This window comes from Hymenobacter sp. HSC-4F20 (assembly GCF_019599275.1).
Taxonomy (GTDB): Bacteria; Bacteroidota; Bacteroidia; order Cytophagales; family Hymenobacteraceae; genus Hymenobacter.
In genome coordinates this window covers 1-45,224 of record NZ_JAHZTD010000010.1, presented here as the reverse complement: position 1 = coordinate 45,224, position 45,224 = coordinate 1, and the positions used below count along the sequence as shown (strand labels likewise).

Annotated in this window: 40 protein-coding genes; 30 read left to right on the top strand and 10 right to left on the bottom strand. The window is 57.4% G+C overall.

What is annotated here, in order from left to right; translation table 11 throughout:
* Nucleotides 1–644, top strand: a 644-nt coding sequence (locus tag K3G63_RS22270; protein WP_220616362.1) for a replication initiation protein, incomplete at its 5' end; no start/stop codon positions are given.
* Between the two features lies 1 nt (nucleotide 645).
* Here K3G63_RS22270 and K3G63_RS22265 read toward each other — a convergent pair.
* Nucleotides 646–1,944, bottom strand: coding sequence for a Y-family DNA polymerase (locus K3G63_RS22265; protein WP_220616361.1), 1,299 nt, complete (start codon nucleotides 1,942–1,944; stop codon nucleotides 646–648).
* Between the two features lie 3 nt (nucleotides 1,945–1,947).
* On the bottom strand, nucleotides 1,948–2,415 hold the full coding sequence (locus K3G63_RS22260) for a LexA family transcriptional regulator (RefSeq protein ID WP_220616360.1): 468 nt from the start codon (nucleotides 2,413–2,415) through the stop codon (nucleotides 1,948–1,950).
* Nucleotides 2,416–2,627: 212 nt separating this feature from the next.
* Here K3G63_RS22260 and K3G63_RS23125 point away from each other — a divergent pair, with 212 nt between their 5' ends.
* Both K3G63_RS23125 and K3G63_RS22250 read left to right on the top strand, forming a co-directional pair.
* Nucleotides 2,628–3,404: a DUF6577 family protein gene (locus K3G63_RS23125; RefSeq protein ID WP_310794624.1), complete on the top strand. Its 777-nt coding sequence runs from the start codon at nucleotides 2,628–2,630 to the stop codon at nucleotides 3,402–3,404.
* Entirely contained in the window at nucleotides 3,401–4,513 is a 1,113-nt protein-coding gene (locus K3G63_RS22250) for a nucleotidyl transferase AbiEii/AbiGii toxin family protein (RefSeq protein ID WP_220616358.1), read from the top strand. The genes K3G63_RS23125 and K3G63_RS22250 overlap by 4 nt, the downstream gene beginning before the upstream one ends.
* Nucleotides 4,514–4,531: 18 nt before the next feature.
* Here the strand turns inward: K3G63_RS22250 and K3G63_RS22245 are convergent, their stop codons facing one another.
* The 3 genes from K3G63_RS22245 to K3G63_RS22235 are packed head-to-tail and all read right to left on the bottom strand — an operon-like array spanning nucleotide 4,532 to nucleotide 7,825.
* On the bottom strand, nucleotides 4,532–5,155 hold the full coding sequence (locus tag K3G63_RS22245; protein ID WP_220616357.1) for an AraC family transcriptional regulator: 624 nt from the start codon (nucleotides 5,153–5,155) through the stop codon (nucleotides 4,532–4,534).
* A 13-nt stretch (nucleotides 5,156–5,168) separates the two neighbouring features.
* Nucleotides 5,169–5,546, bottom strand: a complete 378-nt coding sequence (locus K3G63_RS22240) for a cupredoxin domain-containing protein (protein ID WP_220616356.1) — start codon at nucleotides 5,544–5,546, stop codon at nucleotides 5,169–5,171.
* 5 nt (nucleotides 5,547–5,551) lie between these two features.
* A complete protein-coding gene (locus K3G63_RS22235; RefSeq protein ID WP_220616355.1) occupies nucleotides 5,552–7,825 on the bottom strand; it encodes a cation-translocating P-type ATPase in 2,274 nt (757 codons plus the stop codon).
* Between the two features lie 378 nt (nucleotides 7,826–8,203).
* Here K3G63_RS22235 and K3G63_RS22230 point away from each other — a divergent pair, with 378 nt between their 5' ends.
* The 10 genes from K3G63_RS22230 to K3G63_RS22190 all read left to right on the top strand — a co-directional run bounded on the left by K3G63_RS22230 (nucleotide 8,204) and on the right by K3G63_RS22190 (nucleotide 18,284).
* Complete coding sequence (locus K3G63_RS22230; RefSeq protein WP_220616354.1) at nucleotides 8,204–8,698, top strand: hypothetical protein; 495 nt, start codon at nucleotides 8,204–8,206, stop codon at nucleotides 8,696–8,698.
* Between the two features lie 132 nt (nucleotides 8,699–8,830).
* Nucleotides 8,831–8,962 carry a hypothetical protein gene (locus tag K3G63_RS22975; RefSeq protein WP_259404651.1) on the top strand — a complete coding sequence of 44 codons (132 nt, stop codon included), beginning with the start codon at nucleotides 8,831–8,833 and terminating at the stop codon, nucleotides 8,960–8,962.
* Nucleotides 8,963–9,026: 64 nt separating this feature from the next.
* The gene (locus tag K3G63_RS22225; protein ID WP_220616353.1) at nucleotides 9,027–9,977 is read left to right on the top strand and encodes a heavy metal-binding domain-containing protein; all 951 of its coding nucleotides are present in this window, start codon (nucleotides 9,027–9,029) and stop codon (nucleotides 9,975–9,977) included.
* A 34-nt stretch (nucleotides 9,978–10,011) separates the two neighbouring features.
* Entirely contained in the window at nucleotides 10,012–10,737 is a 726-nt protein-coding gene (locus K3G63_RS22220) for a DUF305 domain-containing protein (protein WP_220616352.1), read from the top strand.
* Between the two features lie 47 nt (nucleotides 10,738–10,784).
* A complete protein-coding gene (locus K3G63_RS22215) occupies nucleotides 10,785–11,336 on the top strand; it encodes a heavy metal-binding domain-containing protein (protein ID WP_220616351.1) in 552 nt (183 codons plus the stop codon).
* 104 nt (nucleotides 11,337–11,440) lie between these two features.
* Nucleotides 11,441–12,682 carry a TolC family protein gene (locus K3G63_RS22210; protein WP_220616350.1) on the top strand — a complete coding sequence of 414 codons (1,242 nt, stop codon included), beginning with the start codon at nucleotides 11,441–11,443 and terminating at the stop codon, nucleotides 12,680–12,682.
* A gap of 1 nt (nucleotide 12,683) precedes the next feature.
* Nucleotides 12,684–13,298 (top strand): hypothetical protein, encoded by a 615-nt coding sequence (locus tag K3G63_RS22205; RefSeq protein WP_220616349.1) that lies wholly within the window; start codon nucleotides 12,684–12,686, stop codon nucleotides 13,296–13,298.
* A complete protein-coding gene (locus tag K3G63_RS22200) occupies nucleotides 13,282–14,427 on the top strand; it encodes an efflux RND transporter periplasmic adaptor subunit (protein ID WP_220616348.1) in 1,146 nt (381 codons plus the stop codon). Before K3G63_RS22205 ends, K3G63_RS22200 begins: the two co-directional genes overlap by 17 nt.
* A gap of 2 nt (nucleotides 14,428–14,429) precedes the next feature.
* A complete protein-coding gene (locus tag K3G63_RS22195; RefSeq protein WP_220616347.1) occupies nucleotides 14,430–17,651 on the top strand; it encodes an efflux RND transporter permease subunit in 3,222 nt (1,073 codons plus the stop codon).
* A 3-nt stretch (nucleotides 17,652–17,654) separates the two neighbouring features.
* Complete coding sequence (locus K3G63_RS22190) at nucleotides 17,655–18,284, top strand: helix-turn-helix transcriptional regulator (RefSeq protein WP_220616346.1); 630 nt, start codon at nucleotides 17,655–17,657, stop codon at nucleotides 18,282–18,284.
* A gap of 171 nt (nucleotides 18,285–18,455) precedes the next feature.
* Here K3G63_RS22190 and K3G63_RS22185 read toward each other — a convergent pair whose 3' ends face one another.
* The gene (locus tag K3G63_RS22185; RefSeq protein ID WP_220616345.1) at nucleotides 18,456–19,595 is read right to left on the bottom strand and encodes a M23 family metallopeptidase; all 1,140 of its coding nucleotides are present in this window, start codon (nucleotides 19,593–19,595) and stop codon (nucleotides 18,456–18,458) included.
* 180 nt (nucleotides 19,596–19,775) lie between these two features.
* Complete coding sequence (locus K3G63_RS22180) at nucleotides 19,776–20,744, bottom strand: GlxA family transcriptional regulator (protein ID WP_259404650.1); 969 nt, start codon at nucleotides 20,742–20,744, stop codon at nucleotides 19,776–19,778.
* Nucleotides 20,745–21,000: 256 nt separating this feature from the next.
* Here K3G63_RS22180 and K3G63_RS22970 point away from each other — a divergent pair, with 256 nt between their 5' ends.
* The 7 genes from K3G63_RS22970 (at nucleotide 21,001) to K3G63_RS22150 (ending at nucleotide 30,691) form a co-directional block, all read left to right on the top strand.
* Nucleotides 21,001–21,153, top strand: a complete 153-nt coding sequence (locus K3G63_RS22970; protein ID WP_310794623.1) for a four-helix bundle copper-binding protein — start codon at nucleotides 21,001–21,003, stop codon at nucleotides 21,151–21,153.
* A gap of 182 nt (nucleotides 21,154–21,335) precedes the next feature.
* On the top strand, nucleotides 21,336–21,542 hold the full coding sequence (locus K3G63_RS22170) for a heavy-metal-associated domain-containing protein (protein ID WP_220616343.1): 207 nt from the start codon (nucleotides 21,336–21,338) through the stop codon (nucleotides 21,540–21,542).
* 431 nt (nucleotides 21,543–21,973) lie between these two features.
* Nucleotides 21,974–22,303, top strand: a complete 330-nt coding sequence (locus K3G63_RS23205; RefSeq protein WP_409070878.1) for a DUF6660 family protein — start codon at nucleotides 21,974–21,976, stop codon at nucleotides 22,301–22,303.
* 185 nt (nucleotides 22,304–22,488) lie between these two features.
* Nucleotides 22,489–26,892 (top strand): CusA/CzcA family heavy metal efflux RND transporter, encoded by a 4,404-nt coding sequence (locus K3G63_RS22165; protein WP_220616342.1) that lies wholly within the window; start codon nucleotides 22,489–22,491, stop codon nucleotides 26,890–26,892.
* A 28-nt stretch (nucleotides 26,893–26,920) separates the two neighbouring features.
* Nucleotides 26,921–28,102, top strand: coding sequence for an efflux RND transporter periplasmic adaptor subunit (locus K3G63_RS22160; RefSeq protein ID WP_220616341.1), 1,182 nt, complete (start codon nucleotides 26,921–26,923; stop codon nucleotides 28,100–28,102).
* 3 nt (nucleotides 28,103–28,105) lie between these two features.
* Nucleotides 28,106–28,528, top strand: coding sequence for a Fur family transcriptional regulator (locus tag K3G63_RS22155; protein ID WP_220616340.1), 423 nt, complete (start codon nucleotides 28,106–28,108; stop codon nucleotides 28,526–28,528).
* 75 nt (nucleotides 28,529–28,603) lie between these two features.
* The gene (locus tag K3G63_RS22150; protein WP_220616339.1) at nucleotides 28,604–30,691 is read left to right on the top strand and encodes a heavy metal translocating P-type ATPase; all 2,088 of its coding nucleotides are present in this window, start codon (nucleotides 28,604–28,606) and stop codon (nucleotides 30,689–30,691) included.
* Nucleotides 30,692–31,981: 1,290 nt separating this feature from the next.
* Here K3G63_RS22150 and K3G63_RS22145 read toward each other — a convergent pair.
* Nucleotides 31,982–32,218 (bottom strand): helix-turn-helix domain-containing protein, encoded by a 237-nt coding sequence (locus K3G63_RS22145; protein ID WP_220616338.1) that lies wholly within the window; start codon nucleotides 32,216–32,218, stop codon nucleotides 31,982–31,984.
* Between the two features lie 221 nt (nucleotides 32,219–32,439).
* Here K3G63_RS22145 and K3G63_RS22140 point away from each other — a divergent pair, with 221 nt between their 5' ends.
* The 4 genes from K3G63_RS22140 to K3G63_RS22125 all read left to right on the top strand — a co-directional run bounded on the left by K3G63_RS22140 (nucleotide 32,440) and on the right by K3G63_RS22125 (nucleotide 37,864).
* Complete coding sequence (locus K3G63_RS22140) at nucleotides 32,440–32,937, top strand: SH3 domain-containing protein (protein ID WP_220616337.1); 498 nt, start codon at nucleotides 32,440–32,442, stop codon at nucleotides 32,935–32,937.
* A gap of 162 nt (nucleotides 32,938–33,099) precedes the next feature.
* Complete coding sequence (locus tag K3G63_RS22135; protein WP_220616336.1) at nucleotides 33,100–33,579, top strand: hypothetical protein; 480 nt, start codon at nucleotides 33,100–33,102, stop codon at nucleotides 33,577–33,579.
* A gap of 246 nt (nucleotides 33,580–33,825) precedes the next feature.
* Nucleotides 33,826–36,606, top strand: a complete 2,781-nt coding sequence (locus tag K3G63_RS22965) for a DNA methyltransferase (protein WP_259404647.1) — start codon at nucleotides 33,826–33,828, stop codon at nucleotides 36,604–36,606.
* Nucleotides 36,607–36,676: 70 nt separating this feature from the next.
* Complete coding sequence (locus tag K3G63_RS22125) at nucleotides 36,677–37,864, top strand: PD-(D/E)XK nuclease family protein (RefSeq protein ID WP_220616335.1); 1,188 nt, start codon at nucleotides 36,677–36,679, stop codon at nucleotides 37,862–37,864.
* 26 nt (nucleotides 37,865–37,890) lie between these two features.
* Here the strand turns inward: K3G63_RS22125 and K3G63_RS22120 are convergent, their stop codons facing one another.
* The gene (locus K3G63_RS22120) at nucleotides 37,891–38,697 is read right to left on the bottom strand and encodes a DNA/RNA non-specific endonuclease (RefSeq protein WP_259404646.1); all 807 of its coding nucleotides are present in this window, start codon (nucleotides 38,695–38,697) and stop codon (nucleotides 37,891–37,893) included.
* A 279-nt stretch (nucleotides 38,698–38,976) separates the two neighbouring features.
* On the opposite strand from K3G63_RS22120, the gene K3G63_RS22115 reads away from it, so the two are divergent.
* The gene (locus tag K3G63_RS22115) at nucleotides 38,977–39,495 is read left to right on the top strand and encodes a hypothetical protein (protein WP_220616333.1); all 519 of its coding nucleotides are present in this window, start codon (nucleotides 38,977–38,979) and stop codon (nucleotides 39,493–39,495) included.
* A gap of 230 nt (nucleotides 39,496–39,725) precedes the next feature.
* Nucleotides 39,726–41,483: a hypothetical protein gene (locus K3G63_RS22110; protein ID WP_220616332.1), complete on the top strand. Its 1,758-nt coding sequence runs from the start codon at nucleotides 39,726–39,728 to the stop codon at nucleotides 41,481–41,483.
* 25 nt (nucleotides 41,484–41,508) lie between these two features.
* On the opposite strand, the gene K3G63_RS22105 is transcribed toward K3G63_RS22110, so the two are convergent.
* Nucleotides 41,509–41,985 (bottom strand): hypothetical protein, encoded by a 477-nt coding sequence (locus K3G63_RS22105; protein ID WP_220616331.1) that lies wholly within the window; start codon nucleotides 41,983–41,985, stop codon nucleotides 41,509–41,511.
* Between the two features lie 173 nt (nucleotides 41,986–42,158).
* Between K3G63_RS22105 and K3G63_RS22100 the strand changes: the two genes are divergently transcribed.
* The 4 genes from K3G63_RS22100 to K3G63_RS22085 all read left to right on the top strand — a co-directional run.
* A complete protein-coding gene (locus tag K3G63_RS22100) occupies nucleotides 42,159–42,845 on the top strand; it encodes a recombinase family protein (protein WP_220616330.1) in 687 nt (228 codons plus the stop codon).
* 131 nt (nucleotides 42,846–42,976) lie between these two features.
* Nucleotides 42,977–43,825, top strand: coding sequence for a ParA family protein (locus tag K3G63_RS22095; protein ID WP_310794622.1), 849 nt, complete (start codon nucleotides 42,977–42,979; stop codon nucleotides 43,823–43,825).
* Complete coding sequence (locus K3G63_RS22090) at nucleotides 43,825–44,145, top strand: hypothetical protein (protein WP_220616328.1); 321 nt, start codon at nucleotides 43,825–43,827, stop codon at nucleotides 44,143–44,145. Before K3G63_RS22095 ends, K3G63_RS22090 begins: the two co-directional genes overlap by 1 nt.
* 447 nt (nucleotides 44,146–44,592) lie before the next feature.
* A partial coding sequence (locus K3G63_RS22085; protein ID WP_220616327.1) for a replication initiation protein occupies nucleotides 44,593–45,224 on the top strand: 632 nt, incomplete at its 3' end.

The following is a 45,224-nucleotide window of genomic DNA, read 5'->3' as shown; positions in this document are numbered from 1 at the left end:
ATGAGGATGAGTACCGTGAGTTTAAGAACCTTAAGGCTCGGGTACTGGACAAAGCACAAGACGAAATTGCAGCCACCGACATTCCTTTTACCTACAACGTAGAGCGGAACGGGCGGTCTGCGAAGAGTATCACTTTTGCCTTCCCTCCAACAGGAACCGCTACAAGAATGACGTCAATTGCGCGTCCTGTTTGGCAACAGCGGCTGATAGAAAGTGGGGTCGGAAACCGCAGTATCAGTACCATCGAAGCTCAACTAAACGCAGGTGAGTACGACGAGGGGTACGTGGAATACGTGTTGCGTATTGTTGAGAACCAGTTTCGAAAGGGTAAAATCAAGAAGCCGGCTGGTGCCATCTACAAGGCTCTGGTTGAGAAGTACTTGCTGGAGGACTACCGGCAGGCAAAAGTGGCACCAAAGCCGACAAGAGCATCTGTCGCCAAAGCACTACCTCCTGCGAAAGCGGAAGAAGTGGCCTTTCGTCTTGCCGAGGTAAGGGAGATGTACGACAACCCAGGGCCCTACGCTCAGCGGCATAAACGTGCGGAGACCTTCCAAGAGCACCTGGAGCAAGTGTACTTCAAGGACGGCTTTACAGTACTAGATCGGGGTGGAGAAAAGTGGTTGGTAAAACAGACCACCTAGGTTAACCAACAAGTAATAGGTCTTCTAAGCGCGTCGTGTAAGCAGGGGTTCGCCATTGCGCTTGTCCCTCCCACGGGGCTTGCCGCTGTCCTGGCGGGGTAAGGGCAGTGGCCAATCGCACAGTACCCTTTCCATACCGACGATTCAGTGCATCCAACTCGGCCATTAACCGAACACGCTTCTCAGAAACCGGTCCTGCCTCGAAAAGCGTGAGTTGCGTCTGACCAGCTGGCTCCAGTCCATCCAGGACGACACCGGCTTTCGTGTAGCGGTTGTCCGCCTGCCATAAGCGCTTCAAGGCGAGGCGGGCGTACCGCACCAGTTCCAGCGTATCGTTGGTGGCAACGGGTAGCGTCAGCACTGTGGAGCAGGAGTAGGGTGGGGGCTCTACTCCGTAGCGGCTCTTGCTCAGAAACACGGTCATAAAGTGGGCGGCATCTCCTTGTCGGCGGAGCTTCTCCCCGGCCCGTGAAGCAAAGGCCGTGACGGCTCCCATGATGTCCGGAAAGGCACTGAGCGGCTTGCCAAAGGTGCGCGAGCAACACAGGCTGCGGCGAGCCAGGGTGCCATCCTCACTGGGAGCCAGTCCGTGACAGGGAGTACCTTGTAGCTCCCGCACGAGCCGGGCACCTACTACCCCGCCCAGATGCTTGCGGGCAAAGCCATCCGAACAGCCCGCCAACTCCGCTGCCGTGGTGATGCCCGCGCTGTAGAGCTTCTGGGCATACTGCCGGCCGATGCCCCACACGTCCTCCACGGCGACCTGCTCCAAGGCCCAGCAACGTTTCTCTTCCGTGTCGAGGTAGCACACGCCTCCCAACTCAGGCCGCTTCTTCGCCAGACGGTTCGCCAGCTTGGCCAGGGTCTTCGTGGGCGCAATGCCCACGCAGGTAGGAATGCCGGTGCGGGCCAGCAGATTGGCGCGCACGGTGCGGGCAAACGTATCCAGTCTGCTGACCACGAAGCGTTCCAGTCCGTGCAGGTCCAGGAAGGCCTCGTCGATGGAGTAGATCTCCACAGCGGGTGTCACCTGTCCCAGATACCACATCACCCGCCGTGACATGTCCCCGTAGAGGGGATAGTTGCTGGACAGCACGGTGACGTTATGCTGCAGCAGCAAGGGCTTGACTTGAAAATACGGGTCTCCCATCTGCAGCCCCAGCGCCTTCGCTTCCGCTGAGCGTGAGATGATACATCCGTCGTTGTTGCTGAGCACCACCACGGGCTTGCCCTCCAGACGGGGCTGAAAAACCCGCTCACAGGACACGTAAAAGTTGTTACAGTCGACTAAGCCGAACATACCTTAGTCGCGTGTCTGCAGCAGGGCGGAGAGTTTCCCCGGGACAATCTCGTGGAGGACGTGGGTGACGACACCCCAGATCTTCACATCGCCGGCATCATGAATCTCCCAGGGCTTGTAGGCGGGGTTCTCGGGCTTGAGCCACCAAGTGCCATCCTCACACACCAAGCGTTTTACCGTGCATTCACCTTCGACGACGGCTACGACGATATGATTGTGGTCGGCTTCCATCTGCTTGTCGACGGCCAGCAGGTCGCCTTCGTGAATCTCGGCATCCCGCATGCTCTCTCCACTGACCCGCACGAGGTAGGTTGCGTCGGGATGACGCAATAGTAAGCGGTTCAGGTCAAAGAGTTCTTCCAGATGATCAGAAGCCGGTGAGGGAAATCCGGCTGATATCCGACAACTGAATAGGGGGAGTAAAAACGGCGTCTGGGTTGCCGTAACAGGGATTAATTCAACGTTGCGCATACGTGTGGACTTGAGAGCATGTCCACAATGTTACGTGTTACTAACAAAATTAGTAACACGTCGACTAAAATACTGAGCATATGTCGAGTTCACTATATAACGCCATTTGTGAGCAACTCTCAGTCGGCATTGAGTAAAGAAGTCCCCACACTTAGTTGTCAAACGTGTGAAAGATATGCCAAACATTATCATTAGTTGGCGTATCTTTCAACATGACTTCCAGAGAGGACGACTTCCTGACTTCTGTATATGCTCAGCTACGGGACTGGTTTGGTGAGCGTCCTATACTGTCTCGTAAGGAACTCCTAGACCGGGTTGCGCACCTCAACCCTACGTTAAAAGAAGCAACCCTTGACGTGTACTTGCACCGTCTTACGTTGCGCAATCAACTGGTACACGCCGGCCGAGGAGAGTATACCCTACCAGGTAAGGACCTTGCCGCTGACTACGTACCTCAGCTACCAACAGAGCTCTCAGAACTTTGGCAATCAGTCTCTGCTGAGCTGTTTCTGGACTCTGGTTGCATTTGGACTACCCAGTGGCTTAACGAGTTCACCAACCACCAGGTCATGCGCACCCTGCAACTGGTGGAAGTGGAGCGAGAAGCCCTTAACACGGTTTACTACGCTCTAAAAGACCGCCTTGGCGGACGGGTCTTCCTGCAGCCCAACGCGCGGGTACTTGAACTCTATGTGGCGGAGACTCCTGACGCGGTGCTTGTGCTTCCACTCATCAGTCGAGCTCCCTTGCAGCGGGTAGGAGGGGTACCCGTACCCCGGCTGGAAAAAGTATTGGTCGATTTGCTGAGCGAGACCGAAATACTGGCTGCTTACCAAGGGGAGGAACTGCGCACCATCTATCGTACGGCCGCCCAACGCTACCGCCTCGACCCGCGCACCCTACATGCCTACGCCAAACGCCGTGGTAAGGGCTCCGCTCTGAAAGAGTTACTGCTGTCCATGGATCTCACTCACTTGCTTTCCAAATGATTACCCCTACTTCCTTCACCCGCGAGTGGATCATGGACCAGTGTCAGAAACGCCCCGGACTAGACCCCTCTATTCTGGAGAAAATGATCCTGGCCCTGACCTTGGTTGAGCGGTTGATTGACACCGGATTGCCCCTTGTATTCAAAGGGGGTACCTGCTTAGTGCTCGTATTAGGTCAGGCCCGCCGCTTTTCCGTGGACGTGGATCTTGTTACCCAAGCCGAACTAACAGCAATCGACACGGCTTTAACCCAGGTGTGCACTCAGCCCCCGTTTCGGTCGTTTACATTCGATGCTACTCGCAGCCATAAGGACGACGTACCGCGAGGGCACTACTACGTCTACTATGACTCTGCTCTCGACCAGGAACTAGTAGCAGAGCACCCCCAGCGGTCTATTGCCATTGACCTGCTCTTCGAGGAACACAATTACCCGCAACTACTTCAACTGCCAGTGAGCTCCCCCTTCCTGGTAGAGGAAGGGGAGTCGCGGCAGGTAGCCGTTCCGAGTGTGGAGTCCATTACCGGCGATAAGCTGACGGCTTTTGCCCCACGCACCACGGGGATCCTCTACGGCAAGGGTAAGGAGCTGGAAATCATCAAGCAGCTGTTCGATCTAGGTGTGCTCTTCGACCAAGTGCAGGACGTGGCCACCGTCGCCGAGTCGTTTGCCGCCACCGTGGCCAAGGAGCTGCGCTACCGCCACCTAATCGAGGCTACCGCAGCGGATGTATTGGTGGACACCCTGCAAACCGCATTACTACTAGCTCAGATGAAGTTAAATCGGGTTGCGGCCAAAGAACCTGCTCCGGTTGAGTTGCGACGGGGAATCATCGCCTTCCGCAACTTCGTCATCGACGGGGCCTTCCGCGAAGACCAGGCCGTAGCCGCTGCTGCCCGGGTGGCCTACTTGGCGGCTCGCCTACTCACTCGCGACTACAGTCCGTTACCGCGTCCAGAACCAGGCACTGACCCACGTGCTTACTTCATACCGCATTCCGACTTCAACTACCTCAACAAGCTTCGTACCGTACCAGGGGATGCGCTCTTCTACTGGCACCATACCGTTACGTTACTACACGCACATGAGCAGATTGCCTGGCTTGGGTAGAAGTGGTCGTACACAAACTCAGATTAATGCATCCAGGCTTCGTCGATCATGGCTGGCAGGTCCCAGCTTTTGAAACTCAGTAGGGGTAAGACCAGTCACTTGCCGAAACTGCCGCGAGAGGTGAGCCGGACTACTATACCCTAGTTGCTGCGCTACTTCACTGATGCTCAGCTCTCCATACCCGATCAGTTCCTTGGCTCGTTCCACCTTCTGACGGATGATGAACTTCTCGATGGTCAGTCCTTCTTGAGCCGAAAACAGATGAGACAGGTGGTGGTAGTCCCGTCCCAAGTGTTCCGCCAGGTAGTCCGAATAGTTGAGCAGGCGCGGACCAGGTGGCGGATAGTGAATCAGGGTCACCAGCAGCGTCTTAATCTGTTCTACCAGCTGGGCTTTCGGGTCTTCCAGCAACGCAAAACCTGCGTCCTGCAAGCGGCTTCGCACAGCTTCCCAATCGGGGGCGGCTCCAGTATCTGTAGTTACATCAGCTTCCCCTAGCGCGACACGGTGTACGTGCAGGCCCAGAGCAGCTAAGTCTTCCCGCACCACCCGGATGCATTGGGGACAGACCATGTTTTTGATCAGCAACCGATGGGCTCCTGGTACCAGCAGCGTATGCGTAGGGTTTGGGTCGTGGGTCATGTCTCCAGAGCACTTATTTCACGACCAAGCTGCCGCGGAGCATGCCCATGCCGCAGGTAAACTCGAAGCGGCCAGGCTTGTCAGGTAGCAGCTCCACCAACGTCGTCTTGAAGGCGGGCAGGTCGCGGCGGATACTGAAATCCGGCATGAGCAGCTCCTCCGAGCAACTGTTTTCCTCGTCGCGGTAGAAGCTCAGCTGCACGGGCTTGCCGTGCTCTACTTCAATCACGTCGGGGGAGTAGCCGCCCTTCACGGTAATGTCTACTTCCTGCACGCCGCTGGAGGAAGAAACGGCACTAGCGGTTTGCCGCGCGGAAAAGAAGAAGTACCAGACTACGAATACCGCCAAGCCTAAGCCCGTGATAGTCACGATGATTTCTGCAGTGTCCATTCGGATTAGTGTTTGAGGGGAGTGAAGCCGCGCAGGCGCAGCGAGTTCGTGAGTACCGAAACCGAGCTCAGGGCCATGGCCCCAGCCGCCAGCATGGGCGAGAGCAGCAACCCGAAGACGGGGTAGAGTAGTCCGGCTGCCACGGGAATACCCAAGGTGTTGTAAATGAAGGCGAAGAACAGGTTCTGTTTGATCGTGCGGATGGTCTGCCGGCTGAGGGCAATGGCCGTAACTACCCCGGTCAAGTCCGAGCGCATGAGCGTGATGCCAGCCGCTTCCATGGCCACATCGGTGCCTCCGCCCATAGCCAGCCCGATGTCCGCCTGCGCCAGGGCCGGGGCATCGTTGATACCGTCGCCTACCATGGCCACGGTACGGCCTTCGGCTTGCAGTTCCTTCACCTTGCCAGCCTTGTCCTGGGGTAGCACTTCGGCGAAGTACCGCGTGATGCCGACTTGCTGCGCCACCTGTGCGGCCGTTTGCGGGTTGTCACCCGTCATCATTACCACCTCAATTCCCAGCCGCTGCAGCTGGTGGATAGCCGCCGCCGACGTTTCCCGGATGGTGTCGGCTACCCCAATTACGCCGGCAGCCTGCCCATCCACGGCCACGTAGAGCACGGTTTTTGCCTGGGCAAGGAGCTGATCGGCTGCGCTGCGCAACCTGGGAAACAGGTTCGTGCCTGCTTCCTCCAACAAGCGAAGGTTTCCGATTAGAACCGCCTGACCATTGACGGAAGCGGTGGCTCCTTTGCCTTCCACGGCGCGGAAGTTGGTTGCCGGCAGTACGACGGCTTGCTGCGCATCGGCATAGCGCACCACGGCTTCCGCCAGTGGGTGCTCCGACTGCCGTTCGACCGCGGCTACAAGAGAGAGTAACTGCCCCGGTGCAAGTCCTTCTGCGGGTAGAAAGTCAGTCACGGCCGGCTCACCGCGCGTGATGGTGCCGGTTTTATCAAGCAGCACGGTGTTCACTTGGTAGGCTTTCTCCAGGGCTTCCGCATTACGAACGAGCACCCCGTGTTCGGCTCCTTTGCCCGTGCTGACCATGATGGCCGTGGGCGTAGCCAGCCCCAGAGCGCAGGGGCAGGCAATGATGAGCACGGCCACGAAGTTAACCAACGCCAGCGGCAGCCGGGCCTCCACCGGGGCCAGATCAAACCAGAGCACGAAGGTCAGGATGGCAATGACTACTACCGTGGGCACGAAGATGGCGCTGACCTTGTCGGCCAGGCGTTGAATGGGCGCCCGGCTACCCTGGGCGTCTTCGACCAGCTTGACAATCTGCGCGAGCATGGTGTCAGCCCCGACCTTGGTAACGCGAAAACGGAAGGAGCCGGTTTTGTTGATGGTCGCCCCGAACACCGGGTCGCCGGCCTTTTTCTCCACCGGCAGGCTTTCCCCAGTTAACATGGCCTCATCTACCGCAGAATGCCCCTCTTCGATGATGCCGTCGGTAGCTACCTTCTCACCGGGGCGTACGACCACGATATCGCCGAGCTGCACTTGCTCAATCGGTATATCCGCCTCCTGGCCGCCAGGGCGCACCACGCGGGCCGTTTTGGCCTGGAGCCCCATCAGGGTGCGGATGGCTGCCGAGGTTTGGGTTTTCGCCCGCAGCTCTAGCACCTTGCCCAGTAGAATCAGAGCAATGATGGTGGCCGTCGTGTCGTAGTAGACCTCCGGCATCAGTCCACGCCGGGTAAAGAACTCTGGGACTACCGTGGCGGCCAGACTGTAGAGGAAAGCCGCGCCGGTGCCCACCGCAATCAGCGTATCCATGTTGGCCGCCCGGTGCCGGAAGCCATTCCAGGCCGACACGTAGAACTCGCGCCCGCTGTAGAGCAGGACGGGTAGGGTAAGCAACAACAACCCATAGTTCAGCCACCGCATGTTGACGTGCTGCATCAGTGCGGGCCACAGCATCAGCATGCTCAGCGGCATGATGAGGATGGCCAGCCCCGTGGCCACCCAGAAGCGACGTTTGAGGTTTTGATAAGCAAGCGCTTTCTGCTGGTCGATTTCGGCCTGCCGGTCAGCCGCGCTGGTGTCGGGGGCACGTTCCATGACGCCGTAGCCGGCGTTAACCACTGCTTCCTTGAGCGTGGCCGGAGTCACCTGGGTAGGCAGGTAGTCGATGGTGGCCTTCTCCGTGGCAAAGTTGACCACGGCCCGTTGCACGCCTGGCGTACGGGACAAGGACTTTTCGACAAAGGAAGCGCAGGAAGCGCAGGTCATGCCTTCAATGTCGAGGGTCTCGGTTTTGGTCGTTGGCTCCATAACGGTAAGGGAAACAGGTTCCGGGCGGTACCAAATAGCGAGGTGCCGAGACCCGGAAATACGCTTACAAAGGAACGGGCCGTGGGTGGTGGAGTTGGTACGGAATCTCTGCGGAAACTTGCATAATTTGCACGCAGACCTTGGGTTGCGGATTTACATAATCAAGGTTCCTACTTGCATAATTTTGCGGTGGTAGAATCACCCTCCCTGGTCCGACCTTGCAAAGAAGTGTCCATACGCCCTTATGAGACCTGTTTTTGCTGGTAACTCGTAGGAGCTCCTTGCCCTTTTCGGAACTCTTGGTCGGGAATAGAAGTAAAGAAGGAGTCCTGTTCTTTCTGCGCAGTGACCTAGTTTTGCAGTTGCTTACTCCTTGTCATGCTCCGTAACCTGTTCCCCTTCCGACGCCTGTTGGCGACGAGCTTCCTGCTCGTCTTCGTCAACGTGTTCGTAGGGCAGTGCTGGTGTGCGGCTATCAATCCGGTACTGGCGAGGCCTGCACCAGTGGTCCCAGCCACTGCTCCTGTAGGTAAGCCCACGCATCCCGGTTGCCACGGTCACGGGGCGAAGCAACAAGCGTCTGCAAAAGCCAAGGAAGCACATGGCCAGCACGCGGCCAAATCGACCAAGTCATCAGGTGAGCAAGACTGCTGCAAGGATAACTCAGCCGTCATTCTCAAGTCGCTGACGACTCCTGACGTAAAGCACCTGCTGACGCCTGCGCCAGCTTTGCTGCCGGCCGACAACGATTTCTTCTTCCGGCCAGCAGCCGGCCGCTGGGACCGCAGCATTGCGGTAGTGCTCGTGCTCCGAGAGCACCTGCCACCTAAAATACCGGACATCCGCATTTTCATTCAGTCCTTAACGGTCTGATTCGTTGACGCGCCAAAGGCTCGCCCCGGCATAGCTGTGCTATGTCCGGAGCGGGCCTTTGCGTTTTCGTGACTACTCCGGTGCTGCCTTGCGCCCATCACCTCCCTCTTTTCTTGGATTACCCGCCCGACAATGAAGAGTTGTTGCCAAGAAGCGGGCGCACCTGCCCCTCGGGGACCGATTCGCCGCCTGCTTTCTTACCTGCTCTATGCCGTAGTAGCCGCCGTGCTGGGCTTCGTGCTCTGGCAGCAATGGTCGGCCTGAACACGCCCTAGCGCCCTTGGGCAGCTGTCGTCAGCGCCCCATGTTCAATCCCATTTCTGATTTTATGTACCGCATACCGCTTTCCCTGCTGGCTCTCGCCGGCATGCTTACTGTGACCAGCTGTTCGACTGAATCAGATTCCAGTAGCGCTACCAATACCGTTACTACCCCTACCAACGGCCCGGCTGATGGCACGGCTGAGCATAGTGGCGGACACACCTACGCCTGCCCCATGCACCCCGAAGTGACCAGCACCAAGGAGAGGGAAAAGTGTCCTAAGTGTGGCATGGCCCTGGAGCACAATGACCAGGTGGCAAGCAACGGCAAATCGTACGAGATGAAGTTCGTACCTACCCCCCTAGAGCTAACGGCCGGTCAGCCATCTATTCTGGCATTCACACCGCGCGAAACAGGCAACGAGTCGGCTCCCGTGCCGCTGGCGCTGGTGCACGAGAAGAAGATTCACCTGATCATTGTCAGCAAAGACCTGGGGCAATTCTACCACGAGCACCCCGAGTACACCGCTGACGGGGACTACAAGGTGAAGTACACTTTTCCCAAAGGTGGCGAGTACGTGCTGTTCCAGGATTACACGCCTACTGGCTCCAGTCACCAGTTAGGACGGCAGCCCATTACCGTGAAGGGACCCGCGTACACCCCTGTCAAGTTCAAAAACGACGACATGCAGTGGGAAAAGGACGGCTACCAGGCTACCCTCTCCTTTGACAAAGACCTGAAAGTCGGTCAGTTGCTGGGTATGAAAATCAACATCACCCAAGGCGGACGGCCGGTGACCGACTTGGACAATTACCTCGGTGCCCTGGGTCACGTGGTGGTCATCAGCGAGGACACGGAGAATTACCTGCATGTGCATCCGAATGACCAAGCCGACAAGGGACCCGCCATTGGCTTCAACACCAACTTCGAGAAGCCCGGCCTCTACCGCGTCTTCCTGCAATTCAACCACGGTGGCCAGATCCACACGGGCGACTTCACCATCAACGTGAAGGCCTAGTCACTTTCCTTTTCCACTAACCCAACTACTTCCCATGAAGAAGACTGCATTTCTGCTTGCCGCCCTATGTTCCGGCACGTTGCTGCTCAGCAGCTGCAACAGCGACAAAGCCACTGATTCGACGGCTACCACTACAGAAACGGCGACCTCGCCCGGTACCTCCGCTTCGGGTGACATGGCCGGCATGGACCACTCCGCTATGGGCCACGGCGAGGGTAGCAGCAGTTCACCGCTGATGGTTTCCATGAATGAGATGATGCAGAAAATGGACGCCGTGAAGATGATAGGCAACACCGACCACGACTTCGCCCACCACATGCTGGAGCACCACAAAGGTGCCGTAGCCATGGCCGACATCGAGCTGCGCGACGGTAAAGACGCTACCATGCGTCAGATGGCCGAGAAAATCAAAGCCGACCAGCAGAAGGAAATCGCGGAATTGGAAGCCGTAGCCACCCGCCTGGACAACGCCCCGACCAACTACAAGCCGCAGGACCCCTCGGACCCTTTCACCAGCAAGATGAATGCCTCCATGGACGGCATGATGAAGAACATGCCCCAGCCTGTGGCAGACCCCGACATGAACTTCAACATGCTGATGATGGTGCACCACCAGAGTGCGGTGGATATGGCCCAAGCTGAGCTGGCGCACGGCAAGGACACCAAGCTCAAGGAGATGGCGCAGAAAATGATCGATGCGCAACAGAAGGAAATCGAGCAGTTCAAAACCTGGCACAGCCAGAATGCCGACAAAATGTAGTCGGTGGCCACCAGCTCTACACCTCTTTTGACTCACCTACCCCTCCCATGAAGTTCTCACAGTTGCTCCCCGCCCTTTTACTGCTGATGGCCCCGGTCTCGCTAGTAGCCCAGCACACGCATAAACCAGGTACTGCCTCCCACTCTCACCAAGCGGCCGGTGAAAACCACGCCCATACGTCGCCCCACGGCGGCATCGTACGCACAGCGGGCAGCTTTCACATCGAACTCGTGCAGCAGCCCACTCAGCTCCATGTATACCTACTCGACGCGAAAGAAGCCACTGTTACTTCGGCTGGCACCACTGGCTCGGTGATGCTGCTGACAACGGCCAATAAAACCAGCACGGTGACTCTACTCCCCAAGGGAGATCATCTTGTCGCTACTGTACCAGCGGGTACGAAAGTGCGCACAGCCATCGTGAGCCTGAAAGCCAGCGGTAAAACGCTGACTGCCCGCTTTGAAAAGCTGGATGCGACCACTAAAACCGGCAAAGCCGTTTCGGCTGCCTACGGCTGTTCCATGGGATGCGAAGGCAGTGCCAGCGACAAGCCCGGTACCTGTCCCAAGTGCGGCATGGCCCTAGTGAAGAAATCGTAGGGGAAGGTTCGCTTACGGACGCGGTGTACCCGGTCCTATTCCACCCTGGCCGCTCGCTGCTGCAACAGTGGGCGGCTTGCCCGGGTGGTCTTTAACCTGATTGTATGAAGTACTTTGGAATACGTGCCCTTCTCGGATGGGTGGTGGTGCTGACCTTACTGATTGGTGCTGACCCGGTTCGAGCGCAAACCGTTACGGTCAGCCTGGACAGTGCGGAAGAGCAGAGCTTGCGCCGTCACCCCCGGCTGCGACAGTCAGAGCAGGAAATTGCCGAGCAACGAGCGCTTAAGCAGGGCTCCTTTGCCCCCGCCAACCCGGATTTCCTGTTTTCAGCGCCTACGGGGGAAATGTGGGCGCCAGGCGTGGTGCAAACCATTGACTTGCCCAACGTGTACCGGCGACAACGTCAGGTAGCTCAGGCCGGCATTACCCTCGCAGAACGCAACCGCGAGGTAAGCCGCGCTACCGTGTTGCGCGACACCCGCCTGGCCTACCTCGCGCTGCAGTTTGCCGAAGCTCAGGTACGGCAGCTCACCTACCAGGACAGCTTGTTTCAAGCCCTGCGTTTGGCTACCGAACGACTGTTTGCCGCCGGCGAAGTCACCTCCCTTCAGCGCATCAGCACTGACGCGGAGGCCCGGCAGGTTACGGTACAGCTGCAACAGGCTACGGACGACCAACGAGCCGCGCAGCGTCGTCTGAGCTTGCTTCTAGGTCGCCCTACGGAAGCATTGGTCACTAGTACGGATCTGAGGCGTAGTGGCCCGGAGCTGGCTCAGACCGGCACAGCCCTGCTCGGCAGCTTGCCGGCCGAAGACAGCACGGCTTTAGTGCGCAGCCCTACCCTAGCTGCCGCCACTCAAAACGTGGCCCTGAGTCAGTCGGGTATTAGTCTGGTCCGCGCCCGGCGCACCCCGGCGCTTACGGTCGGCTATCAGAATCAGGCCTTTGAGAACTCTGCCATCAAGTACCGCTTTCAGTTTGGGGTGTCCTTGCCCATCTGGTTCTGGACGTACCGCTCCCAACTCCAAGCGGCCACGGCCCGCTCACAAGCCGCCAGTTACCAGCTGCAAACTCAGCGCCTGGAGCTGAGTACTCAATACCAGCAGGCCCTGGCCGACACGCGCAAGTTCTCCACCTCCCTGGGGTACTATGAGCAAACCGGCTTGCCTCAGTCGCGGGCCATCATCAGCCAGTCACAACGACTGTTCCGGGCCGGCGAGATCAGCTACCTGGTGTTGATCCAGAGCCTGAATCAAGCCTTTACCATCCAGAATACCTACCTGACCACCATCCGAGACTACCGTCAGGCATTAGTCGAACTCACTTACCTGCGGGGCGAATAACATGAAACACCTCCTGATTTTGCTGTTGAGTCTGCTCCTGTCGAGCAGTAGGATCTTCGCCCACGGGGGCGAGGACCACGGAGAAGGGGCTAAGGCTTCCACCCCAGCAGGCGCAACCTCTTTCTCCGTAGCGGCTCTCTCCGAGCAGTTTGAAGTGCTGCTGCGCTACGAGCCGCTGGAGGGAGGCAAGCCCGCTGATCTGCGGCTGTTCCTGTCTGATTACGCCACTAATGCCCCCATCAAGGGAGCAAAGCTTACGCTCACCAATCCGGAAGACGCCAGTCTGAAGTGGACGGCCACCGAACAGGAGCCTGGTATCTACCTGATAGAGGGGGAGTTCCCCGCTAACAAGACCTACAGCTTTACTGCCAACATCGTAGCCGGCACCCAAGCCGATCTGCTGTTGCTCGAAGGCATCAACGTCGGGGAGAAGCTACCCGTGGCAGCCGCAGCACCTAGTACCGCACCCTCGCTTTTCTCTTCCTGGAAAACCATCCTGGCCCTGATCAGCGCCTTTACTCTCGGCATCGCTCTGACCGTGCTATTCATGCGTCGGCGTCGCTCAGCCGCTCCAGTACCCACTTCATCCTCCGCTGTCTATGAAAACCACGCATAAACTTCTCACGGCAACGGCTACCCTTGGCTTCGTACTGACGGTGCTGCTGCCGCCCCCCTTGACCGTATTCGGGCATGGAGGGGAAGACCACGGGGGGGAAGCAAAAGCTAGTACCGGCGTAGCCCTCCCGGACGAGGTGCTGCTGCCTAAGGAAAGCCAGTTCCTGTTTCAGGTGCGCACCAATCTGGCCGCTTACTCGGCCACGTACAGCCGCGCTACGCTGTATGGCACCGTCTCGGCTGCGGCCGGTGGGGAAGGCCGCATTGTGGTACCCCAGACCGGACGTATCGTGCGTCTCGCAGCCCAGGTGGGGCAGGTAGTGCGGGCTGGTCAGACGCTGGCCGTCATCGAGCAAACCCTGGATGCTACGCAGCAAATTGGGTTAAGCACGGAGCGAGCGAATGCACAAGCCGAGTTGCGGGCTGCCCAGCAGGATTATGCGCGCCTGCAAAGCATCGCCGATATTGCTGCCCGTAAGGATGTAGTGGCAGCCGAGTTACGCTTGCGCCAGGCCCGGCAGAACGCGGCCATCCTTAATGGGCAAGCCCGGCAGCGGCAAGTAAGCATCACCTCGCCCGTGAGCGGGACGGTGGATGTGTTTAACCTGGCGGTGGGTCAGCAAGTCAATCAGGGGGATGAGCTGTTTCGGGTCATCAACCCCGGTAAGCTGCGGGTGGAAGCCCAGGTGTTCGCCCAGGATCTAGCCAAGGTGACGCCTGGCGCGCAGTTTCGCGTGGAAGGCCTGCAGGGCCAGGCGGGTGTACCGGCCCGGCTGGTGGTGTTCAGCAACGTGGTAAACCCGGTGAACCAGGCTCGGCAGCTTATCCTCGAACTGGACGCGGCGGAGGGTAACGCCTACCGCCCCGGTCAAGCAGTGAACGTGCAGGTAGTAGGCCAGGGCAACCAGGGTACTAAGCAGCTGGTGGTGCCGACTTCGGCCGTAACCGATCTGAACGGCAAGCCCGTGGTGTTCGTGCACACCGAGCCGGAGCACTTCAAGATTCGCTACGTGCAGCCCGGCAGTGTCAACGGCGAGCAGACTGTGCTCCTGCAGGGCGAAGTCAACGAGAACGACCGGGTAGTTACCCAGGGTACTTACCAGCTCAAGTCTATCTACCTCAATCAGTAAGGATGCTCGACCAGATAATCCGCTTTGCGCTGCAGAATCGCCTGCTCATGCTGGCCTTCGCCGTGGGCCTGCTCCTGGCGGGCACCTACACGGCCCGGCAGCTGCCCGTGGACGTACTACCTGACCTGGACCGCCCCCGCGTGACCGTGTTTCTGGAATCCCCCGGCATGGCCCCGGAGGAAGTGGAAGCCCTCGTAACCTTGCCCGTGGAAACGGCCCTGAACGGGGCCACCGGCGTGTCAGCCGTGCGCTCCAACTCGGCCATTGGCCTGGGTATGGTATTCGTGGAGTTCGACTACGGCACCGACATCTTTACAGCCCGGCAGATCGTGAGCGAGAAGCTGCAGACCGTGAGCGAGCAGTTGCCAACTGGCATCACGCCCGTGCTGGGGCCTATCTCCTCCGTGATGGGGCAGATTATGCTCGTCGGGCTCTCGGGAGGCCAGCAAACCAACGCCGCCGACCTACGCACCCTGGCCAACTATACCGTGCGCCAGCGCCTGCTCTCGATTCCTGGCGTGGCGCAGGTCATTCCTATCGGGGGCGACAACCTGCAGTACCAGGTGCTCCTGGACATGCCCCGGCTCAACGCCACAGGCATCACCGTCAACCAGGTGGAGGAGGCATTACGTCAGTCCAACCTGAACACTACCGGCAACTTCTTTGACCGCAACGGCTCCGAGGTTCTTATCCGCAACCTGGGCCGGCTGCGCTCGGTGCAGGACATTGAAAACATCATTGTAGGCTACCGCGAGCAGTCACCGGTGCGGGTAGCCGACATTGCCAAGGTCGAGTTTGGGGCCCGCTTCAAGCGTGGCGACGGTAGTGTGAACGGTAAGCCTGCCGTCATTCTGAGCATTGAGAAGCAGCCGGGGGCGGCCACGGTGGGCCTCACGCAAGCCGTGGAGAAAGCCCTGGCGGAACTCAAGCCCTCCCTGCCTAAGGATGTGAGGGTAAACACCCGCCTGTTCAAGCAGTCCGAGTTCATTGACTCGTCCATCACCAACGTCGAGGAAGCCCTGCGCGATGGAGCCATTCTGGTGGTCATCGTGCTCTTTGCCTTCCTGCTGAACGTACGCACCACATTTATCTCCTTGGTAGCCATCCCGCTCTCCTTGCTGGTAACGGCGTTGGTGTTCCGGTTCGCTGGGATCAGCATCAACACCATGACCCTGGGCGGACTGGCCATCGCCATTGGGGAACTCGTGGACGATGCTATCGTGGATGTAGAAAACGTGTACCGGCGCCTGCGTGAAAACCGGCACTTGCCTACCCCCCGGCCCGTGCTGCAGGTGATCTACGCGGCCTCTTCTGAGGTGCGAAATTCCATCGTGTACGCCACGATCATCGTGGTGCTGGTGTTTCTTCCTCTGTTCGCTTTGGAGGGCATGGAGGGGCGGATTTTTGCTCCCTTGGGCATTGCTTACATCACCAGCATCGTGGCGTCTCTGTTCGTGTCGCTGACTGTTACGCCGGTACTCTGCTACTACCTGCTGCCGCGCATGAAGCAGATGGAGCACGCAGAAACGGATGGTGGTCTGGTAAGATGGCTCAAAAAGAAGGACACCCGTCTGCTCAACTGGGGTCTGACGCATCCGAAACTGGTGTTGGCCGCGACAGGCTTGCTCTTCGTGATGGCCACCGCTATGGTACCCTTCTTCGGCACCGAGTTTCTGCCGCCCTTCAATGAAGGTTCGTTGACGGTGAACTTCTCAGCCCCAGCCGGCACCTCCCTGGCCGAGTCGAACAAGCTCGGTACCCTAGGGGAAGAGCAAATGCTCAAGATTCCGGAAGTAGCCTACACTGCCCGTCGCACCGGCCGGGCCGAGCTCGACGAGCACGCCGAGTCGGTCAACAACTCGGAAATTGAGGTGGCCTTCAAGACCGAAGAAGAGCTGGAGAAAGAGGGCAAGCAGATGCGCAGCCGCGACGAAATCCTGGCGGACATGCGTCAGAAGCTCAGCCTTATTACCGGCGTCAATGTGAACATTGGTCAGCCTATCTCCCACCGCCTGGACCACCTCTTATCAGGCGTGCGGGCCCAGGTGGCCATCAAGGTGTTTGGCAATGATCTGCTGGAGCTACGTCGTTACGCCAATGAAATCCGTAGCGTGGCCAGCACCGTGCCGGGCGTGGTGGACCTGCAAGTGGAAAAGCAGGTGCAGATTCCGCAGCTGCTCATCCGCCCCCGCGATGAGGCCCTGCGCGCTTATGGCATGGAGCGGGGCGAAGTCGTGCGTGACCTGGAAACCCTGTTCCAAGGTGCCATAGTCTCTCAGATGCTCGACGGGCAAAAGCGTTTTGACTTGGTAGTGAAGCTTCCTGAAGCGCAGCGCAACGACATCGCGGCCATCAGCCAGACGCGTATCGAGACCCCCAGTGGGGCCCTGATCCCGGTAAGTCAGGTGGCCAACATCAGCTATGAGCCGGGACCCAATACGGTTAACCACGAAAACACCCAGAGGCGAATCACCATCTCGCTCAATGTGGCCGAGCGCGACCTGGGCTCCACCGTGCAGGAGATTCAGCAGAAAGTCAGCCAGCAGGTGAAGCTGCCGGCGGGCTACTACCTCACCTATGGTGGTCAGTTCGAGAGTCAGCAATCGGCTTCTCAGAAGATTCTCTGGTTGAGTTTGTTTTCCCTGGCTGGCATCTTCCTGGTGCTCTACTCCCACTTCAAATCCACCTATATGGTAGGACAGATCATGCTCAACATCCCGCTGGCATTGATCGGCTCGGTGGTAGCAGTGCTGCTCACCGGGGGCACCTTCAGCATCGCCTCGCTGGTGGGCTTCATTACCCTCACCGGTATTGCTTCGCGCAACGGTATCATGATGATTTCGCACTACATCCATCTGGTTGAGCACGAGGGGGAAACGTTCGGCAAGCCCATGATCATTCGCGGCTCCCTGGAGCGTCTGGTACCGGTATTGATGACGGCACTGGTAGCCGCACTGGCTTTAGTACCCCTCACGCTGGCCAAGGACGCCCCAGGCAAGGAAATCCTCTACCCGGTAGCTACCGTGATTCTGGGAGGACTTTTGAGCTCTACCTTCCTCGATATCATTGTCACGCCGGTGGTATTCTGGCTCGTAGGGGAAAAAGCCCTAGCGCAGTACTTCGCCTCCCACCGGGAAGCAGGCCTCGGCGACCACCCGCAGGAACTGGACGCGCAGCCGCTGACCCCGCTCTCGGATGCAAACCCTGTGCTCCCCGCTCGTTAAGCCATGTCCGCGACTGCTAATTCTGCCGCGCACGTAACTGTGCTCTACATCAAGCATATGGTCTGCGCGCGGGGCATCCGTGTGGTACGACAGGAGTTGGAATCCATTGGATTACAGGTACTCGACGTGCGCTTAGGTGCCGCTACCGTGGCGGGTTCACCCCAGCAGTTAGACTGGCTCCGTATCCGGGCGACCCTGGAAGCAGCCCGGTTTGCCCTGCTGGATAACTTCCACTTAACGCTGGTGGAACGAGTCAACTCCGCAGTGCGTCACCTGCTGCGCCAGAGGGGGCAGACTCTGCAACACCGTACTTTTGGAGCAGCTGTGGCTCGCGAGCTGGGCGTGTCCTATCCACAATTGCGTGCAGCAGTTGCGAAAGCAGGTCTGGGCAAGACGGTAGCTGGTTACCTCCTAAGCCTGCGACTGACTTATGCGCAAGAGTTGCTCGCATCTTCGACGCTCAGTGTGGGTCAGATAGCCCGACAACTAGGATATACCAGTCTGGCGCACTTCTCCGGGCAGTTTCGGCGGTTGATGCAGTGCTCTCCCTCCGTGTACCGGCGACAACTACGGACGACTAGTGAGGTGAGTGCCACTTACACTCCTCTAAATGATGCAGGTAAGAGAACTTGAAGTGTAAAACTGCTGGTAACAAGCCGGTTATACTTGAGCGTGTCCCCTAGACACATTAAAGGGTTAAATCACGGCCCTGATGAAATGTTTGGTCCAGACGTTACCTAGCAGTAGTCCTGCTGCCGTAAAGTACGCAGGGTAGTAGCACTCGAAACCTGTTAGGTCCCCCTATCAGTTCATGGGCTTTTTCTCAAACACCACGATGTTGTCATCCAAAGGCAACTCCTGCCGACGCGTTTCTAGTGAACCTCCACTGGCCGTCTGGCAGCGGTAGCGGTCGATGAGGTAGGGTACCCCCTCACCCCGCAGCAAGGTGGCGGATGTTGTAACTTCGAAATGCAGGTGCGGCTCGCGCGCATCCCCGGAACCGCCAATGCCCGCCAACACCTGACCTTGCCGCACCCGGTCCCCAACCTTCACGCGCACGCTGCCCGGCCGCAAATGCATGTAATGTGCAAAATGCCCACCGCCCAGGTCCAACACGAGCGAGTTCCCCGCCACGGTTTCCAGAGTAATTGGCACAGCGGGGCGAAACGAAACCCCGTGTCCCGGGGTGTTGTCGGGCAGGCCGTCGCGGGCCATCACGACCCGGCCAGCTGCTACGGCCAGCACGTCCTTGCCGTAGCAATGGTAGGCGCGCACGTCCCTCGCATCGCCCACGAACGAAGCGCCTTCCTGGACCTGCTTCCAATCGATGGCGTAGCGTCGGGAATCCACGGCCTGCCCACCCAGCAGCAGGATGCCGCGCCGGTGGTGATTGTCCGGGTCATTGCTGGGCCCGTCGGCTGCCAGCCAGTTGGCGCCATCAACTGGTGGCCCCAGCACGCGCAAGGCCGTATGCTGAGTCCCAATAATCGCTCCCTCTACGGCGGAGTCGTCCGTACTCAAGCGATGCACCAATCGAGTTGGCATCCGGGCCTGGCGGTCGACCGCGACAGAAATGAATACGATGGCACTCTGGCCAGGGCCAAGAAGAAGCCGTTCCGTTGGCACAGCCGGGGTGGGCACGCCACTAAGCTGCAACATGGTTGCCAGCTGCGTAGGCAAGAAGGTCGTGATGGGCGGGGTACTCTCGGCGTTCGCGTCAAGCACCTCCAGCCGACGCACCGCCACAGGAACAGTTCCAAAATTCGTTAGGTACAACTCGTACACTAGATGAGTATGTGCCCCACTGGGAAACGCGGTGGGGGCAAAGGGCACGCGCATTTCCAGCTGCAGGGGCCACAGCGACGGTTCGGCCGCCCCCTTTTGGCGCTTGCTGAGCTGAGCTGGCAGGGAATCAATGCCCGCCGCGCCTGGCACCAGGGCCATGCCGCAATGCGCACACGTGCCCGGTGCGGAGTAGCGGTCCGAGTCACAGCCTTTATCGCACGGCCCGCACACCCAAGTGCCTGAGTCTTTTACAGGAGTAACCTGGGCCCTGGTGTGGCCGCAGCACCAACAAATCAACAGGAAAGCAACGAGCAAGCGTGCGGTTTTCATGGGGCAGCTTTATTTCTGAATAATGGGCACTCGGCTGGTCGACTCGCCGTTTGAGGTTGACTCTAAACGCCGCAGTTGCCGCACGTTGCGGAAACCACACTGCGCGGCAATGTTTTCCATGGTCAGGGCAGAGTTCTGGCGCAATGTGGCCGCCAATTCCCGGCGCAGGGCCGTGGTATACTCGTTAATACTGATGCCAGTGGCTTGGCGGAAGGTGCGGGTGAGTGTACGCGGGCTCATGTGCACCATCTCGGCCAGGACGTTGATGGTTGCCCCCATGGCGAGGTTGTCAGCCAGCCAATCCTGCACTTGGTGCACGCCCGAGTGCAAGTGGTTGCGGTAGTCCAGGTAAACGCTGAGCTGGCGGTGCTGCGCCCCGCGCCGAGAGTACACCACTAGTTCACGAGCTACTTTGGTCGCGAACAAGGGCCCATGCCGTTCCTCTAGCAAATACAAGGCTAGGTCGATACCCGCCGTTAACCCCGCGCTGGTGTCGATGAGGCCGTCCCGCACAAACAGCGTGTCGGCCTGCGCTCGCACGTGCGGATAGCGGGCTTGGAGTTCGGCCAGTCTCCGCCAGTGGGTGGTGCATTTTTTGCCATCCAGTAGCCCAGCGTGCGCCAGGATAAACGCGCCGGTGCAAACCGAACACAGCCGCACACCCCGGCTGTGCTGTTCCTGGAGCCACCCAAAGAAGGCGGTTCCTTCTTGCCGAAAGGCTTCCGAGCGTAGGTACTCCATAGCCAGCCCCGGGAGAAAAATGACATCCCCCGGTACCAGAGGCACTTCAGCAAAGGGAACCAAGGGCCCCAGCCCCAAGCCGGCCGCACTGCTCACCACGGACTGATAGGAGCAAAACGTCAGCCGGTAGGGTTGGCCATACGTAGCGGCCTCGTAGAAAACCTGAACCGGACCGGTCAGATCCAGCAGATGCACCGCGGGCGGCACGACGAACAAAAGATGGGGTAGGGGTTTCAAGCAGGCGGTTAGTAGAGAGACAAAAGTACCGAATGGCGAAGGCAACAATGGGTCGTTTACCGGACATTTTGGGCCAATTGCGCACCGCAAAGCTGCCGCCCGCATGATGGGTAATTGCACCCACTGCCCTGGCACTGCGCAACGTCTTGTCTACAAGAGTAGAACGTGCAGATGATGGCCCGTTGTATCAGCTTAGATTGTGACTGTGCTTACATCTGTGTCCTGACTGCCCGCCTCGTGGCTCACGGCTCGGAACATGCCCAGCACCTGCTGCGCGAGTGCGCGGAAATCTGCCATGCTTGTGGGGGTAGAAGGTGCTCAGCACGCGGACCATAGAGAACATTGTCGTCTGTGTGCTGAAGCATGTATGCGGTGTGAAGAAGCCTGTTTAGCCGAAGTAGCAGCTTAACTTCTCGCTGAACCTGAAGAACCGGCCTGTCAGAGCACAGGTTGGCTTTTTGGGTCCCTGGAGACCTGGAAATCATGCAAGCGGCCGGCTTAATTCTGTACCCCTTTCGGTAGGTAGACCACTACTTTTGGATGTTTCCAGTTCCAATCCGCCTTTGGTAGGCGCACTACCTTTCCCGTACCATGAAAACGCTCCAGTTCAACACGAATATCAACTGTGGAAGCTGCATCAAAGCTGTCACTCCCACCCTCAATGGCGAGAAAGCCATTACCTCTTGGCAGGTGGATACGGCTAATCCGAACAAGGTGCTGACGGTGACCGGCGAAGTAACAGAAGAACAGGTGCTGGCGCTAGTAGAAGATGCCGGCTTCAAAGCCGAAAAGGCGTAGCCAGCCCCTAAGTCCGACTGCAGCATACAACTGGGTAGGTCACAGAAAGGGACTCGCTCTGAAATTGATGGTGTACCATCCATCTGATCGAGCCCCTTTCTGTGACCGTGTTGCGTCGTCGTGAGGTATGAAGGGTGTTAAAACTCGCACTATGACGTAAACTCGGGACATCTGTCATCCTTCTTGCTTGTCTGATGTCTGAACTCTCCCATATCACCTGATGCGGACAGAATCATCACGTTGGTAGAGTTCGTGTTATAAGCTAAAATCCATGTTGTCGGCTTGGGTGCTGGTGAGGAGTTACTTAGCCAGTGAAACACGCGAGTATGCGGTCGGCTTGGCAGCGCTCAACTGGTGCTGGGTGAGGAACCTTTCCCAGCTCTAGCCGGTACAAGCAGCAGTTCCATCCCGGAACTACTACCTTTGCCTAGATGCGTTTCCTGTCTCTGTTCTTCGCCTTTTACTTCGCCTGCCTGTCGACGCTGACGTGTGCTGATGAGGTAGCTGTGTGCCAGGACCAGACGCAGACCATCGTGGCGGCTTCCTCCCACGCTGATTGTAGCGCGGCCGATGTCGGAGACTGGTGTTCCCCCCTGTGCCAATGCCATTGCTGTGGTGGTGCCGTCTCTCCATTACCTTCCCTGGCAGCTCCTGCCTTGCAGAACGCGCTGGAATGGGGTTCTACGGAACGTCATGCCCATTCTCTAGCTGCCGCCCCGACGCGGGCACCCGCCGCCGTCTGGCAACCGCCGCGGGTCTAACCCTCCCCCCTTTTTCCTGCTGAGTACTCCTCAAGGGCAGTTCGTGTCTGTATGCCACGGACTACCCCTCGTATGGGCGCATCGCGTCCTGGTGGGAGTACCTCCCGTGCCGTTCCCGCCCGCGTGGCCGGAACGGCCGGTCAGGCAGGGTTTTACGGAAGCGTTAGACCTTACCCCAGCGACGGATGTTCGACCGGCTGATCTATTTTTCTATTCACAACAAGCTCATCATCGGGCTGCTCACCCTGGCGCTGATTGCCTGGGGCAGCTACTCACTGAGCCGGCTGCCGATTGACGCGGTACCCGACATTACCACCAACCAGGTCGTCGTCTACACGGTGGCCCCCTCCCTGGCAGCCAGCGACATCGAGCGCCTCGTATCCTTCCCCGTGGAGCAGAGCCTGGCCACCATTCCCGGCCGGGAGGAAGTGCGCTCCTTTTCCCGCTTTGGCCTCTCGGTCGTCACCATCGTCTTCGAGGACAAGATTGACATTTACTGGGCCCGCCAGCAGGTCGGCGAGCGGCTGCGCGAGGCGGAAAGCCAGATTCCCGCCAGTATCGGCCGGCCGGAAATGGCCCCGGTCAGCACCGGCCTGGGCGAGGTGTATCAGTATCTGGTACGGGCCAAACCCGGCTACGAGCAGAAGTACGATGCCCGCGAGCTGCGCACCATTCAGGACTGGATTGTGCGGCGGCAGTTGCTGGGCACACCCGGCGTGGCGGACGTGGCCAGCTTCGGCGGGCAACTCAAGCAGTTTGAAATCCGGCTGGACCCTACCCGGCTCCGCTCGCTCGGGGTTACCACGGAGCAGGTTTACCAGGCCGTTTCGCGCAACAATCAAAATGCGGGCGGGGCCTACCTGGATCAGAAGCCCACTGCCTACTTTATCCGCACCGAAGGACTGGCCGAGAATGCCGCCGATCTGGGTAACATCGTTGTGCGCAGTACCCAAGGGGGCATGCCGGTGCTGGTGCGTGACGTAGCCGAGGTACGTCTGGGCTCGGCCGTACGCTACGGAGCCATGACCCGGAACGCGGAAGGGGAAGTGACCGGGGGCTTGGTGCTCATGCTCAAGGGGGCCAATGCCAACGAGGTCATCAACGCCGTGAAGCAGCGCATGGAGACCGTGCGCAAGTCCCTGCCCGAAGGCGTCACCATCGACGTGTACCTGGACCGTTCCGACCTGGTCGGCCGCGCCATCAGCACGGTACAGACCAACCTGATCGAGGGGGCCCTGATTGTGCTGTTCGTACTGGTGCTCTTCCTGGGCAACTGGCGCGCCGGGCTGGTAGTGGCTTCGGTCATTCCGCTGGCCATGCTCTTTGCCATCAGCCTGATGCGCCTATTCGGGGTGTCCGGCAACCTGCTCTCGCTGGGGGCCATCGACTTCGGCCTGGTCGTGGACGGAGCCGTGATTATCGTCGAAGCCATCGTGCACCGCCTGCACGGCGGGCAGCTCCAGGTGCCGGGCAACCGGCTGACCAGCGCGCAGATGAACGAGGAGACCTACCACGCGGCCAGCAAGATTCGCTCCTCGGCAGCCTTTGGGGAAATCATCATCCTGATTGTGTACCTGCCCCTGCTGGCACTAGCCGGCATCGAGGGGAAGATGTTCCGGCCCATGGCCGAGACGGTCGCCTTTGCCATCGTCGGCGCTTTCATCCTCTCGCTTACCTACGTGCCCATGATGTCGGCCTTGGCGCTGAGCCGCTCGACTCAGCCCAAGCGCAACTTCTCCGACCGGATGATGAGCTGGCTGGAAGCCCGCTACCGGCCGGTGCTGGAGTGGGCCCTACGCCGGAAGACAGTGGTGTTGTCAGCGGCTCTGGTTCTATTTGCCGGCGCTCTGCTGCTGTTCCGTACCCTGGGCGGGGAGTTTATCCCCCAGCTCGCGGAAGGCGACTTTGCCATCGAAATGCGCACGCTGACCGGTTCGTCGCTGAGTTACACAGCAGAGAAAAGCCAGCAAGCCGCGAGCATCCTGCAGAAACAGTTTCCCGAGGTCAAGGAAGTGGTGGCCAAGATCGGCGCGGCCGAGATTCCCACGGACCCCATGCCGGTGGAAGCCGCCGACGTGATGGTAATTCTGGAGAAGGATCAGGGGAAGTGGACCTCGGCCAACACGCAGGAAGAGCTGGCCGAGAAGATGGCCGAAGCATTGAGCGTGATTCCCGGGGTCACCTTCGGCTTTCAGCAGCCCATCCAGATGCGCTTCAACGAGCTCATCAGCGGGGCTAAGCAGGATGTGGTCTTGAAAATCTACGGCGAGGACCTGCAGCAGCTGGCTTCCTACGCCGAGCGTGCCGCCCGTCTGGTACGCCAGGTGGAGGGCGCGGAGGACGTATACGTGGAGCAGGTCACCGGTCTGCCGCAGATCGTGGTGAAGCTGGACCGCAACCGCCTGGCCCGCTTTGGCCTCAACGCTGAGGACGTGAATCGCACGGTGCAGACGGCCTTTGCCGGGCAGAGTGCCGGCCAGCTCTTCGAGCAGGAGCGACGCTTTGACGTGGTGCTGCGCCTGGCCCCGGAGTTGCGCCAGAACATCGGCAACGTGCGCCAGCTGCTGGTAGCCACCCCGGCCGGCGAGCAGATTCCGCTGGAGCAGGTAGCGTCGGTAGACCTGCAGGAAGGCCCCAACCAGATTCAGCGCGATGACGCCAAGCGCCGGATTACGGTGGCATTCAATGTGCGCGGCCGGGACGTGGAAAGCGTGGTAACGGAGCTGCAGGGCAAAGTGGATCAGCAGTTGAAGTTTGCGCCCGGTTACTACACCACCTACGGCGGGCAGTTCGAGAACCTGCGCCAGGCCACCGAGCGCCTAAGCATCGCCGTGCCCGTGGCGCTGGGGCTCATCTTCGTGCTCCTGTTCTTCACCTTCAAGTCTCTGAAGCAGTCGGTGCTCATCTTCACGGCCATTCCCCTCTCGGCCATCGGTGGGGTGCTGGCCCTGTGGCTGCGCGGCATGCCCTTCAGCATCTCGGCCGGGGTGGGCTTCATTGCCCTGTTCGGGGTAGCGGTGCTCAACGGCATCGTGCTGATCGGCTACTTCAATCAACTCAAAGAAGAAGGCCGCACGGACCTCTACCAACGCATTCTGGAAGGCACTCAGGTACGCCTACGACCCGTGCTGATGACGGCCACGGTGGCCTCGCTGGGCTTTCTGCCCATGGCCTTGTCTACCTCGGCCGGCGCGGAAGTGCAGCGTCCCCTAGCAACCGTGGTAATCGGTGGACTAGTCACCGCAACCCTGCTGACGTTGCTGGTGCTCCCCGTGCTGTATGCCTTATCTGAGCGTGGTAAGACATCTGCTCCGCAGCCGACAGCTTCCCGTTCCTTGCCCGTTTCGGTGCTGCTCGTGGCACTGGGGCTGAGTGGAGTACTGAAGAGCACGCCAGCGCACGCCCAGGGTCCTCTGACTGCCACCCAGGCCGTAGGACAAGCGCTGCAGGCTAACGGCACGGTACAGGCCGCGCAACGCTCTTTGCAGGCACAGCAAGCCCTGCGACGCACTTCCTTTGACGTCGGCCGCACCACGGTGCTGGGTACCTACGGGCAAGTCAACTCCCCTCTCTCCGACAACGTGCTCAGCATCGGGCAGACCATTGCGCTGCCGGGGTACTATAAAGCTCAGGCGGGGCTGAGTCAAGCTCAGATCAGCGGCCGGGAGCAGCAGCTGGCCCAGGTGCAGGCCGAACTCCGCCGGCAGGTACGACGCAGCTATGAGCAAGCGGTCCACGCCCGGCATCGGCTGCGTACCCTGCGCGGCCAGGACAGCATCTACCGCGAGTTTCTGCGCTCGGCCCAGCTCCGCTTCAAAACCGGCGAGGCTGCCCGCCTGGAGCCCGCCAATGCGTTGATTCAGCAGGGCGAAACGCAGAACCTGTTGGCTCAGGTCCGGGCGGATTACGCCATTGCCCAGCGTCAGCTGCAGGCCCTGCTGCAAGCACCCCAACCCGTGACCATCGCCGACAGCACGGTGCACCTGCTGCCTACTCCGTTCGTCGCTGCGGACACCGCGGTGCTGGCTCTCACTCCCCAGGCGCGGGTATTACAGCAGCAGATTGCCGAGCGCCGGGCGGAAACCCGCGTGGAGAAAGCCCAAGGACTGCCCCAAGTGAGCGTGGGCTATACCAATCAGTCCCTGCGCGGTACGTACGAGATAGACGGACAAGCCACGACCTACGGCACCGGCGACCGGTTCCAGAGCGTACAGGCCGGCGTAGCGATTCCCCTACTGCGCGGCCCCCAGAAGGCCCGGGTGCAGGCCGCCCAGTTGCAGGAGCAGGTCGCCACGGCGACCTACCAGCGCTACCGGGCGGAAGCTGCCAGCCAACTGGAGGAGCTACGCCTGCGCCTGCAGGAGCAACACCAGCGCGTGCAGTTCTACGAGCAGACCGGCCTACCACAAGCAGCCGTCATCGTCCGGCTCAGCCAGCGCGCCTACAAGGCCGGTGAAACAACCTACTCCGAGCTGCTGCTCAACCTGGAGCGTGCCCTGAGCGTGCGCACCGCGTACCTGGACGCCGTGCTCCAGCACAATCAAACCGCCATTGACCTGGACTACCTGCTGGGCGCTACCGCCCAGTAAGGCAACTCCTTTTCCTGAACCGAACCCAATGCATAAGATTGCAACCCTGATGTTGCTGCTGAGCCTGACCGTGGCCAGCTGTACCAATAAGAACGAGAACGAAACGGCCGAAGCTACCCAGACACCCGCGTCGGCGGAGGGAGAGGAAGTCGAAGGAGCAGAAGAATCCTCGGACTTGGTTTCCCTTTCGCCCGCCGAGCAGCAAGCGGCGGGTATCCAGACCGGACGCATCCAGAGCCGCCCGATGGGAGCCGGGTTGGCGGTAACGGGTACCCTGGACGTACCGCCGGAGAGTGCCGTCTCCATTACTGCCCCGCTGGGGGGCTTCGTGGAAAGCACCGAGCTGCTGCAAGGAGCCCGCGTGCGCAAAGGTGAGGTGCTGGCCACCATCCGCAACCCGGAGTTCGTGACCCTGCAGCAGGACTACCTGGAAACCCGCGCCCGGTTGGCCTACGCCCGCACGGAGCTTGCCCGCCAGAAAGAGCTCTACGAGCAGGAAGTCGCCCCGCAAAAGAACTATCAGCGTGCCCAGGCCGACTACAACGCCTTACAGGTACAGACTAACGCGCAGGCTGCCCGATTGCGGCTGGCCGGCCTTCCGGTAGGCGGCAAGATGGTTACTACGGCAAGCCTGCGGGCTCCCCGGGCGGGGTTTGTGCGTGCCGTGAACGTGACGGTCGGCCAGGCCGTGACGGCCACCGATGCCCTGTTTGAAATCGTGGACCCCGAACACCTGCACGTCGAGCTCACCGTCTTCGAGCGGGATGTGGCCCGGGTACAAAAGGGGCAGCTGATCCGCTTTACCCTGGCCAGCGACTCTACCGGCTCCCACCGGGAGCGCACAGCTCACGTGTACCTGGTCGGCAAAGCCATCGGCGAGGACCGGACGGTACGGGTACATGGCCATCTCGACCAGGAAAACGACCCAGCCTTGCTGCCGGGCCTCTACGTGCGCGCCATGATTGAAACCGGCCGCACGGATGCTCCCGTGCTACCGGACGCGGCTCTGGTGCGCTTTGAGGGCAAGAACTACGCCTACGCGGTGGAAGCACCGGGCCGCTACCGGATGGTGCCCGTTACGCTGGGGCGTAGCGAGGACAACTTCACGGAAGTCACCTTGCCCGAAGCCGTGCCGGCCACAACCACGTTCGTCACGACGGGAGCCTACTCGTTGCTCGCCAAGATGAAAAACGCCGAAGAAGAAGAATAGACCATGGCTCACCCCCAAGAAGACACGCTCATCGCCCGGCAGATTACGCCGACGCCCATGCGCCTGCTCGTGCTGGAGGTGCTGCAACGGCACCCCGCCGCGCTCAGCTTGGCGGATGTGGAACTCCTGCTCGGGCACGCGGACCGTATTACCGTGCACCGCACGCTGAAAACCTTTACCGAGAAGGGACTCGTGCACCGCATCGAGGACGGCAGCGGAGCCGTCAAATTTGCCCTGTGCGAGCCCGGCTGCACCCCGGAGCACCACCAGGACCTGCACGCGCACTTCTTCTGTACCCGCTGCCGGGAAACGTCCTGCCTGCCCACGGTAGCGGTACCCATCATTGCCTTGCCAGGAGCGTACCAAGTGCAGGAAACCAGCCTGGTGATGAAGGGGCTGTGCGAGAACTGCGCCAGCGCCGGCTGAAACAATGCAATAGCATTGCATCGTCCGGCCCCCGAGGTTTGCCACCTCTAGTTGATCTACCTCATTCTTCCGCTCATGCCTGACCCTTCTCTAGATAAAACCAACGAGGAGCTGAACACCGCCAAACAGGTGCAGCTCGAAAATGTGGGCGCGCTGACCCGCGACCAACTCTCTCCCGACGCCGCGACGGAGCCCCAGGGCCACGACGTACCCGGTCATGACCACGCGCCAGCGGCGGATACCACACCCGATGCCCAGGCCGGGCACACCCATGAAGAAGGTGACGACCATGACCATGAAAATGCGGGAGCCAGCCCTTACCTGTGGCCGGGCGTGAGTCTGGCGCTGCTGCTGGCCGGTATCGCGCTGGACTACTTCGACGTTTCCTTCTTTAGCGGCACCGTACGCCTGCTGTGGTACGGGGTGGCCTTTTTGCTGGTCGGCTGGAAAGTCATCAAGGCGGCGGTGCTCAGTATTCCATCCGGGAACGTGTTCAACGAGTTTCTACTCATGAGCCTGGCCACGCTCGGGGCGTTTGCCATCGGCGAGTACCCGGAAGGAGTCGCCGTGATGCTGTTCTATACCGTGGGCGAACTGTTTCAGGACGCGGCCGTGAACCGGGCCAAGCGCAGCATCCGGGCCCTGCTGGAGATTCAAGCCACCGAAGTTACCGTGCTGCGCGGGGGGCGTAGTCTGGTGCTGGATCCCAAGCAGGTCCAGCTGGGCGATACCATTGAGGTGAAGCCCGGGGAGAAAGTAGCCCTGGACGGGACCCTGCTAGCTGGACCGGCCAGCTTCAACACGGCCGCTCTTACCGGCGAGTCGGCTCCTCAAACCAAGCAAACCGGGGACGCAGTACTGGCCGGCATGATCAACCAAGAGTCACTGGCGCAGGTACAGGTAACGGCCACTTACCAGGATACGAAGCTGGCCAAAATCCTGTCCATGGTGCAGGACGCGGTCGGGCGTAAGGCGAAAACCCAGCTGTTCATCACCCGCTTTGCCAAAATCTACACGCCCATCGTCGTGCTGCTGGCCGCGCTGCTCCTCGTCGTGCCCTACTTCATGGTGGACGACTACGTGTTTCGGGACTGGCTCTACCGGGCGCTCGTCTTCCTGGTCATTTCCTGCCCCTGCGCCCTGGTCGTGAGCATTCCGCTGGGCTATTTCGGCGGCATCGGCGCGGCCTCCCGAGCCGGCATCCTGCTTAAGGGGTCCAACTTCCTGGACGTGCTGCGGGAAATCGACACTGTGGTGATGGACAAGACCGGTACGCTGACTCAAGGCGTGTTTGCCGTGCAGCAGGTGCAGCCCGCCGCTGGGTTTGACGCTAAGCAGCTGTTGCGCCTGGTCGGAACCCTGGAAACGAAATCGACCCACCCCATTGCCAAAGCCGTAGTGCAGCACGTCGGTAACGCAGTGGCAGGCGTTGCGGTGGAAAACGTGGAGGAAATAGCCGGTCACGGGCTGCGCGGCCGGGTCGATGGCCTGGACGTCCTGGCCGGCAACACCAAGCTGTTAACCAAGTTTCAGGTTCCCTACCCTCCAGAAGTAGATCAGGTAATAGATAGTATTGTGGTTGCGGCCGTGAATGGTCAGTACGCCGGCTACCTGACGGTGGCGGATGCTCCCAAAGCCGACGCAAAGCAAACCGTGCGCGAACTGCGGGCTGACGGCATCACGAAGATCGTCATGCTCTCGGGGGACAAGGACAGCATTACGCAGCGGGTAGCCAAGGAGCTCGGTATTGACGAAGCCCACGGTGGGCTGTTACCGGAAGACAAAGCCCGTTATGTACAGCAATACCTCACGGAAGGTCGGAAGCTGGCGTTTGTGGGGGATGGGGTGAACGATGCACCTGTAGTAGCCCTAGCCGACGTGGGAATTGCCATGGGCGGCTTGGGGTCGGACGCGACGATTGAAACAGCTGACGTGGTCATTCAGACAGACCACCCCAGCAAGATTGCGACGGCTCGGCGCATTGCCCGCGCTACCCACTCAGTCGTGTGGCAGAACATCTGGCTGGCGTTTGGAGTGAAAGCCATCGTCTTGGCTCTTGGAGCGGGTGGCGTGGCCACGATGTGGGAAGCCGTGTTTGCCGACGTCGGAGTGGCTCTACTCGCGATTCTGAACGCGTGGCGCATTCAACGGATGAAGTTTTGAGCTCCTGTGCTGATGTAGTCGCTGCTCCTTTGTCGACGAGTGGTTAGTGGAGTTGCTACGTCAGCATGCGCTGTCATTAGAGTACGCGACTCCCTAGTCGAAGTGATGACGTCATATCATTCTCGACTAGGGAGTCGTGTACTCATACATGTACACGCTTACATGTCATGACAGCCTGTAGGCTGAGTCTGTGAGCGTGTCGATGCCCTCATCGGAGGCGCCCCAAAGGAAGAAGTCTACGTTTGCTGCTCAAACAAGTCACCCCCCTGCCCCCCTCCAGGAAGATGACTTCTGATTGCTGCTCCCGTGGACTGCAACCAGAAGGTTGCTGTTCGCAGGTGAGAGTCGTTACAAGTCGTCGAAAAACGTTGCTCTCCTCAATCCTCTGGCATGGAGGATGAGTAGCCCGCCACCCCGAAGAAACGGAAGTGGGTCGTTGCAGAAGCGGTTCAGGCAGCGGCTCGTGCTACTGCCCAGTGGTAGTAGTTAGGTTGTTGTCCGGTACAAAACCACGCAAAAAAACCGAGTTAGCTATAAGGTACCGCAGGCGACTTGTGAGAAGAGTTCTATGTCCGAACTGGACTCACATGACTTCTTGCTGCAGTGGAGCTCTCTATAATCTACTAAATAATCCGTCGTCGTGCAAGCTGGAGGCGGTTGACGTCGAAAAAAGTTACATTGGGTAGCTGTTGGACCCTGCGTTGACATGATGATCCAAGTCCTGCAGTAAAGTGGCAGAGACAGGATGGAGTGAGCGTGCACGTGTGAGCAGAGAGTGATATTGCCGTGTATTCAGTTGGTTCTCTCTCGACCCAGATAATGCGGCTCAGTAGTACACTAGATAGCTAACTCGGTGTACTATGACTCAACTTCACGTCACTGATTACGCCCACGGGGACAGTGAAAGTGGCATGATGAGACGATGAGAAACGGCCGCACAAGAAAAAATGGAAAAAATCTGAGGTGTCGTGAATGCGAGAGCACTGGGTACCCTAAGAAACACCCCCCGGTGCGCAGGAGTAACCAGACTACCCCCCCCCTTTTTTTACAGCTCCGTTCAGCAGCTAGTGAGTTAAACGGTTCACGTTTAAATGTCACAGAGTTACAAGTTCACTACGCCCAGTTAGTCTCCGGTAACGCCTCCCACATTTGTGACTTCAGGTGAACCATAGTGGTGGTGTGAGACTGACGCTGCTCCATTGCTAACTCAAGATTGACTACTGAAAAGAGTTGTCATAAGTCGCCTAGTCCAGGAGCAGAAGCCTATCTGTCTCAAAGACAGCAGACCTCTCAATCAGCTTCTTCCATACCAGGACACTTCACTAGTTCATGAAGTGGCATACCCAGTGCTTTCGTGAGAGAGAGCAGCACGTCGATTGTAGCGGAGAACTGCGCTGTTTCGATGCGGTGTACAGTCATCTTAGACACATCTGCATAATCGGCCAGCTCCTGCTGGCTCAGTCCGCGCTGTTCACGCAAGTGCCGAAGACGAGCACCGAATGCTTTAACACCAGCCGGATTTTTCACGGTTGGCAAGCTCCCACAGGACTACAGTAATATTGTCTACATATATGTAGATTGCATGAGCAAACGTCCTACTTTTGCAGAGCACATTACCCCTCCCCCTTGCTCCTCAGTAACCTAGTTGGTGCGTCTGTAAACGACAAACAGACACTCGACCAATGCAACCTTGAGGGGCTGAAGTTCTCCCCAACCAAGACGCTGTTTTCCCTGATCAACGCTCTTCAATGATTCACCGACTCTCTCTTCTTACTGCATTTTCCTTGCTCTATACCGCGGGTTTTAGCCAGACCACCCGCAACACTAATAATGGGGTGATCATCAACAGCACTGTTGTTGTATCAGAACCAGTGTATGTTCCAGTTGCGCCCTCTAGCACCGGTACAAGTGCGTTCGAAAGGAAGGTCATCCGGAAGATGGAAGATGAGCAGAGAGCTAGGGACATAGAGTACCGCCGTACTTTCGAAACCATTGAGAAAGAAGCGGAGGAGAAACGGCGTGAGGATGCCTATCGGCTCCTACCAACATACTACACGACTCAGGTCGTCAACATGAGAACGGATGGGGGAATAGAATACCCGATAATGCGACAGCTTCCTAAGGGCACTGTAGTTAAGGTCGTTGAGGGAGGAAGCTTTCTCAACGGTGGTTGGTGGTTGATACATGTTCCCGGTACGGAGGCAGCAGGTTACGTGCACCCCAAGTTTTTAAAGCCGCGACTCTGAGAGTCGTGTCTCTACCCCATCACACAAGTTCGATGGAGCGGCATTTAGTTTGTGCAAGGCGTCAACACCGACCTGTCTGCCAATACACCTTACATCGTAGCTGCTCCCTTACCACAAACTGACCGAGCGTTTAATATTCTGTCCTCATCTACTGTAGTTCCCATGCTTTCATCACAGACCCACACCTTTGCAAACGCCCTGCCCTACGATTCAGCTACTCCTGCTCAACGGGAACAGGCGCTCGTTCACACCCGACAATTATTACAGTCTCAACTTCCCGGCTTCAATAATGACCAGTGGGTTAACATGTTTACTACATACGCTCCTCAACTGTACGTAGAAACGGAAACAGGAGCGGTCATCCTGACAGAAGATGTACTTGTTGGATTCGCCAACTGGGTTAATCTGCACCGAGATATTAACCAGGAGGTTCCCCTATACGGGCATGAGACGTACTACCTCGCTCGTAACCTGGTTTCCTACTCACAGGATGCAAAGGATCTGCTCACTTCAGATCCCGATCTCTCGCGGCCAGAGTCCATCGACGTTATGAGAGCATTGTTTAGCCGTCTGTCAGTTGGCAATAGCGTCGCTGAGCGTGTGTACCACACCTTTGAGCAACCAATCAAACAAACACGGTAGCCGAGGTACTGTTGACCATGTCAGAAACCCGTCCCGACAGCATACTGGCCGGGCGGGTTTCTGTATTGGGTAATAGGCGGGTGAGCGTCTCTGTATCAGTGAGTCTACTCAGCCCGTTTCGGGAATGTCCTACAGCAGAAGGATGGAGCAACAAACCTTTCTTCTCGCAGGGTAGATGACGTGGTGTGGGATACATAGGCGAACAGTATCTTGCTCCCCATCACGTTATTTTACTACTCACTATTCATGGCGCTCAGCCTCACCGAATTAAAAGACCGTGCCATCCGCTTTGCCCAGGAGTGGCAGGGTGAAACCGACGAACGTGCGGGTGCTCAATCATTCTGGATTGATTTCTTCCACGTTTTCGATGTGAAACGACGCCGGGTAGCCTCGTTTGAGGTACCCATCAAGAAAGCAGATGGCCGGCAGGGTTTCGTAGACTTGCTCTGGAAAGGCACCCTGCTCGTGGAGCACAAGAGCAAAGGCAAGGACCTCGACAAGGCCGTGCAGCAGGCTCGTGATTACTTCCCCGGCCTGAAAGACCACGAGCTGCCTAAGTACATCCTCGTTTCCGACTTTGCCCGCTTCCGCCTCTACGACCTCGACGAAGGCACAGACTACAGTTTTCCCCTCGAAGAACTGCATCAGAACCTGCATCTGTTCTCTTTCCTCACCGGCTACCAGAAGCGGGAGTACAAGGCGGAGGATCCGGCGAACATTAAGGCGGCGGAACTCATGGGTGAGCTGCACGATGCCTTGCTGCGTGGGGGCTACCAGGGACATAAGCTGGAAGTGCTGCTGGTGCGTATTCTATTCTGTCTGTTTGCGGAGGACACCGCCATCTTCGAGAAGGATGCATTCCGGATTTTCCTGGAAGAGCACACGCGAGAAGACGGTTCAGATGTCGGAGCACAACTGGCCCAGTGGTTTTCCGTGCTGGATAAAGCCGCTGACCAGCGCCAGCGCCACCTACCCGCCCATTTACAAGTATTGCCCTACGTTAATGGGTCGCTGTTCACGGAGTTCTTCGAGTTTCCGGCCTTTGATGCCGCCTTACGGGAGCAACTGATCCGTTGCACATACTTCGACTGGTCGCGCATCTCGCCGGCCATCTTCGGGTCATTGTTTCAGAGCGTAACCGATCCGGTCAAACGGCGCAACCTGGGTGCACATTACACCTCGGAGACTAACATTCTCAAAGTCATTCAGGGTCTGTTTCTGGATGAGCTGCGGCAGGAGTTAGCGCAGGCGGGGCAGAACCGTCAGAAGCTGGACCAACTCCACCGCCGCCTGGAGAAGACACGCTTCCTCGACCCCTCCTGCGGCTGCGGCAACTTTCTGGTGGTTACCTACCGCGAACTGCGCTTGCTGGAGCAGGAGATCTTAGAACGGCAGTTTGCTGCCCAGGTCGCTACGGGACAAACCGTGGACTTGGCCTTGTATGCTCGCGTGCAGGTGGACCAAGCTTATGGCATCGAGGTTGAGGAGTTCCCGGCTCGCATTGCTGAGGTCGCCATGTGGTTGATGGATCACCAACTCAACCTGCGTCTCTCGGAAGCATTCGGTAACCTCTACCTGCGTCTGCCCCTTACACGCACCGCCCGTATCGTGCATGGCAATGCTCTCACCACCGATTGGGAAACCGTCGCTCCAAAAGGCGAACTCAGCTACATACTCGGCAACCCACCGTTTATCGGCTACCATTTGCAGACAAGAGAGCAGAAAGCGGAAATGGCTACGCTATTCGCCGGTGTCAAAGGAGCTGGTTTGCTGGACTACGTATCTGCATGGTTCTACAAAGCGGCCCAGTACATGCAGGATACCCGCATCAGAACGGCATTAGTGAGCACGAACTCCATCGTTCAAGGTGAACAGGTCGGCATCCTGTGGAATGAGTTGTTTACACGGTATCAAACCAAGATACACTTCGCACACCGGACCTTCAAGTGGAATAATGAAGCACGAGGTAATGCACAGGTGTATTGCGTCATCGTGGGTTTTGGACCTGAGGATACTCCCAAGCACATTATCCACGACTACGACACGCCACGAGCTGAGCCCATGCAACGGCAAGTGAGCCGCATTAACTCGTATTTGATTGAAGCCGATAACGTCTTGATATCGGGGAGGACTAAGCCGTTGTGTCAGGTACCGGAAATGGTGAATGGCAACAAGCCTGTTGACGGGGGATTCTTCTTCTTGAGCGATCAGGAAAAGGAGGAACTGCTCGAAAAGGAACCCCATGCTCAACCGTATGTCAAACCCTTCCTCGGGGCACAGGAGTTTCTACGTAGTCAGAACAGATGGTGCCTTTGGTTGAATGATATTGCTCCTTCGGTGTTGAAATCATTACCACTTGTTGCCGAGCGAGTCAATGAGGTAAGAGCGTTCCGACTTGCGAGCACGAAGGGGGACACCGTACGTATGGCGCAGTTCCCTACCCTTTTCGGGCAAACGCGCCAGCCACAATCCAACTACCTTTTGATACCAAGGCATTCCTCAGAGAATCGCCGCTTTGTGCCGTTTGGGTTCTTCTCTGCTGACGTCATCTTGGGAGATTCATGCATGAGTATTCCCAATGCTACCCCTTACCTATTCGGCATACTTTCCTCAACCATGCATATGGCATGGATGCGACAAGTCTGCGGCCGCATAAAAAGCGACTTTCGTTATTCTGGAACCTTAGTCTACAACAACTATCCTTTTCCTGTTTCGCACACCCCCAAACAGGTGGCAGCAGTAGAGGCGGCGGCTCAATTGGTGCTGGCGGCACGGGAACAGTTTCCAGCAGAAAGTCTCGCTACTCTCTACGACCCCCTCACTATGCCTCCGGTGTTGGTGAAAGCCCATCAGCAACTAGATCAAGCCGTGGACCAGTGCTACCGCGCTGCTGCCTTCCCTACGGAACTTAGTCGCTTGGAGTACCTCTTTGGTGAATACCGCCGCTTGACCGAGCCCGTTTTGGGAGAGGCAACCGTGGTGCCGAAGACTAAACGAACGACGAAAGCACAAGTACAGCCGACCTGAGATTGGTGCCGATCCTTCGGTGATCGTCGCTCTTATCACTACTCCATAATCTCTGTTCTCGCTTATATCCGTGAATTACAGCGAAACCACCTCTCTCACCACCTTCCTGCGAACCGCTCGCTGGCCGGTGTTTACCAAGCAGCAGCCCACCTTTTTCAGCATTGCGGGAATCAGCGGCAAGGAATTACCTCTGAGTAACACCTACAGTTTCTTCTTCCAGTCCGAAGCAGATCATGGCTTGGGGGTGCTGTTTACCCTGGCGCTACTCGATGTGGTTCGCCGCAAATCGTCGGGTACAAAGCTCCCAGTACTGGATGGACCAGTGCGGGTATCGCGGGAACACTCCATGGACGAAGGCCAGTGGCTTGACCTGCTCGTGCACAACGGCACCTCTGATTCATCTCTGCAAGGGGCGACTTTCGCCATCCTGATCGAGAACAAGGTGAATCACTGGTTGCACAATGACCTGGACAACTACTGGAACAGCGTGCGGGGTCCAGCTTGCAAGGTGGGCATCGTCCTGGGGAAGAACCCTGAGCATCCAGATGCTCCGTGGCTATTTGTCTCGCACCCGGAGTTGGCGCAAGCCGTCGAAGCCCGCCTCGGGGCAGTACTCAGCCAAGCCAACACCCGTTACCTTCCTCTCCTGCTTCACCTGCTGGAATACCTTAAACAGATGACCGACTCTAACCACGACAATTTCGCCCTGGCGTTCAACTTTGCCCATCGTCACCGTGCTGCTCTGGCTCAGGCGCAGAAGGTAATCAACCAATTTAACGACAGGGGATTAGCCGATGTGATCGTGGAAGCCTGGGGGCCGGACTACAAGCAACAGGGTGTGTTTGAGGACCGCGTGGATGTTATGCATGTGCAGCGCAATGATATGCGCTACATCGTGTTCTATGGGCACATGCTGGAGTTGGACAAGGAACCCACTTATGCTATCACTTTATACGCCGGTAGGGCAGAGCGAAAGGCCGTCGCCAACTGGTTTACCTACCTGAGCGGGCAACAGGCTGCCATAGACGCCGGACTCAGCCGGTTGGACTGGTTTGACCAGAGTTACAAGGAACTGGTCATCGGAAAAAAGTACACCTTCATAGGCAGTTCCGTGGAGGAGTTCCGCCAGGAAGTGCGCGAAGCGTTGGAGCGTGACTGGAAGCCACTGGAGTCAGCTTGGTTAACTAAGTCCATCTCTGCCAACAGCCTAGAGGCTACGGAACTACCTGCCATCAGCAGCTCGGACGCCCTGAGTTAAGCGACGAGAGCCACCAGGCAGGGCGATCAATTGGTCGGCCCTGTGTCTACCTTGGATTCCACTGTAGCCTGTACAGTTATCGATACGGCTGAGAGCAGGTCCAGGCCCGTGGCCGCTTCAATGGCATCAACACTAACTCGGTATTGTCCCCAATTGGTGTTGATGCCATTGTCGTTTGGGGTATCGACCGCGATCACGCGAGTGCTGGTTGTGACGCGGCTGGCATCGTTGTCTCCCACAGGAAGAATGACCACGATCTTCCAGCAGCGGGCCGGTACGGTTACGCGGCCCTGGTCAAGGGTCTGCGTGACTCCTCCATTGGAGCCGGTGCCTCCTTTGCCGTAGCTGCCACAGATTATGTAGAGTTCCTGGCCACTGTCGAGCAGGGACCGGGAGTAGTCTTCCAGGTTCGCCCAGGTCTGCTGGTTGTTGCGCGGCGCCTGGGGCATCATGTTGGTCATCAAAAAGGTGGCCGAGTTGTCGGCCTCGGTGCGGGTGCGATCAGCAGAAGGACAATTGTGTCCCCGGTCAAAGCCCGAGCCGATATAGCTGCTGGCCTGTACCTGGTACCAGCCCACCGGTAGGGTCTCGTCCGCCTTAAAATCATCCTGGCGGGCAGCAGACCCACGCCATGAAGCGTCCAGGTGCCAGCTCACCCAGTTCGGGATGCCACGGTCCCGGTGGTAGGATAACTCATACTGCGGTTTGCTCAGTAGGTAATTGGTGGGCTGCGACGGATCAGTAGTTGCCCCACTGGGGTTACCCAAGGTCAGATGCTCCGGAAGCGCTTGCGAAGCAGGGGTTGGCTCCTCGGAACTCGAACATGCTGTCATGAATACACTTGCTGCCACGAAAACGAGCCATGATCGAGTGAAAGGTCTCATGTAGTTGTGCGGGAATAGAGCGTCAAGAGCAAATTACGCCATTTCGTAGGTCATCACACAGCCGTTATACGACTCATTGACGTCGTGAGCAACACTCTCGCCCGTTTCGACAATGTTGGGTGCCGTTACTTGGGATAACACCATTTATTGTACAAGTGCAATATCGTGGCAAAATACTTTTTTAACTCCAACCTTTCCTTCGAAATTTCTAACCCCGTTGGGTAACTAATGCCGTTAGTTACACGTAAAATAGTGTACATCAAAGCACTGGAAGTCATGATAAAAGACGCACTCAGTAGGGTCGAGGCAGTGGAATACGCGTTATCAGTTTTGTCCAAAACTGATTTCTCCAGACTCAAACGAAAACTCCAAGATGTACAAGAAGGCTTGGGGTGGACACCTGAGCAATGTGATATTGTTGAACAGGAGTACAAGCGTTTCCTCGCGTTGAAGTACGCTTACCCCAAAAGTGAGATTGTGCCCAATCAAGCGGTAGACAAGTTCTGGCACTTTCACATCCTCGACACAGAGGCGTATGCTCGTGACTGCAAGTATCTGTTCGGTGCCTTCCTGCACCACTTCCCCTACTTCGGCATGCGTGATGAGCAAGATCTCCAGGATCTACATGTTGCCTTTGCCGATACGACGGCCTTGTACAAGCTGCACTTCGGTGAGGGTTACGACGATGCCAAGGGTGGAGGTCAGGGTAAATGCCGCACGAAGTGCAAGCCCGTCAGGTGCAAGTAGTTCTTCTCATTCTTACCACTTAACCTCTTTCGTCATGTCAACCAAGAAGATCAACAAAAGTGCCATCACCGGGAGATTCGTCAGCAACGCCACTGTTAAGCGACACCCGAAGACTACGTACGTGGCCACCGTCAAGGTGACGAAGAAACCTTCGTAGCAAACATCTGAAGTGTGGGGCAACATCGTGAGGTGTTGCCCCTTTTTGCATTGTGTCTTGTTACCTTTGTCTGGTGCATTTTCTACTTCCCGCCGCTCTAAACCTCGACGCCCACCTGCAGGCTTTCCCTCCTCCTTTTCCCTCTTTCCATCGGGATGAGCTGGTACGGCTACTCGATCTAATTACCAAGGTGCCGTCGAGAAGTCGCAGGTTAGCCGAAAAGGTGCGCCAACAGCAGGGGTTTGTGCCGATCAGTGCCACAATGGCTCAAGACATTGTACATAACTACAAGCAGTACCTGACCTACGCGGTGGATACAGGACTGCTCGTCAGTGACAACCTCTGGTATCCTAAAGGAAAAGGGAACGAAGGTAAATGTACTGGGTATCGGTTTGGTGCACTCTTCGGGGCAGCAGATGACATGCTGACTCCACCCATGCAGGTGGTGGCGTTGACTGACCCACGTATACAGCGCAAGGCAGAGGGTTTGCGTGCCCGCCACCGCGACCGTGTGCCGAAGAAGCATGAGAAGAACCCGGAGGAGTACGCGCGTCAGCATAAGCAGCGTATTCAGTCCCACCAGCATGTGCTCCATTGGTTGGGTGTGGGTGTAACGCCGTTGCGGATAGATGAGAAGACCGCATTAGCCTACATCATGGCGCGTAAGCAGTACTTGCAGGCCAACCCGGAAGAGCGGGCGGTCAAACGGTTCAAATGGACGTGGAAGCTCCGGTGGGTCAAGAAAGCGGACCGAGAAGCGTATGTGGACCCAGAAGTGCAGCACGTACAGCGTCAACGCTCCATCCTGCACTTGGTAGATCAAGACCTGCATCCACGGGTTGACGATACGGTAGGTCGTATGCACACCACGCTCACCAACATGAGCAAAGAGCTGAGACCATTCGTGTACGCGGAAGGGTATAGACAGCTGGTGGCCATAGACCTCAAGAACAGTCAGCCGTACCTGGCCAACATGCTGCTTAATCTTGCCTTCTACATGAGGAGGCCCACGTCAGGGTCAGGTCGAAAATCGGCGAAAAAGAGCGAAAATGAAACAGGGTATTCATTAAGGTCGTCGGGGTCGTCAACATCGTCGTCGTGGTCGTCAACATCAGGGTCATTATTAGGGACCACATCGTCGACAACGTCGGCGTCGTCGTCAAGGACATCATCATCGACGTCGTCGTCAAGGACATCATCATCGACGTCATCAAGGGAGGTGGCCATAGGGACCCTCCTCTACTACGGCTTGGGTAAGGGTCTGAGGAAGGAAATCAAGGAGAACAACAACCTAAAAGGGAACCTTCTTGATGTTATGTTAGTAAAAACGATCCAAGGTGCTGACAGCGAGGATATTGCAAAATACAAAGAACTCACCAGCAGTGGCAGGTTCTATGAGGGTCTTGCTGATGCACTTGAGGAGCGCGGATATGCGGGTCAACTGGACCGCGATTCGTTGAAGGAGATGGTGTTTCAGGTGCTGTTTACCAGAAGTGGGTTCTCTTCACCAGGAAAGCGAACCTTCCGCGAACTCTTCCCAACTGTAGATAGGATTTTTGCTATGTACCAGAAGGGCGACAATAGTATCCTACCACGTTTCCTGCAAATGATCGAAGCGCACTTGTTCCTGCACGTCATAGGCAAGCGTGTGCACCGCGAACTGCCGGAGGTACCCTTCTTCACCGTACACGACAGCTTGGTTGTACCAGAAGAGTATGCAGACCAGGTGCAGGAGATCATGCACGCCGAACTGACGCGTTATGTGGGGGTGCCGCCTACACTCAGTCGGGAACTTTGGGGAGAGAAAGTGCAGGCTTACCAATACCCGTAACGGATCAAGCTGCGGTCCTGTGCGCTCAGTCACCCATGATATGGATATCCAAGTTACCCTTCTCATCGTGGCGTACCACAATGGTGGTGCCTGGGCTTCGTGGAGTTGTCTGTTCAGGTGGTACTTCCTCCAGTTGTTTGATGATGACCTCGTATCGTTGGGCGCTGGTCACGACATAGAGTAGGAAGGGAACACCTTCCTTTGATACCATATCCTTCTCGATACAGACGTTGCCTGCCCCCATTCCTTTGCGAACCAATTGGAGGATGACTGGCTTGATGTAGTTGTAGGCAGCGACTAGTGCTTCGGTGAGCATGTAGTCTCGCACCAACGCTACTGGCGTGAAGTCGTAAAATACGAGCTGTACCAAATCGTTGAAGACACTCTTGGTGCCCATCACGGTAACATCTGTTGCGTCGTCTGGTAGTATGGCCTGCAGTTCGGCTACGTCTTCTGCGGAGAGATCTACTCCACTTATCAGCAATTCGTTTCTTCTGGACATCGAGGCCTTGGTTTGCGCATCAAGTTCGCGAAACCTTTCGGTTCTATGGTGGACCGATCCGCATTCTACGAGAGCAGAAGCGTATGGTCGAGCTTATAACGTTCTGTAAACGTTCGTTTGCAGAATGTTATACGGTCGTATCTTGCGGCTGGTACCTCCCTCCTACTGGCTGCATGACCCCTACCTCTAAACCGTTCGTTTCCTACTATCGGGTGTCTACGCTCAAGCAAGGCAAGTCCGGCTTGGGGCTCGAAGCCCAACAAGCGGCGGTGCGCACCTTTGTCCCTGACCCAACCCGTATCGTGGCTGAGTTTGTGGAGGTGGAGAGTGGTAAGCGCAACCAGCGGCCACAATTGCATGCTGCCATCGAAGCGGCCCGCCAGCACGGAGCGACGCTGCTCATTGCCAAGCTCGACCGGCTTTCTCGTAATGCGGGGTTCATCTTCGCCCTGCGCGACTCGGGCGTGGACTTCGTCTGCTGCGACATGCCGGACGCCAACACGCTTACCGTGGGGCTGTTTGCCGTCATTGCACAGCACGAACGCGAAACTATCAGCAAACGCACCAAGGATGCTCTAGCCGCCAAGAAGGCGCGCGGAGCCCGACTGGGTACACCCGCGAACCTGACCGATGAGGTGATCCGACAAGGGCGGCAAGTGCAGCAACGGAACGCGCGCGAGCACCAGGCCAATCGTCAAGCTGCTCGACTTGGTAATCTCTTACACGAACGGGGACACACACTGCAGCAAATCGCACAGGAGCTCAATGAAGCAGGCTACCGTACCCGACGGGGCAAGCAGTTTTTCCCTATGTCAGTGCAGCGTCTACTGAAGCTTAACAGTACTGTGACACCTAGCTAGAGTCAACAGTGTTGTTAACACGCATTATGTTGCCGGTATGGTTAGTACGCAGAGTAAACATCTCCAACATCTCCAACATCTCCAACATCTCCAACATCAACAACACTTAGAGGATTTACAACACACACAACATGCCCAGTATCGTGTGTAATATGTTGTACATGTTGTGTGTGTTGTATATGTTTACCTCCAAGTATTCCAATATTGTCAATACGATGCAGGTACTAACGTTTACAAACCGAAAGGGGGGAACAGGTAAGTCCACTTCTGCCTGGGCCGTTGCACACTGTCTTGCTCATAGCGGACACCGGGTGTTACTCGTTGATTGTGACCCTCAGATGAATCTTACGCAGGCACTACCCACAATTTCCCAGGACAAAAGCCTGACTCAGATACTGGACGGCTCATTGAGCTTTCCACAAGCAATGCAGTCAGTGGGTACTAATCTGTGGCTGGTTCCTGCTTCCCCTTCACTGGCAGCTGCCGAAAAACTACTAGGTACTGACGCTATGTACCCGCTGGCATTCAAGAACCCAATAGGTGACCTGCACAAGTTGGTGGACTTCGTAATCTTCGACACAGGTCCCAGTCCCAACTCGGCTCTGGCCATGGCGGCAATCACTGCCTCGGATCGAGTCTACATTCCTACGACCCCCGAGTACTTTGCTTTCAACGGTTTAGAGTCATTGCTCGACCTGATTAGTCGTATCCAGAAGAACTTCTCACCCGGCCTGCGAGTAGGGGGGGTGTTCCTGACCAAGTACGCTAAGAGCTACCGGAAAAGCCTACACCACCAGTTCGTTGAGGTCATGCAACAGCACTCCAGCTTAAGCTCTCTCCTAATGGAGTCGACGATCCGTGATAATGTATCAGTAGCCGAAGCTCAGGTCAACCAGCAGTCTCTGTACGATTGGGCTCCTCAATCTGCGGCTCTTCAAGATTACGAGGCACTAACTCAGGAAATCCTACACAAGAAGTAATGTCCAAACAGAAAGTAAACCTTGACCGGCTGATGACCAAGCCCGCTCAGTCTATGGATGACTTGTTGCTGGGTAACTCTCCCTCCTCGCAGATAGAGCCCACACCTCAGCCAACTACAGGTGATGAAGCCAAGATACGTTTCACCAATGCTTTACCCCCCGACACGTTTCGACGCTTACAACAGTACACCTTCTGGTCTCACGAGACTATCGGTGACGTACTCAACGATGCACTCTTGGCTTACCTAGATGGTAAACCCGAAGCTGATCGAGAAATCCCAGCAAAGCAAGCTAAGCGACGTCGTTTACCTCCAGTTTAGAGGTCAGTGGTAAGCGGTACTACTGCTCTCGTCTCACTCTGTAAAGTATTGATTGTGAGAGCACAAACACGAAGTGTCTGGAGGTATAAAAACGTACAAAAACGCGTGGTGGAAAATCTCGCGTGTGTACTAATTTATACTCGTCAGAGCTTGTGCAACCGCTACAAAAATGACGTCAAAAAGAAGCTAGCTAGCTTTTACTACTTGTTACTACATTAGTAGTATTACGGGTGCCGTAACTCTCAGTCTCACAGACCATTCAGAGCCCCAACCGCTACAAAAATGACGTCAACCGCTACAAAAATGACGTCAACCGCTACAAAAATGACGTCAACCAGCTACAAAAATGACGTCAAGTAAGGTCCCAACCGCTACAAAAATGACGTCACTTCAATGAAGAGTCCCGCAAGCAAGACTACAGCCGTTGTCGCTCAACACAACGCGCTCGTGAACGCCCGCTTCAGCTTTGCTCCCATGCAAATGCGGCTTTTCATTGCACTGCTCACACGTATTGACTTTAACGACGAAGAGTTTCAACCTCAGTTCATTCCTTTTGAGGAACTACTGCACTCCAAAGGCAAGAAGGGTGGTTCCAGCTACGAAGCCATTGCGGACATGTGTCGTGACATCATCAAATTCACGATTCACATAGAAGAGCTGGAAGAGGAAACTCGGAAGCGGAGGAAGAAGCCAGTGTACCTGAACCGTCCTCTCATGGCTCAGGCTGACTATCACGGCGAAATGGGCGGGGTAGTGGCCAGCTTCAATCCACTGATTATGCCCTACCTGCTGCAGCTGCGGGAAAGCGGCAACTTTACGACCGCCGAAGTCGAACAACTGCGCAAACTGAAGAGCCCTTATTCGCTACGCATCTACTTCTTGCTGAGGGAGTACGGTGACTTCGGCAAACGAATTATGACGATAGAGCAGCTGCGGTTTGCTCTCGACATAGATGAGGATGAGTACCGTGAGTTTAAGAACCTTAAGGCTCGGGTACTGGACAAAGCACAAGACGAAATTGCAGCCACCGACATTCCTTTTACCTACAACGTAGAGCGGAACGGGCGGTCTGCGAAGAG

Bases quoted from the DNA above. Each gene is read 5' to 3' on its own strand.
- K3G63_RS22120 (WP_259404646.1), bottom strand. From the start codon at position 38,697: ATGACAGCATGTTCGAGTTCCGAGGAGCCAACCCCTGCTTCGCAAGCG.
- K3G63_RS22090 (WP_220616328.1), top strand. From the start codon at position 43,825: ATGTCCAAACAGAAAGTAAACCTTGACCGGCTGATGACCAAGCCCGCT.
- K3G63_RS22105 (WP_220616331.1), bottom strand. From the start codon at position 41,985: ATGTCCAGAAGAAACGAATTGCTGATAAGTGGAGTAGATCTCTCCGCA.
- K3G63_RS22095 (WP_310794622.1), top strand. From the start codon at position 42,977: ATGCCCAGTATCGTGTGTAATATGTTGTACATGTTGTGTGTGTTGTAT.
- K3G63_RS22190 (WP_220616346.1), top strand. From the start codon at position 17,655: ATGTCCGCGACTGCTAATTCTGCCGCGCACGTAACTGTGCTCTACATC.
- K3G63_RS22260 (WP_220616360.1), bottom strand. From the start codon at position 2,415: ATGCGCAACGTTGAATTAATCCCTGTTACGGCAACCCAGACGCCGTTT.
- K3G63_RS22195 (WP_220616347.1), top strand. From the start codon at position 14,430: ATGCTCGACCAGATAATCCGCTTTGCGCTGCAGAATCGCCTGCTCATG.
- K3G63_RS22265 (WP_220616361.1), bottom strand. From the start codon at position 1,944: ATGTTCGGCTTAGTCGACTGTAACAACTTTTACGTGTCCTGTGAGCGG.
- K3G63_RS22155 (WP_220616340.1), top strand. From the start codon at position 28,106: ATGGCTCACCCCCAAGAAGACACGCTCATCGCCCGGCAGATTACGCCG.
- K3G63_RS22240 (WP_220616356.1), bottom strand. From the start codon at position 5,546: ATGGACACTGCAGAAATCATCGTGACTATCACGGGCTTAGGCTTGGCG.
- K3G63_RS22200 (WP_220616348.1), top strand. From the start codon at position 13,282: ATGAAAACCACGCATAAACTTCTCACGGCAACGGCTACCCTTGGCTTC.
- K3G63_RS22250 (WP_220616358.1), top strand. From the start codon at position 3,401: ATGATTACCCCTACTTCCTTCACCCGCGAGTGGATCATGGACCAGTGT.
- K3G63_RS23125 (WP_310794624.1), top strand. From the start codon at position 2,628: ATGACTTCCAGAGAGGACGACTTCCTGACTTCTGTATATGCTCAGCTA.
- K3G63_RS22225 (WP_220616353.1), top strand. From the start codon at position 9,027: ATGTACCGCATACCGCTTTCCCTGCTGGCTCTCGCCGGCATGCTTACT.
- K3G63_RS22215 (WP_220616351.1), top strand. From the start codon at position 10,785: ATGAAGTTCTCACAGTTGCTCCCCGCCCTTTTACTGCTGATGGCCCCG.
- K3G63_RS22220 (WP_220616352.1), top strand. From the start codon at position 10,012: ATGAAGAAGACTGCATTTCTGCTTGCCGCCCTATGTTCCGGCACGTTG.
- K3G63_RS22160 (WP_220616341.1), top strand. From the start codon at position 26,921: ATGCATAAGATTGCAACCCTGATGTTGCTGCTGAGCCTGACCGTGGCC.
- K3G63_RS22135 (WP_220616336.1), top strand. From the start codon at position 33,100: ATGCTTTCATCACAGACCCACACCTTTGCAAACGCCCTGCCCTACGAT.
- K3G63_RS23205 (WP_409070878.1), top strand. From the start codon at position 21,974: ATGCGTTTCCTGTCTCTGTTCTTCGCCTTTTACTTCGCCTGCCTGTCG.
- K3G63_RS22245 (WP_220616357.1), bottom strand. From the start codon at position 5,155: ATGACCCACGACCCAAACCCTACGCATACGCTGCTGGTACCAGGAGCC.
- K3G63_RS22115 (WP_220616333.1), top strand. From the start codon at position 38,977: ATGCCGTTAGTTACACGTAAAATAGTGTACATCAAAGCACTGGAAGTC.
- K3G63_RS22235 (WP_220616355.1), bottom strand. From the start codon at position 7,825: ATGGAGCCAACGACCAAAACCGAGACCCTCGACATTGAAGGCATGACC.
- K3G63_RS22230 (WP_220616354.1), top strand. From the start codon at position 8,204: ATGCTCCGTAACCTGTTCCCCTTCCGACGCCTGTTGGCGACGAGCTTC.
- K3G63_RS22100 (WP_220616330.1), top strand. From the start codon at position 42,159: ATGACCCCTACCTCTAAACCGTTCGTTTCCTACTATCGGGTGTCTACG.
- K3G63_RS22165 (WP_220616342.1), top strand. From the start codon at position 22,489: ATGTTCGACCGGCTGATCTATTTTTCTATTCACAACAAGCTCATCATC.
- K3G63_RS22975 (WP_259404651.1), top strand. From the start codon at position 8,831: ATGAAGAGTTGTTGCCAAGAAGCGGGCGCACCTGCCCCTCGGGGACCG.
- K3G63_RS22970 (WP_310794623.1), top strand. From the start codon at position 21,001: ATGCCCAGCACCTGCTGCGCGAGTGCGCGGAAATCTGCCATGCTTGTG.
- K3G63_RS22170 (WP_220616343.1), top strand. From the start codon at position 21,336: ATGAAAACGCTCCAGTTCAACACGAATATCAACTGTGGAAGCTGCATC.
- K3G63_RS22210 (WP_220616350.1), top strand. From the start codon at position 11,441: ATGAAGTACTTTGGAATACGTGCCCTTCTCGGATGGGTGGTGGTGCTG.
- K3G63_RS22185 (WP_220616345.1), bottom strand. From the start codon at position 19,595: ATGGCCCTGGTGCCAGGCGCGGCGGGCATTGATTCCCTGCCAGCTCAG.
- K3G63_RS22965 (WP_259404647.1), top strand. From the start codon at position 33,826: ATGGCGCTCAGCCTCACCGAATTAAAAGACCGTGCCATCCGCTTTGCC.
- K3G63_RS22205 (WP_220616349.1), top strand. From the start codon at position 12,684: ATGAAACACCTCCTGATTTTGCTGTTGAGTCTGCTCCTGTCGAGCAGT.
- K3G63_RS22140 (WP_220616337.1), top strand. From the start codon at position 32,440: ATGATTCACCGACTCTCTCTTCTTACTGCATTTTCCTTGCTCTATACC.
- K3G63_RS22150 (WP_220616339.1), top strand. From the start codon at position 28,604: ATGCCTGACCCTTCTCTAGATAAAACCAACGAGGAGCTGAACACCGCC.